The 43,905-nt window shown below is 43.4% G+C and carries 65 protein-coding genes, 2 tRNA genes and 1 rRNA gene; 6 read left to right on the top strand and 62 right to left on the bottom strand.

What is annotated here, in order from left to right; translation table 11 throughout:
* The 43 genes from ACH97_RS12105 to ACH97_RS11930 all read right to left on the bottom strand — a co-directional run.
* On the bottom strand, window positions 1–1,030 hold a 1,030-nt coding region (locus ACH97_RS12105; protein ID WP_048350379.1), incomplete at its 3' end, for a hypothetical protein.
* A 35-nt stretch (window positions 1,031–1,065) separates the two neighbouring features.
* Complete coding sequence (locus tag ACH97_RS12100) at window positions 1,066–2,775, bottom strand: phage tail protein (RefSeq protein ID WP_057957842.1); 1,710 nt, start codon at window positions 2,773–2,775, stop codon at window positions 1,066–1,068.
* Between the two features lie 12 nt (window positions 2,776–2,787).
* Window positions 2,788–3,624 carry a phage tail family protein gene (locus ACH97_RS12095; protein WP_009330398.1) on the bottom strand — a complete coding sequence of 279 codons (837 nt, stop codon included), beginning with the start codon at window positions 3,622–3,624 and terminating at the stop codon, window positions 2,788–2,790.
* Window positions 3,624–7,514, bottom strand: a complete 3,891-nt coding sequence (locus tag ACH97_RS12090) for a phage tail tape measure protein (protein WP_048350378.1) — start codon at window positions 7,512–7,514, stop codon at window positions 3,624–3,626. The genes ACH97_RS12095 and ACH97_RS12090 overlap by 1 nt, the downstream gene beginning before the upstream one ends.
* Before the next feature lie 12 nt (window positions 7,515–7,526).
* Window positions 7,527–7,688, bottom strand: a complete 162-nt coding sequence (locus ACH97_RS23800) for a hypothetical protein (protein ID WP_009329201.1) — start codon at window positions 7,686–7,688, stop codon at window positions 7,527–7,529.
* A 23-nt stretch (window positions 7,689–7,711) separates the two neighbouring features.
* Window positions 7,712–8,047, bottom strand: coding sequence for a phage tail assembly chaperone G (gpG, locus tag ACH97_RS12085; RefSeq protein ID WP_048350377.1), 336 nt, complete (start codon window positions 8,045–8,047; stop codon window positions 7,712–7,714).
* Window positions 8,048–8,106: 59 nt separating this feature from the next.
* Window positions 8,107–8,715: a major tail protein gene (locus ACH97_RS12080; RefSeq protein WP_009329203.1), complete on the bottom strand. Its 609-nt coding sequence runs from the start codon at window positions 8,713–8,715 to the stop codon at window positions 8,107–8,109.
* Window positions 8,715–9,095 carry a tail completion protein gp17 gene (gene gp17, locus ACH97_RS12075; RefSeq protein WP_009329204.1) on the bottom strand — a complete coding sequence of 127 codons (381 nt, stop codon included), beginning with the start codon at window positions 9,093–9,095 and terminating at the stop codon, window positions 8,715–8,717. The genes ACH97_RS12080 and gp17 overlap by 1 nt, the downstream gene beginning before the upstream one ends.
* Complete coding sequence (locus tag ACH97_RS12070; RefSeq protein WP_009329205.1) at window positions 9,092–9,475, bottom strand: HK97-gp10 family putative phage morphogenesis protein; 384 nt, start codon at window positions 9,473–9,475, stop codon at window positions 9,092–9,094. Before ACH97_RS12070 ends, gp17 begins: the two co-directional genes overlap by 4 nt.
* Window positions 9,468–9,842, bottom strand: coding sequence for a phage head closure protein (locus ACH97_RS12065; RefSeq protein WP_009329206.1), 375 nt, complete (start codon window positions 9,840–9,842; stop codon window positions 9,468–9,470). Before ACH97_RS12065 ends, ACH97_RS12070 begins: the two co-directional genes overlap by 8 nt.
* Window positions 9,772–10,122 (bottom strand): head-tail connector protein, encoded by a 351-nt coding sequence (locus ACH97_RS12060; RefSeq protein ID WP_009329207.1) that lies wholly within the window; start codon window positions 10,120–10,122, stop codon window positions 9,772–9,774. Before ACH97_RS12060 ends, ACH97_RS12065 begins: the two co-directional genes overlap by 71 nt.
* Window positions 10,123–10,137: 15 nt before the next feature.
* Window positions 10,138–10,587, bottom strand: coding sequence for a collagen-like protein (locus ACH97_RS12055; protein WP_009329208.1), 450 nt, complete (start codon window positions 10,585–10,587; stop codon window positions 10,138–10,140).
* Window positions 10,588–10,612: 25 nt separating this feature from the next.
* Window positions 10,613–11,929 carry a phage major capsid protein gene (locus tag ACH97_RS12050; RefSeq protein WP_017475036.1) on the bottom strand — a complete coding sequence of 439 codons (1,317 nt, stop codon included), beginning with the start codon at window positions 11,927–11,929 and terminating at the stop codon, window positions 10,613–10,615.
* A gap of 39 nt (window positions 11,930–11,968) precedes the next feature.
* Window positions 11,969–12,598: an HK97 family phage prohead protease gene (locus ACH97_RS12045; protein ID WP_025807960.1), complete on the bottom strand. Its 630-nt coding sequence runs from the start codon at window positions 12,596–12,598 to the stop codon at window positions 11,969–11,971.
* A complete protein-coding gene (locus ACH97_RS12040) occupies window positions 12,588–13,832 on the bottom strand; it encodes a phage portal protein (protein ID WP_009330392.1) in 1,245 nt (414 codons plus the stop codon). The genes ACH97_RS12045 and ACH97_RS12040 overlap by 11 nt, the downstream gene beginning before the upstream one ends.
* A 5-nt stretch (window positions 13,833–13,837) precedes the next feature.
* Window positions 13,838–14,008, bottom strand: coding sequence for a hypothetical protein (locus ACH97_RS23795; protein WP_009330391.1), 171 nt, complete (start codon window positions 14,006–14,008; stop codon window positions 13,838–13,840).
* 11 nt (window positions 14,009–14,019) lie between these two features.
* A complete protein-coding gene (locus ACH97_RS12035) occupies window positions 14,020–15,729 on the bottom strand; it encodes a terminase large subunit (RefSeq protein ID WP_009330378.1) in 1,710 nt (569 codons plus the stop codon).
* The gene (locus ACH97_RS12030; protein WP_009330377.1) at window positions 15,729–16,262 is read right to left on the bottom strand and encodes a phage terminase small subunit P27 family; all 534 of its coding nucleotides are present in this window, start codon (window positions 16,260–16,262) and stop codon (window positions 15,729–15,731) included. Before ACH97_RS12030 ends, ACH97_RS12035 begins: the two co-directional genes overlap by 1 nt.
* A gap of 86 nt (window positions 16,263–16,348) precedes the next feature.
* Window positions 16,349–16,684, bottom strand: coding sequence for a transglycosylase (locus ACH97_RS12025; protein WP_241494253.1), 336 nt, complete (start codon window positions 16,682–16,684; stop codon window positions 16,349–16,351).
* Window positions 16,644–17,018 carry an HNH endonuclease signature motif containing protein gene (locus tag ACH97_RS12020; protein ID WP_048350375.1) on the bottom strand — a complete coding sequence of 125 codons (375 nt, stop codon included), beginning with the start codon at window positions 17,016–17,018 and terminating at the stop codon, window positions 16,644–16,646. The genes ACH97_RS12025 and ACH97_RS12020 overlap by 41 nt, the downstream gene beginning before the upstream one ends.
* Before the next feature lie 159 nt (window positions 17,019–17,177).
* On the bottom strand, window positions 17,178–17,861 hold the full coding sequence (locus tag ACH97_RS12015; RefSeq protein WP_241494252.1) for an ATP-binding protein: 684 nt from the start codon (window positions 17,859–17,861) through the stop codon (window positions 17,178–17,180).
* Window positions 17,862–18,161: 300 nt separating this feature from the next.
* On the bottom strand, window positions 18,162–18,506 hold the full coding sequence (locus ACH97_RS24480; protein ID WP_120155437.1) for a type II toxin-antitoxin system PemK/MazF family toxin: 345 nt from the start codon (window positions 18,504–18,506) through the stop codon (window positions 18,162–18,164).
* A gap of 1 nt (window position 18,507) precedes the next feature.
* A complete protein-coding gene (locus tag ACH97_RS12005) occupies window positions 18,508–18,711 on the bottom strand; it encodes a hypothetical protein (protein ID WP_017474601.1) in 204 nt (67 codons plus the stop codon).
* Window positions 18,712–19,047: 336 nt separating this feature from the next.
* Window positions 19,048–19,590 carry a site-specific integrase gene (locus ACH97_RS12000; RefSeq protein WP_048350374.1) on the bottom strand — a complete coding sequence of 181 codons (543 nt, stop codon included), beginning with the start codon at window positions 19,588–19,590 and terminating at the stop codon, window positions 19,048–19,050.
* Complete coding sequence (locus ACH97_RS11995) at window positions 19,590–20,030, bottom strand: ArpU family phage packaging/lysis transcriptional regulator (RefSeq protein ID WP_043054102.1); 441 nt, start codon at window positions 20,028–20,030, stop codon at window positions 19,590–19,592. The genes ACH97_RS12000 and ACH97_RS11995 overlap by 1 nt, the downstream gene beginning before the upstream one ends.
* A 16-nt stretch (window positions 20,031–20,046) precedes the next feature.
* Window positions 20,047–20,175, bottom strand: coding sequence for a hypothetical protein (locus ACH97_RS24235; RefSeq protein WP_256700697.1), 129 nt, complete (start codon window positions 20,173–20,175; stop codon window positions 20,047–20,049).
* A gap of 141 nt (window positions 20,176–20,316) precedes the next feature.
* On the bottom strand, window positions 20,317–20,583 hold the full coding sequence (locus ACH97_RS11990; protein ID WP_048350373.1) for a hypothetical protein: 267 nt from the start codon (window positions 20,581–20,583) through the stop codon (window positions 20,317–20,319).
* 17 nt (window positions 20,584–20,600) lie between these two features.
* Complete coding sequence (locus ACH97_RS24230; protein ID WP_256700698.1) at window positions 20,601–20,735, bottom strand: hypothetical protein; 135 nt, start codon at window positions 20,733–20,735, stop codon at window positions 20,601–20,603.
* A gap of 29 nt (window positions 20,736–20,764) precedes the next feature.
* Entirely contained in the window at window positions 20,765–20,947 is a 183-nt protein-coding gene (locus ACH97_RS11985; protein WP_048350372.1) for a hypothetical protein, read from the bottom strand.
* Window positions 20,948–21,020: 73 nt separating this feature from the next.
* Window positions 21,021–21,704, bottom strand: a complete 684-nt coding sequence (locus tag ACH97_RS11980) for a hypothetical protein (protein ID WP_048350371.1) — start codon at window positions 21,702–21,704, stop codon at window positions 21,021–21,023.
* 20 nt (window positions 21,705–21,724) lie between these two features.
* Window positions 21,725–23,095 (bottom strand): DNA cytosine methyltransferase, encoded by a 1,371-nt coding sequence (locus tag ACH97_RS11975; RefSeq protein WP_048350370.1) that lies wholly within the window; start codon window positions 23,093–23,095, stop codon window positions 21,725–21,727.
* Between the two features lie 3 nt (window positions 23,096–23,098).
* Entirely contained in the window at window positions 23,099–23,350 is a 252-nt protein-coding gene (locus ACH97_RS11970) for a hypothetical protein (RefSeq protein ID WP_048350369.1), read from the bottom strand.
* Window positions 23,347–23,580, bottom strand: a complete 234-nt coding sequence (locus ACH97_RS11965) for a hypothetical protein (RefSeq protein ID WP_017474645.1) — start codon at window positions 23,578–23,580, stop codon at window positions 23,347–23,349. The genes ACH97_RS11970 and ACH97_RS11965 overlap by 4 nt, the downstream gene beginning before the upstream one ends.
* A gap of 35 nt (window positions 23,581–23,615) precedes the next feature.
* Window positions 23,616–23,816 carry an XtrA/YqaO family protein gene (locus tag ACH97_RS11960; RefSeq protein WP_017474644.1) on the bottom strand — a complete coding sequence of 67 codons (201 nt, stop codon included), beginning with the start codon at window positions 23,814–23,816 and terminating at the stop codon, window positions 23,616–23,618.
* 70 nt (window positions 23,817–23,886) lie between these two features.
* Complete coding sequence (locus ACH97_RS23450) at window positions 23,887–24,036, bottom strand: BH0509 family protein (RefSeq protein WP_017474694.1); 150 nt, start codon at window positions 24,034–24,036, stop codon at window positions 23,887–23,889.
* 104 nt (window positions 24,037–24,140) lie between these two features.
* Window positions 24,141–24,689: a hypothetical protein gene (locus ACH97_RS11955; protein ID WP_017474695.1), complete on the bottom strand. Its 549-nt coding sequence runs from the start codon at window positions 24,687–24,689 to the stop codon at window positions 24,141–24,143.
* On the bottom strand, window positions 24,686–24,844 hold the full coding sequence (locus tag ACH97_RS24475; protein WP_017474696.1) for a DUF6906 family protein: 159 nt from the start codon (window positions 24,842–24,844) through the stop codon (window positions 24,686–24,688). Before ACH97_RS24475 ends, ACH97_RS11955 begins: the two co-directional genes overlap by 4 nt.
* Window positions 24,841–24,999, bottom strand: coding sequence for a hypothetical protein (locus tag ACH97_RS23790; RefSeq protein WP_017474697.1), 159 nt, complete (start codon window positions 24,997–24,999; stop codon window positions 24,841–24,843). Before ACH97_RS23790 ends, ACH97_RS24475 begins: the two co-directional genes overlap by 4 nt.
* Window positions 25,000–25,012: 13 nt before the next feature.
* On the bottom strand, window positions 25,013–25,846 hold the full coding sequence (locus ACH97_RS11950) for an ATP-binding protein (RefSeq protein WP_048350368.1): 834 nt from the start codon (window positions 25,844–25,846) through the stop codon (window positions 25,013–25,015).
* Window positions 25,830–26,702: a phage replisome organizer N-terminal domain-containing protein gene (locus tag ACH97_RS11945; protein WP_048350367.1), complete on the bottom strand. Its 873-nt coding sequence runs from the start codon at window positions 26,700–26,702 to the stop codon at window positions 25,830–25,832. The genes ACH97_RS11950 and ACH97_RS11945 overlap by 17 nt, the downstream gene beginning before the upstream one ends.
* Entirely contained in the window at window positions 26,695–26,913 is a 219-nt protein-coding gene (locus ACH97_RS11940) for a hypothetical protein (protein ID WP_017475008.1), read from the bottom strand. Before ACH97_RS11940 ends, ACH97_RS11945 begins: the two co-directional genes overlap by 8 nt.
* A gap of 156 nt (window positions 26,914–27,069) precedes the next feature.
* Window positions 27,070–27,366, bottom strand: coding sequence for a hypothetical protein (locus ACH97_RS11935; protein WP_048350366.1), 297 nt, complete (start codon window positions 27,364–27,366; stop codon window positions 27,070–27,072).
* A 94-nt stretch (window positions 27,367–27,460) separates the two neighbouring features.
* Entirely contained in the window at window positions 27,461–27,685 is a 225-nt protein-coding gene (locus ACH97_RS11930) for a hypothetical protein (protein WP_048350365.1), read from the bottom strand.
* A gap of 51 nt (window positions 27,686–27,736) precedes the next feature.
* Between ACH97_RS11930 and ACH97_RS11925 the strand changes: the two genes are divergently transcribed.
* A complete protein-coding gene (locus ACH97_RS11925; protein WP_053073129.1) occupies window positions 27,737–28,135 on the top strand; it encodes a hypothetical protein in 399 nt (132 codons plus the stop codon).
* On the opposite strand, the gene ACH97_RS11920 is transcribed toward ACH97_RS11925, so the two are convergent.
* The 5 genes from ACH97_RS11920 to ACH97_RS11900 all read right to left on the bottom strand — a co-directional run bounded on the left by ACH97_RS11920 (window position 28,122) and on the right by ACH97_RS11900 (window position 29,990).
* Window positions 28,122–28,397, bottom strand: a complete 276-nt coding sequence (locus ACH97_RS11920; protein WP_048350364.1) for a hypothetical protein — start codon at window positions 28,395–28,397, stop codon at window positions 28,122–28,124. The two genes, ACH97_RS11925 and ACH97_RS11920, sit on opposite strands and share 14 nt — an antisense overlap.
* A 107-nt stretch (window positions 28,398–28,504) precedes the next feature.
* Entirely contained in the window at window positions 28,505–28,744 is a 240-nt protein-coding gene (locus ACH97_RS11915; protein WP_048350302.1) for a hypothetical protein, read from the bottom strand.
* Window positions 28,745–28,757: 13 nt separating this feature from the next.
* Window positions 28,758–29,504: a phage antirepressor Ant gene (locus tag ACH97_RS11910; protein WP_009330101.1), complete on the bottom strand. Its 747-nt coding sequence runs from the start codon at window positions 29,502–29,504 to the stop codon at window positions 28,758–28,760.
* A gap of 14 nt (window positions 29,505–29,518) precedes the next feature.
* Window positions 29,519–29,719, bottom strand: coding sequence for a helix-turn-helix domain-containing protein (locus ACH97_RS11905; RefSeq protein ID WP_034292464.1), 201 nt, complete (start codon window positions 29,717–29,719; stop codon window positions 29,519–29,521).
* Between the two features lie 22 nt (window positions 29,720–29,741).
* Window positions 29,742–29,990: a helix-turn-helix domain-containing protein gene (locus ACH97_RS11900; protein WP_009330102.1), complete on the bottom strand. Its 249-nt coding sequence runs from the start codon at window positions 29,988–29,990 to the stop codon at window positions 29,742–29,744.
* A gap of 164 nt (window positions 29,991–30,154) precedes the next feature.
* Between ACH97_RS11900 and ACH97_RS11895 the strand changes: the two genes are divergently transcribed.
* Window positions 30,155–30,787, top strand: a complete 633-nt coding sequence (locus ACH97_RS11895) for a LexA family protein (RefSeq protein WP_009330103.1) — start codon at window positions 30,155–30,157, stop codon at window positions 30,785–30,787.
* A gap of 13 nt (window positions 30,788–30,800) precedes the next feature.
* Window positions 30,801–32,018, top strand: a complete 1,218-nt coding sequence (locus ACH97_RS11890; RefSeq protein WP_009330104.1) for a site-specific integrase — start codon at window positions 30,801–30,803, stop codon at window positions 32,016–32,018.
* A gap of 81 nt (window positions 32,019–32,099) precedes the next feature.
* Here ACH97_RS11890 and groL read toward each other — a convergent pair whose 3' ends face one another.
* Complete coding sequence (groL, locus tag ACH97_RS11885) at window positions 32,100–33,734, bottom strand: chaperonin GroEL (protein ID WP_020450334.1); 1,635 nt, start codon at window positions 33,732–33,734, stop codon at window positions 32,100–32,102.
* Window positions 33,735–33,778: 44 nt separating this feature from the next.
* Window positions 33,779–34,063, bottom strand: coding sequence for a co-chaperone GroES (groES, locus tag ACH97_RS11880; protein ID WP_003179248.1), 285 nt, complete (start codon window positions 34,061–34,063; stop codon window positions 33,779–33,781).
* Between the two features lie 225 nt (window positions 34,064–34,288).
* Here groES and ACH97_RS11875 point away from each other — a divergent pair, with 225 nt between their 5' ends.
* Both ACH97_RS11875 and ACH97_RS11870 read left to right on the top strand, forming a co-directional pair.
* Window positions 34,289–35,023 (top strand): CPBP family intramembrane glutamic endopeptidase, encoded by a 735-nt coding sequence (locus tag ACH97_RS11875; RefSeq protein WP_020450333.1) that lies wholly within the window; start codon window positions 34,289–34,291, stop codon window positions 35,021–35,023.
* Window positions 35,023–35,214, top strand: coding sequence for a YdiK family protein (locus ACH97_RS11870; RefSeq protein ID WP_023855536.1), 192 nt, complete (start codon window positions 35,023–35,025; stop codon window positions 35,212–35,214). The genes ACH97_RS11875 and ACH97_RS11870 overlap by 1 nt, the downstream gene beginning before the upstream one ends.
* Before the next feature lie 44 nt (window positions 35,215–35,258).
* On the opposite strand, the gene tatC is transcribed toward ACH97_RS11870, so the two are convergent.
* Genes tatC through moaC form a run of 4 tightly spaced genes read right to left on the bottom strand, consistent with a single transcriptional unit; the run spans window position 35,259 to window position 37,408 of the window.
* Window positions 35,259–36,035 carry a twin-arginine translocase subunit TatC gene (gene tatC, locus ACH97_RS11865; RefSeq protein ID WP_095293002.1) on the bottom strand — a complete coding sequence of 259 codons (777 nt, stop codon included), beginning with the start codon at window positions 36,033–36,035 and terminating at the stop codon, window positions 35,259–35,261.
* Between the two features lie 6 nt (window positions 36,036–36,041).
* Window positions 36,042–36,215, bottom strand: a complete 174-nt coding sequence (locus ACH97_RS11860) for a twin-arginine translocase TatA/TatE family subunit (RefSeq protein ID WP_020450330.1) — start codon at window positions 36,213–36,215, stop codon at window positions 36,042–36,044.
* Between the two features lie 38 nt (window positions 36,216–36,253).
* On the bottom strand, window positions 36,254–36,898 hold the full coding sequence (locus ACH97_RS11855; RefSeq protein ID WP_020450329.1) for a redox-sensing transcriptional repressor Rex: 645 nt from the start codon (window positions 36,896–36,898) through the stop codon (window positions 36,254–36,256).
* Window positions 36,899–36,901: 3 nt separating this feature from the next.
* Window positions 36,902–37,408, bottom strand: coding sequence for a cyclic pyranopterin monophosphate synthase MoaC (gene moaC / locus ACH97_RS11850; RefSeq protein WP_048350303.1), 507 nt, complete (start codon window positions 37,406–37,408; stop codon window positions 36,902–36,904).
* 146 nt (window positions 37,409–37,554) lie between these two features.
* Here moaC and ACH97_RS11845 point away from each other — a divergent pair, with 146 nt between their 5' ends.
* Window positions 37,555–39,480 (top strand): ABC-F family ATP-binding cassette domain-containing protein, encoded by a 1,926-nt coding sequence (locus ACH97_RS11845; protein WP_048350304.1) that lies wholly within the window; start codon window positions 37,555–37,557, stop codon window positions 39,478–39,480.
* 239 nt (window positions 39,481–39,719) lie between these two features.
* Here ACH97_RS11845 and tsaD read toward each other — a convergent pair whose 3' ends face one another.
* From tsaD to rrf, 8 genes are all read right to left on the bottom strand, one after another.
* A complete protein-coding gene (tsaD, locus tag ACH97_RS11840; RefSeq protein WP_020450326.1) occupies window positions 39,720–40,745 on the bottom strand; it encodes a tRNA (adenosine(37)-N6)-threonylcarbamoyltransferase complex transferase subunit TsaD in 1,026 nt (341 codons plus the stop codon).
* Window positions 40,735–41,193 (bottom strand): ribosomal protein S18-alanine N-acetyltransferase, encoded by a 459-nt coding sequence (gene rimI / locus ACH97_RS11835; RefSeq protein ID WP_048350305.1) that lies wholly within the window; start codon window positions 41,191–41,193, stop codon window positions 40,735–40,737. The genes tsaD and rimI overlap by 11 nt, the downstream gene beginning before the upstream one ends.
* Before the next feature lie 12 nt (window positions 41,194–41,205).
* On the bottom strand, window positions 41,206–41,895 hold the full coding sequence (gene tsaB, locus ACH97_RS11830; RefSeq protein WP_023855531.1) for a tRNA (adenosine(37)-N6)-threonylcarbamoyltransferase complex dimerization subunit type 1 TsaB: 690 nt from the start codon (window positions 41,893–41,895) through the stop codon (window positions 41,206–41,208).
* Window positions 41,876–42,352 (bottom strand): tRNA (adenosine(37)-N6)-threonylcarbamoyltransferase complex ATPase subunit type 1 TsaE, encoded by a 477-nt coding sequence (gene tsaE, locus ACH97_RS11825; protein ID WP_048350306.1) that lies wholly within the window; start codon window positions 42,350–42,352, stop codon window positions 41,876–41,878. The genes tsaB and tsaE overlap by 20 nt, the downstream gene beginning before the upstream one ends.
* Window positions 42,353–42,369: 17 nt before the next feature.
* A complete protein-coding gene (thiL, locus tag ACH97_RS11820; protein WP_048350307.1) occupies window positions 42,370–43,344 on the bottom strand; it encodes a thiamine-phosphate kinase in 975 nt (324 codons plus the stop codon).
* Window positions 43,345–43,540: 196 nt separating this feature from the next.
* Window positions 43,541–43,617 (bottom strand) — tRNA-Asp (locus ACH97_RS11815).
* Window positions 43,618–43,653: 36 nt separating this feature from the next.
* Window positions 43,654–43,730: transfer RNA gene (locus ACH97_RS11810), tRNA-Met, on the bottom strand.
* A gap of 12 nt (window positions 43,731–43,742) precedes the next feature.
* Window positions 43,743–43,858 (bottom strand): 5S ribosomal RNA (gene rrf / locus ACH97_RS11805).
* Window positions 43,859–43,905 lie beyond the last annotated feature (47 nt).

The following is a 43,905-nucleotide window of genomic DNA, read 5'->3' as shown; positions in this document are numbered from 1 at the left end:
GCGATACTCCGATGAATGAGCTGTGCGATTCAACCGCGCGCCCCCACGAAGCCATTTTCGAGGAAGGACCGACTTCGCATTTCTGAACCGTGATGTTCTTACACGGAGTGCCGTCGAAGCTGCCGTACGATCCTAACGTGGGCGGGTTTCCGGTTTTATCGAGGTCGATCTGAAAAGCTCCGCGATACTCGGCGCCGTCGAATCCGAACGCCTTGACGTTGTCAATCAATCCCGTATCAATACCGTTAAACTCAACGGCATGACCGCCACATACGTCATATACCGTAAGATCCCGGATGACAATATTCTTTGCGTGCGCGATCAGGATCGCCTGGCCGCTTTTGAAGACGTCCCCATTCGACCGCCACGTTCCGCCTTCGATAACGATGTTTGAGTAGCCGTTATATTTCGTTAATCTCGGATTTCCTTTTTCTTTTTCGAAGTTTACGATAAAGTCGTCCGCGTGCTGACGATCAAACACAACGTTACTATTTAGAGTAAGGCGTGTATTCGACTTAATGAGCAACGTCTTTTTCAGCACATAAGGCGTAGAGATGGCTGGGACATACACTTGAGCGCCCCCTAAATCGTACGCATCGTCTAAAGCCCGCTGGATATAAAGACTGGCGTCTGCTTCACCCGGGATCAGGTAATTCAAGACGTTTAATGACCGACTTTGAAGATCCTTTTTAACCTGATTATCCTCGTAGTCCAGACGATCTTTAAGCGTAGGGTGTACAACCGCGTCCGTATCTACGCGAGCATCGACGACTTCCTTTATGTTTGTTCCGTCAGCACTTAGAATGAGATTTCGCAATCGAGTTTTTTCTATTTCGATTTCTTGTGATACTGTAAGCCCGCTGCTGTGAGCAATCTGGTCAGACGTATGAGCTTTTTTGGATAATTGATGCGATTGAATCTGACTTTCTTGCTCATTCAAGCTGTTTTCTATACTTTGCATATCTGCTCTTAGTTGTGCTTGATAACGGGAATTCCGGGTTAGATCATAGTCTTTTATCAGCCGCTGCATCTCTTTCACTCCTTTTTTGGCAAAATAAAAAACGCCTACCTGAGCGTTTTGAAAAGCTGGTCAATATATCGTTTTTGATCTCTTAGTTTCTTGGCCTGATTGACCGCAATATCCTGAATGTCTTTTCTGAAGTTCGCGAACGTCAATTTTGGGCTGCTGTATGGGTTCAACGGGTTGTACTGAATTGAAATCAGCCGAACATCGTCTTCAAACATGATCCCTGATGCCGTAACAGCCAAGACATGGATGGTGTCGCCTTTCCAGAAATCCTGCTCGATCTCTAAAAGTTTCGGCTCATAGATTTTTTGAAAATCTGCTTCAATTGTCAATTCAGGATATGGATTCACATGTTTTTTTAATGCCGAAACCATACTGCTGGCTTTTTTTATGGTTTCATCTTTAATTGGATCGGCCCAGCGCGGAAGGCCTTCGAGTAAAAACTTTTTTTCATCCGGATGTACGTATAAGATCGGCTCAAATTCATATTGTGGGTTTTTACTGTCCGTGCTGCTCTTCTTCAACGCCCCGTAACCCCAGGCGCGCGTTGTACAATTTTGCGAGTTTGTCTTAATAGAAATACCTGGCATGTTATATCGCGAATCTAAAGTGAAATTGATTTTTTGTCCAATTTTCTTATAAACAAGGATTTTATAATTATCAACATCCAGCTCAGGACCGTAATCCGAAATGATTTTATCCACCAATTCCGTGGAATTTCCGTCACCAAAGTTTTCTTGTTCGGCACTCGGAAAGTCACTCACTGGAGCTTTTAAAACATACTTGAATGGCGTTCCTTTTAATGCGATATCAAAAGCCTCTTTGATCGTCATTTTTTTAGACACCGTTTCAGTCACATAGTTGTTGATCAGCAGAACCGAGAAAATATGGCTGGCCGAAACAGTTTTTCTCAACACATTATTTTCCTGCCGTACTTCAACGTTTGTAATGTAATACTTTTGATGATTAAATTTCCGTTCATCCAGAAAAAGAATGTTATCAATCACCAACAGATCAAATTCAATAGCGTTTTCCTGCGTTTTGGTGATGGTAAATGTAAAGCTCTTCTTCCCCGTCGTATCGTCCGTCAGATCGAGCGAGACGCCCGTTATTTCAACCACATTCTTTCCATCCCCCGCTAGTACATGCAGCTGTGGAAAATCAACATCCGAAGGCAAGTTTTGATTAAGCGGAACGTCTTTTCCATCATATTCTTTGCTTGGTACCTCCGGGGTCGGTATCGGCGTTTCGGGTTCTTCAGGTTCATCCGGTATCTCATCCACAGAATCATATTGTGTGAGTTTATAAGTGAAAATAAGACTGTTCAATTTGGTGGCATAATTGGGATCAGTCGCATAACCGGCTTTTACAAGCGCAGCTGTCGCCTTCTGGTAATCTTTTTCCCCGACTACCGCTTTATAATGGTTCGGGTCCCAGCTCGTTCCGTTTATGTACAGCTTGGCTAAATCCTGAATAGATTCATACCAAGACGGATACTTACGGAACTTGGCTTGCACACGGGTAGCATTTCCGCTCTTATCATATTCAGTCGTCCACATGAGAACATATTGACCGTTATAAGTACCCTTGATGCCGAATAGGTTTTTCGCTTTTTGGGCCAGCTCACTTGTACCCCATCCGCTCTCTAAACAGGCTTGAGCAATAATGAGAGACGCGAGAATATCATACTTTTTATAGACTCTTTGGGCGTCTGGTGCAATTTCCTTTATAAAATCTGTGTTTGCCATTTTGCATGCTCCTTACGCGTAGTAGAAACGGGTATCGAATATGATTTCAAAATCATTGGTATTCTGGATTTCAAAATCATTCATTCCTATATCGAGTCCCGGGAGCCTGCCGGATGTTTTGATAGGTGTTTTATTGATCACCGTGTATTGCTTAATAAAAGAAACGCGCTGTGATTTTTTTAATTCCTGTTCAATTTTCAGTTTCTCACCATTTGTATGGTTGATGATCGACACATTTTTTCCGGCCGCCCATAAGGTCACATTGTAGTCATGTTCAAGAGGATTGATATAGGCGTCCCCAGTGTTATAAACCTGAAACCTCTTTCGATTTTTGAACCTGTATTCCAGATCATCTCGCATTTGAATGTTCATGCCTGGGCTCCAGTATTCCCCGTGAAAATTCTGTTTTGTCAAAGATGTAAATTTTGATTCAGCCAGGCCGGTGACGTTATTAAATTCCACAGTAAAAGAAGTTTGGTTTTTCTGTTTCTCTTTCTGTATGCTGAAATTACCGTCACACGTAACGAGAAAACGGAGGTTAGGCAATAGATCGGTTGAAATATAATAAGGTAACGGCTTCACCAAAAGCGCATAAAGTTCTCGCCTGTACTGATAAAAATTTTCTGCGATGATCGAGTTTAATAGAATTTCTACCTTGATAGATCGCTCTTTAAAAACAACATCGCGGGGATGCTGCGGCAAGACAAGGCCGTTGATCCTCGGTATCTTCACTGTTTCCCGTTCAATGGCCGGTGAATCAGGCGTAAAGCTCAGCAACTTAAAATGGGGGAGCAAACTTGATAAGCTCTGTTCCCCCAGGCCATTATTAAAATCTAAATAAAGGTTCATCAGGTTCGTCTCACCCCACTCTGATAAGCATTTTGATCATATCGGTCTAAACTCTTCCTATCCAAAATCCTGCCGTCACCTTGTTCAAAAACGATTTCCGCCACTTGTTTTCCATCAATATTGACAGGCGCCGGATAAATTCTAATTGGCCCGCCCGTGGCCGCCGGCTCTGGTTGTCCTCCAAACGATAAACCATTAGAAAGAAGCGTAATGAGAGCATCCAGCTTCTGATTCAAAGAAGGTGTGTCAACTTCATTTCGGACGACTAACTCCGAACGCAAGGAAAGCAGCTCATCGGCCGCGCCTTTTATGTTGTAAGCCATTTTGTTGATCTCCTGTTTGAGTGACAGGTTGGCTCCTTGCCCTAACGCCTGGGCGCTTCGTTTTGCGCGCGCGACTGATTTGCTTATTCCTATCGCAAATCCATCTGTAAAGTTGTTACCTTCAGCCATGCTCTTTTTCGCTGGCGAATGGGAGTCAATAGACTTTTTCAATGCTGATAATGCAGACTTACCAAGTTTCCAAGCTGCACTAAACAGCGAGTTGCTGCCGATGCCGCCCTCAATTCCTCTGACGAATCCAGAGACAAAATCAGATCCCACACTGCTGGTTTTCACACTTTTCAACCCGGATTTCGCCTTGTTTGATACCTTCGAACCGGCATTGTAAGACGCGGTTTGCTGACTCATCAATCCTTTGGTCAAGTCCATACCGGCTTTCTTACCGCCCCCGCCGTCAGTTGTCTGACCGAGACGACCGGACACGTTTTTTGAAAGGCTTGCTGCAGTATTATTGTTTTTAGGCTTTGTGGAACTTAAACCGGCATTGTGTTGATCACCTTTTTCTTTACCGGCTGTACGGGCTTGGCCGCTATTTTTAGACAGTTCGCTGTTGACAGATTGACGGAGCACGCTGCTGGATTGTTTATTAATCCCGAGCGTGTTTCTTAAACCGAGAGCAAAGGCATTTCCTTTTTCCATTCCAAACTGCTTCGGCTGCGTCTTTCCTTGGCTTAATCCCTGATTAGCTCCTTTACCAATAAGACTCCCAGTTTCTTGGGCCTGTCCTAATGTACTGCTCAAACCAAGAGTGAATGCCGATCCTTTTTCTCGTCCAGCCTGTTCAGCTTTTTCATTGCCGCCGTTCATTTTTTCAAGGACGTTTTGGATCGCTTCGTCTGCTTTTGCCTGGGCTTCCTGTTCTGAATTGCCAAGACCAATATAAAAATCCTCAAGTGCCTGTTTAGTGGCTTTAATGGCTTCCTCTTTGCTTGTACCAAGTTTATTCAAATATTCAATTTGCTTTTGGGCCCAGCGCTCTTCATATTCGGCTTGGTTTTCTTCATACATGTGTGCCATTCCCATAGAATTGGAAATGAACTTCTTCTGTTTTTCAAGTGCCTTGCCAGTCTCTAAATCAAGCAGCTCACCATTCTTAGACATTTTTGAGAAAAGTGCACGAGAATTTTCCTCGTAACTTGCTGTATTTTTAGCAAGGGTCTTTTGGAAGTCTGCTGTACTTTTTTTCAAGAGAGCTTCCTTTTGTTGAGCATCTATATAGCCCTGTGCATACAACTGATTCAAGACTTTGTTCCGGTATTCATAATCTTCTTTCGCGGCTTTTTTTCCATCATCGTAGACTTTTTTAATCTTGTCGTTGTATTCTTTTGCTTGCTTGAAAGAGAGCTTTCCTTGCTGCTCTGTCACCGCTTTTTGCATGGCAAGAGCTTCTTTTTGATTGGCCGCAAATTTGCTGGTAGATTCTTCAAAATAAGAAATGATCTCATTAAATCTTCGTTTTTGAGTATCATTCATTTTCGATGAGACAAGGCCCGTTTCTTTTTGGAGTTTTTCCAGTTCCTTTACTTTTTCTCTGGCCTCCTGGATATCCTCATTGATATTACCAACCATCTTATCAACGATCTTCTCCCCAGCCTTTTGAGTGTTCTTATCCGTATCCTCCATTAAACCGTTAATAACGACCAAAGCGTCTTTTCTAAGCGTCTCAAGTTGTTGAATCAGTTTATCCCGCATCTCAGAATACGTTTGAACCAATTTCGCGGCCATCTTATCAGCCTGCTCCCCGGAAACGCGGGTGAGTTCAAAAAGTTGGACCTCTGCTTTTTCTCTCAAATCCACATAGGAGCCGGCTGCTTTCTGAGTCGCCTTTGAAACTCCTTCACCAAAAAGCAAAGCCTTTTCCCTGGCCTCTTCCTGCTTCTTTTTCATGTTTTCGGTTTGTTCGGAAACGGCATACATGGCAACTCCTAAAGCGCCCAATAAAGCCGTTCCTCCGACAATAGCCAAGCCCACAGGACCAGTAAAAGCTAACAGAGCGCCGACTCCTGCCGTCAGTGTAGCGACAGCCGTCGTCACGCCTAATACTCCCGCAGTAAGAACCGCAGTTTTTCCAATGGTTGCTTGTGTGCCTTTATCCAGGTTGTTAAACATGGTAAGAAGGGCGGAGCCTTTATCCGCAAGGTCACCGATTGAAGGAAGAAGTCCCTCTGTTAACGCTATTTTTGCACCTTCCAAGGCAGATTCGAATTGAATGATACTTCCGTGAGCATTATCAAGCATGGTATCCGCCATTTTTTTGGCCGCGCCGTCGGATTCTTTCAGCTTTTTCGTGTTTTCTCCGAGCGCTTTCGAGCCTTTTTGAAGAAGGACCGCCCAATGCTTGTATGCTTCAGCACCAACAATCGTTTTCAGGGTTGCCGCCTGCTGCTCTTTGGTCATGCCTTTCATGCCCTTTTCCATTTCTGCGATGACTTCAGGCATGCTTTTCATATTGCCGGCAGCATCAAAAAATTCAAAACCAAGTCGATCAATTTCTTTTTGTGCCTTCCTGGCAGGAGTTGCGAGACGGATCAGGGACGTACCGAAAGCCTGACCTGCAATAGTACCCTGTAAACCGGCATCACCAAACGCCATGATAGCGGCAGCCGATTCCTCCATGCCCCAGCCGAGTGAGTTCGCATTTGGAGCAAGAAATTTCATTGCCTCGCCCATTTGTTCAACATTGGTATTGGCGTTGGATGCTGCATAGGCTATCACATCGGCGGCATGCGCCGATTCTTCGGCCTTTAATGCAAAGGCAGACATGATGTTTGATGTAATATCTGCAGCTGTTCCAAGTTCAAGCTGTCCGGCCGCTGCAAGGCTTAACATGCCAGGCATAGCCCCGTAAATCTCATTGGTTTTAAATCCGGCCATCGCAAGAAAGCTTTGAGCATCCGCGGCCTGGCTGGCAGTAAAAACTGTAGTGGCACCAAGTTCTTTCGCCTGTGCCGTTAATTTTGCAAGGTCTCCCGCTGTTCCGCCGGAAATGGCTTGCACTTTACTCATTTGCTTTTCAAAGTCGATGCCGACTTGAACCGCATCTTTTAAAGGAAGGACCAAACCACCAAAGGCAATACCCGATGTCATGGCGACAGATGCACCGACATTCCTCATTGTGCTGCCGACTGCATTCATTCTTTGGCCCATTCTGTGGATTGTAGAAGAAGCGCGCCTAGATTCATCCTCCAGCTTTTTGATCCTCTGCGTGGTCTGCGTCAAAGCATTTTGCGTTTTATTCATTTCAGCTGTGGCATAGTTAAGCCGTCGAGCCAGTGTCTGAGTTTCTTGAGCATCTTTGCCCTTTTTTATAGCTGAATCAGCATAAGCCCGTTCAAGAGCTTTTACTTTCCGCTTATGAATATCCAGCTGCTGGTTGAGTGTTTTCGCCTTTTCTTGAGACGTTCTTAACTCGTTGCCCCATACGCCTACAGCTGTACGGTTCTTTTCAAATTCAGATTTGACGTTTTTCATTTGCAGAGCAACTGCACGCATTTCCGTTCTGAATGGGTTCGAGTTTGAATACAGTCTGACTTTTATGTCCTTAGCCAATCGGTCACCCCCTTACCCGAGCACCTGGTCAATATAAAGGCGCTTTTCTTCTTTCCCTGCTGCTAGCTTTCCGCCGGCTTCTTTTCGGCGGGCCAGGCGCCGCAGGTGGTAAACAATGTCCATTTCATCAATCTGGTTTTGCGTATAACCGATTTCTTCTAACGCGTTGTACATGTCAATGACAGCGTCAGATAAATTTACTTCCCCGGCTCTTCACCGTCGTTTGGATCAGGGTTTAAAATTCGGCTGGCTTCTGCGATATTTCCTAAAACGTAGTTTGCTGTGCCGTAAATTGTTCTCGTGACCAGCCTCGCATCAATGCCATTTTCAAATTCGTCAGCTGAGAATTTGTTTCCAAACGCAACACAGATAAATTCAATTTGCTTTTCTGTGTAGATGCGTTCAGGGTCAGTTGACTCAATATCTTCTGCGATCTCGGCCGCGTCCCGGAACAGCTTTCCTGAAATGAAATTTGGTGTGACAAACTTTTTGTGTTTACCATTGATTCTGAGATTGATTGAAATAGGTTCCATCTTGATTCCTCCCTGTTTTTGGACAATAAAAAAGAGCGCCTATAAGCGCTCCAAATTCTTTATTTACCTAAACCAATTGCTTCGGTTTTAGTATCTGTTGCAAAAGCAGAACCATCATATACAACTTGATTAAACCAACCATCACCGTTAAAAGTGTCACTGTCTTCTGCTTGAGCTTTCCAGCGTCTTTTTCCTTTTGGATTTTGCAACGGCATAAATCCAACCTTAAACTTCGCACTTTCTGGGTCAGCCTTGTCTTCTGTCGTTTTCGATTCAATAGCCATTAATTCAGGCAGCCCTTTAAGAAACCAATAATACCGGTACCCGCCGGTTGATTTCTTCGCTCTGAAGCCGAAAGCCAGATGAATTGCCTTGTCTTCAGCACTTGCAAAGGAAACACCATTCTCTTCTGTGTGGCCGTAAATTTTATTCTGCAATTTTAAAGGGAGATCAGCCATTTCAGCTTCTAAATCAATGTCACCCATACTATTAAAAATGTCATACACACCATTATCAGCCCAGAATTTTGTTTGCTCTGATTTTGGGTCAACCTTTATGCTTACAGCACCCGGGATTTTTATAGGTGTACCGAATTTCAAACTCTCTTCATCGTCTTGGATGACTTCCGCACAGTGAAACATATCTAAACCATAAATTGTTTGTCCCATTACTTTTCCTCCTTAAAAAAAGCTTTCTTATATCGCATAGCTTTGTGAAAAACCTTGTCCGTCTCTTCGTATAAATCTTGAGAATCGTACCGGCCGTAACCGATTGACTTCATGAGCCGGTCAATTTCTTTTGCGATTTTGGTTTCTTGACTGACTGTATATGAATTGGTAAAAATGCTGATCTGAAAGCGAACCTCCGAAGATTGGGCCTGATTATCGGCATATGAATCATCAGCATTTTTCAATTCGGTATACATGATTCTTGGGTATGCGTTAACGTCTGAAGCGACTCTATTATGAAAGCCGCCTGTCACCAGTTCTTTTAATGAGAAATCGTTGACCAGGGCAGCGCTCAATTCTGCTTTTGCATCAAAACTCATTTGATTGGCGCTGTTAGAATGCGGGCCATTACTTCCACAGCTGACGCCTCCCCTTCATCCCTGCCTTTTTCGATAAAAGGATAAGGTGGCATTTTTGATGTCCCATACTCCAAGAATCTCGCCCGGTAAGCGACTTTTTTATTAGGCCCAATTGACACGAATTTTTCTGCGCCTTTTGATTCCCTGGCCTTTGAAACCGTAATGTTATCAGCTATATGGGGCTGATTTTTATCGCTTCGATTAACATTTTGTCGCTGGTGCTGCGCGATAATTTCCCCGCCGGCTTGCAAAGCCACATCTTCCGCCTTTTCCACGTCTTCACCGATTCTTTCAAAATATCGATCTAGGTCGGCCAGCCCTTCAAAGTTCATTTCAGCCATTGAGCCCCACCTCCTGGCACATAATTTCAAACCACTTTTTTGAATCTTCAGGATCGTTAAAGTCAAGGATGTCAAAGGCTCGGAAAATCGGTTCACCCTTTTCATTTGTGCCGATCTGTTCAACAATTTTCATATCGCGTTGAATATCTTGCCGAAACCGAATGGTGATCTTTTTAGGCGATTTAACGCCCCATGCCCCCGCAATCATAGATTCATTGTTTCCGAGAGAGCTAAACCCCTCCACAGCTCCCCATACAGTGAATACATCAACATAAGCGTCAATCCAATTCAGTTCTTCATCTTGAATCTTGGTTTTCTTTTGAAAGGTCAGGCGGTGCCGCAGATCGCTGGTCCTCTTTCTCTTCATCTTCCTGCACCTCATCATCCGTATAACGCAGCTGCGTCATTAGATTTTCAACAGTAAAAGGGATGGACGAGCCGTTTGTCCCTGACTCATACATTCCTCTGTTTTCATACCAATGCTGGACAAGCATTTTGGCCACAATTTCAAACTGTGGGTTCCCATCAACAAACCGCCCAATAGCATTGACAATATAGCTTTTCGCTGCCGCAATAAATTGCGATAACATTTCATCATCTTCAGAATGGTCCAGACGGAGATAGTTTTTCATATCCACCAAATTCATGATGGTTCACCCGCCTTATTCTTGTGGCTCATTGTTCGCGGAATCGTCAGAGCCTGCCACTTTTTCTCTCAACTCATCAATTTGAGATTGAAGACTATCAAACATGGCCTTTACTTCGCTGTTTAAGTTATCCGGCATGACGCTGCCGGTACCAATGTTTTTGCTTCTGACAACATTTTCACCAAGCATTTCGTGGGTGATGCTCCCGTCTTCAATGACAGCCGGATCACCTTTCTCACCTTTGGGTCCTGGCTCTCCCTGTGGACCTTGTGGGCCGGTATCTCCTTTTTCCCCTTTTGGTCCTTGTGGTCCCTGGGGCCCTGGTTCCCCCTGCATTCCTTTAATATACAAAGGGTTGTCTTCACTGTTATTTTTCAAATAAACAGCTGTTACAGGCTTTCCTGTCCCGTCATCCTCTGCGGAAGTGTAAACACCATTACTTTGGTTTAAAAATTGATCTGCCATTTTTCATCATCCTTTTCTGTTATTTTTATTTTCCAACATCAACGGATTTTTCTTCTCTTGGGGTTTCTACTTGAGCATTTTCACCAACAACTAGATCAGTCACAATCACAGCAGCTTCAGGATCAACAACTTTCCCGTCAAAACGCTCGATTCCGCGGAAGTAAGTCTGATCAGTCAAGAAAGCATCGCCGCCAACATCTGTTGATTTAATTTCGAATTTCTGACGGTCAAACATAAAATATCCACGTTTGAAATCGCCAAAAAGAATGTGTGTTTTTTGCGTCTTCTCATCAGTAACAATTTCGTCATAGATTTCAACCGGACGCCCGAACAGAAGGAAGTTGTCTTCATCTCTAGGGTCTTCAGCCAATATCCCTCTGCCGTTTTTATCTTCAATGTTTGCCAGAGTTTCAAAGGCTTCAGTATTCATCACCCATTTTGCGTTTTTCCGATAACCACGTTTAATCTGATTTTTCACTTTCCTTAAAAACTTAATTGTAATTACTGATGGTGCTTTGAGGGTCTTAAATTTTTCGCTTGAGATGATCCCTTCAACGTTTTTCTCTCCGCCTGCTCCATAAAGGATTTCATCATTTTCTGTGACGATAGCTGATTCAGAAAGCCATTCCACAATTTCTCTTACAAAATTCTCAAATGAATCGTCTAAAAGCTCACTTGGAGCCGGCATAAATCCAGCAAACTTCTTGACGTTGTACCAGATTTGATCAAACTCCATATTTTTAAGTTCTTGAATCTGTTCTTTTTCAGCCGTGTTGTAGAGTTTTCCGGCCACTCCTTTTCGGACTGTATAACTGCCAGAAGGGGCAGTTTTAGGAACAACGCGGACCAAATTACGGACAGAGTTTAATTCCTGGATAGATTTCAAAATCTCTTTTGAGATATCATCCGGTACGGTATAGCCACCATCCTTATCACTTCCGCTAGAAAGAGAACGATTTTCTTTTAAAACCCGTTCCATCATATTTCTTTCTTCAGAATTCAAATCAGCTTCACGGCCAGTCAACACTTTGAACCACGCTTCCCGATACTCTTTTGTAGCTGTTAGAATGGTTCGGGACTCTGTTTCATTCTGGGCGCCTAAACTGCGACCCTCTCCGTCGTCCAGCGTCGGTACAAAATTGTTCCGTTCCGTTACATCCGACACATCAAGAGAACGCCCCTCCGCCATTAATTCAATTTGATTTTTCAAGGTCTTGGCCTCGTCAAGCAGCGTACGTGCCTCTTCTGTATTTCCCTCTTGCAGCTTTTGATCTGCCGCATTTTTCTTTTCCGTAAATTGTTGTCTCAATTCAATTTCTTTTTTGCTCATTTGCATTGGCATAAATGATTTCCTCCTTGTTTTTAGACACAAAAAAAACCTCTATTCCGGGAGAATAAGGTCTAAAAGTTCTAATTCCATTTTTAAATTGTCATCCGGCAGTTTCCGGGACTCTTTCAACTGCTCTACCTTCTCCAAACTCCGCGAACCAACGACTGCCTCCGTGTCGTTATATGCCGGGGTGGTGACAAGCGAAATATCATATATACGATGGATTTTATTAATCCGCCTTTCATAAATATCTTCCTCATCATTAAACCGCCATTCATCAGCATCCGTCTCATTGTGATTTAAGGAAAAGGCAAAAGAACACTGATTTATGACGCCGCTTCTTATATTCGCCATCAAATCACGCGCGTATGACGTTTCTGACGGCTTAAAACGGAATTTGAGACCTATGTTGTCCGCTTCTAATTCGAGCCGCCCTACGTCCCCTGAGACGGTATTTCGGGCCAATGGGTAATCTTGCCGATGATTAAATAATGCAATAACATTTGAAAGATCAGCCGAATCCAAAGCGTTCCGGCTAATAATTTCCTTAAACCATCCCCCAAGCCGTTCAGACCACTTTTCAAATTTCAGTGCATATCCTTCCACAAATTCGCTTTCGCCTTCACCCTCTGAACGAACTTCAATAGGTGTGGTTAACTGCCGAATCTCTTTATCCTTCATCCTTTTTGTCACCTCCCTTCAGGGCGCCGCCGGCTTTAAGGCGCTGATATTCTTCCATAAAGTCCAGGAAAACATAGTTTAAGCTGGACATGAACTTGTCCCCGTATTCAATCGGGTTGCGTTCTATTAATGACCTAATCTCATTTCTATTTAAGGCCCCAATTTCTTGAAGTATTTTCAGGTATTCTGCCTGGGTCTTGCTGTCTCCACGTAGCTCACTATCAATATTAAATTTCACATAGTGGCCTTCGGCTGTTTCATGATCTGTGAAGAGCTTAACATTTAGTTCTTGCTCAAAATTAACAATCCACGGCTGAAGAGTGTTTCTCACATATTCAATGGATTGGTGTTCAATATTCGAGAATGTGGCCTTGTCCAGCTCATTCAGTTTGTGCAAAGGCACCTTGTAGATCATCGCTATTTGCGCCTTATTGAATTTCATTGATTCAACGAATTGGGCCTCTTGTAACGGCATTGAGATGGATTGATATTCAAGCCCGTTGTCTATGATCGCAATGTTTTCACCTTGGTTTACACGTTTCCATTCTTTACGAACATTTTCTTTCGGCTTCTCATCTAAAAAAGCAGGAACCTTTAAAATCCCCCGAGGTGTTGCATCATTTTTATACAGCTTCGCATTATATTTTGTTGCGGCTGCCTGGGCTCCAATGTGTTCGCGGACAACGCCGACAGGTGACTTACCCTGTATGCCGTCAGTAGAAAGCCCTTTGAAATGTAGCACCTGGTGATCATATAACTCGACCGCTTTGTCATTGAGAACTGTTTGATACCAAAGCATTCCCGTTTTCGGATTGATATAAGCATTCGTAGCGTCTGGCCGCAATGGATATAATCCTTTTGGAAACCCACTGGAATCAAATTCAATGTATGAGTAGCCATTCCCCCAAGTCAAAACGTGAGTCATCATGAGTTTTTTCCAGGTAAACGCGGTCATATAGGGATTAGGGCGAGCATAGATCATATACGCCACAGGATGCTTGGGCCTACGTTCAATCCCGTTGTCTAACTTTTGATAGGTATGAACAGGCAGCTTTGCGATGTCATCAGATAATACATTCACACAGGCAAAAACATCCGGCTGCACAAGCGAATTTCTTTCATTCACTTTCTCGCCGCTTGCGGTCTGTCTGCCGCCGAACAAATTTATCAATTCATTGAAGCCACTGGCCTCAGAGGAATCTGATCGTTTTTCAAACACCCGATCAATTAGCAATTATTTCACCTCCCTTTCTTGGTCAGGAGATAGGCATAAAACATAAAAAATACACCCGTCAGAATCAGACCGATGTTCGTATTGAATCTATATGCAGCTGCAAGGATGAAGGCGGCCCCCACCACAAACAGCAGATCATTTAAAATTAAAAGCAGAAAGGCCAGGAATTTTTTCATTCTCTCACATCCTAAAAGCTGAAATTATCAGACATGAAATGTGCATTCAGGTCTACTTTTTGGTTTGTTTCGTGATACATCGCCCTGGCGTATGCATTAATGACAGCTGCAGCCGGGTCGATTCTTTGCGGAGATTTTGCTTTATCCAGCATGATATTCTCCTGAGGATCAATTTTCATGATCGCGTTATTGATTGCCCAATTTAAAACCGGGTCATCCCCGTGAACAACTTTGCCGTCATATACTTTTTGACGAAAGTCTTTTGTCGGCAAAGATAGATGATTGATTCTTTGCGGAATCTCCACCATGGTATGGCCTTTAGATTCAAGCCGTTGAGCCAAATGCAAGGCATTCCATTTGTCATATGCGGTTTCCTGTGGCCGGAACCGATGCTTGTAAATAAACTCAATGATCCATTTTTCAACTATTTGATAATCAACAGCGTCGCCAGGCGTATACGTAATGTAGCCCATCTCTTTCCACAGGTCATAAGGCACTTTATCCGTCGCCATTTTTTCTTTTGCGCGCCCTTCAGGCATGAAGGAATGTTGTCCGACATAATAGATTCCATCAAAAACACCAACCCAGCCGACTGATGTTAAGTCGGTAGTCATGGACAAATCCAGCCCAAGATATACGGCCATGTTTTCCAGATCAGGAATTTCACCGCTGCACACGCGCCATTTTGACATTTTCATATAGCCGTTATCCTTTTGATCAACCCATCGGTTCATATTCTTGGTAAGGAAGCTTCGCATTTTTTCTGGAACTTCGAGTGCAACCTTTAAGGCAGAGCGTAGTGACTCCATACCTTCTGGATACGTTGCAACAATAGGGTTGGCTTTGATCCAATTTGATTCGTCTTTTATGTCGTCATCTGGATCAAGTTCGCAGATCATAACAAAATAGTCATCGTTTTCTGTGTCGGCATCAGGATCGAGAATCTTGCTTGTATATTGGTATTCCTTAAAACATGGCCGCTCCATGTTAAACCCGGCTGTCGTGATGATTGCCATTAACGGGCTGCGCCGGGCCACCATACCACTGTCAAGCACATCATAAATCTCGCTGGTTTCATGTGCATGGTATTCATCCACAATTCCCAATGACGGGTTTTTACCGTCACCGAGCTTCCGCGCCTCCCGGGAAAGAGGCTGAATTATTGAGTTCGTTTTATACTTTTTTACCCGGCCGTTTGCGGAGGAATATTTTCCTTCGAGGATCGGAGCATGCTGCAGCTGTTCAAGAATCGCCTGGTACACTTCGTCTGACTGCTCCCGGGACCATCCAGCAATAAACACCCGATGTTTTTCGGTTGTCGGGAACACTTCATAAGAAGCCATGAGGGCGAGAAATTGCGATTTCGCATTCTTACGAGCCAACTGGATATAAACTTTTCGAAACCGGCGGGCACCGTTTTCCTTTTTAAAAAAGCCGTATACATTGGCCGCAATAAAAAGCTGAAAGTCCGTCAGCTCAATCGGCTCCCCCGCAAGTATCCCCTCAACATGTCTGAACTGCCGCGCCCATTCGTAAAAATCTAACACTGCTTCAGCGTCATAGTAAAAGGGGCAATTCGGGTCCGCTAACGCATCAACATCTTTAAAAAATCGCTGCACAGCCCATTTATGCTTTTGACAAGCCTTTATCTCACCGGAAAGTATTTTCTCGCAATAGGCCCATACACGCTCTATCAGAATTTCAGCGGTGACCTCTTGCATTACATCCGGCCCCCGAACCGCTCTTCCTCTTTTGATTTCGGCTTATCGTCATCCTTTTTAGGAATAACGAGCTTGCAGCGCGAGGAAATGGTTAAGCCCAAATCACTGGAAGCCTGCCGGCATTGTTTGAATAGTTTATCTTGATTGATAAGCAAGTCCGAATACGCTTCATTGACTACCGTTTTTTCTTTTTCCCCCACGATATTTCCCTGTTCGTCCACATCTCTGACGACTATTGTTTTCATTGGCCCCTGCTCAAGCAGCTGGTCCGTTACCTGAAGGTAAAGCTTTCGCGAATATAAAAAACGGGCGAGCGCATCAACATCTAAATTCGTCATAATTCCGATGTTTTTCAGCTCGTCCGCTATTTTTTTGAACTCCCTTTTTAAGTCTTTCGGTAAATAAGAAGGCGCCTTTACTTTGTCGCTTGGCGCCTTGATCTCCTGCTTTCTTCGTTCCTCAATCTCCTGTTTTGTCAGGTTTTTCTTACCTTTCACAAGCAATAAGTCAACCGGTTGCCTTGGTCTTGCCATTCCCTCACCTCCTTCCGAAATTTCATTTAGGGAATTTTTCAAAATGTGGAGGGGAGCGCGGTCTCCGGCGAATTCTTTCCAGAGATTTAAGGGCGGGGGGTCTCCATTTCCTCCCGCAGCTGCAGCATGGCCGTTTCTAATTCCTCTCGAGCTTGCGTGTATTTCTGCTTGTATACATCAATTCCCTTTTGAGCTTGTGCTTTAAGACGTAGTACAGTCAGCTTCTTTACCTTCTGTTGCATGCGCCTGATCGTCTCGTTTGTATAGTAGGACGTGTATTCAGTCTGACACCGCGGACACTTGATGTAATGCTGCCGCACCCCGTTGTCATGCTTCCTAACCTTCGAACATCCTTTGATATGAAGCTTGGTTCCACAGTGATCACATACGCAGGTTTGATGTTTTGTTGCCAAAGCCGCCATCCTCCTTCGCGGTCTTCCTGCTGTGGCAGGGCGCACACAGCGGCTGCCAGTTGGAAGAATCCCAAAATAGTTTTTTATCTCCTTTATGCGGAACGATATGGTCAACGACTGTCGCGGGAACCCGTCTGCCTTCCTTCATGCAGAAAAGACAGAAAGGATGCTTTGACAGGTACCCCTGTCTTGCCTTCCGCCATTTGCTGTCATATCCCCGGCGGGAAGCAGACTCACGGTATTGATCATAGGCCGACTTTGTTCGCTTGTGCTGTTCGCAGTAGCCTTCCCGGGTGAGAGTAGGGCAGCCTGGCTCATTGCAGGGTTTTAAAGGTTTATTCATCGCCTCGCACCTGCCATGAATCGCGTTAAGGTTAGCGCTGGACCCAGACGTATTAATCTAGGTTTACAGAACGGACGGCCAGCCAGTTGTATAAGTCCAAGCTCATAGTCGCGTTCTCTTCGTTGCTCTCGTAGGTATCTATAGCGCTGCTTACGTTCCCTATTCATACGCTCTCTCACCGACCGCCAGTTCCTTCGTCTCAACTGCTAGTGCCTTATCAGGATCGTTACCATGCTTGATACGAATATAGGTAGAACCAACCTTATCGGCTCCCCCTGTGCGCCACTCAAAATCTATCGCAATACGCTTGGTGATCCTTTCGCCTTTATAGAAAACGTGCGGGATCGAATCAATATCCTCAAGCTCAATTTGCAGCAAAGGAGTTGCTTTTTTCGATGGTGCTTCTGTACTGTATCCACCAAATACCGAATATCTGTTATCATCATTAATAACTGCCTGGTCATCCACACGAACAAATCCAGTTAGCAAAATACCAAGCTTATAGAGACGTTTAATCGCATCCCTCGGCACCCCTTCATCAAAAACGACGTTATATAGCCCGTCGACTTCTAATCCATCCACATATCCGATAATATTCACATCGGGATATTTACGATGAAAAATCTTTACAATCGCCTTATTTACAAGGACTGGATAACCATTTTCTCTCGCAAATTCCATAAGCGCAGTTGTTTTACCAAGCCGCCTTTGTCCCTGTCTTACAAAAATAAACTCATTCTTTTCAGCAGCCTTTTCCAACAACTCTAAGATACTGGCATGCGCTAAATTCAATTCAAACATGCTTCTACCTCTTCTCTCAATACTTTCTATAACGACTTCCATATGCAAGCCTCCTACATAAAAAACGCCCTCCCATTTGGGAAAGCGCCTGGTATATTCTTTCTAAACCGAGCCCACACTCAGAGGCTCTCATTGGCCGCCAATCGTTTATTCTGAGATTTACTGGACCCGGTTTACAGAGAATATAAAAAACGACCTCCAATATTGGAAGTCGCTTTCTTCAAATATGACCTAATACCATATTAACCGATCTAAAACAAAACGGGGTGCCAACGTTGTGCCATAATTGTGCCAAAATCATTCCTTATTTTTTAAATAAAAAAAGACGCCTTGAAAGACGTCTTACTGAGAATTCAAAAAAGCTTCTAGTTTCTGAGTGATTCTTTGTTCATCGCTCTTCACCAGATGTCCTTTATAATTATCGATTTGATCCTCAGCTAAGAAAATCAATTTTGAGCATCTTGCTGTTGACGGTTTTGTTAAACCGCATTGTCCCCAATATTGAATAGCTATATCGTATTTATCATATGGTCGAGGACTGTGTTTTGTAACTTTTATAACGAGGTATTCATCTTCTACTTTATCAACTATTATGCAGGGCCTATCCGGCATCAAGTCATTGGGGTCTTCCTCTTTTGGGAGAGTAGCATACCAGACTTCGCCTGGACTTGGTGTCCGATTTCTCAATCTAGTTCAATACTAAAGTTTTTGTTTCAGAACAATCATTTCTGAAACTGTTGGTGTGCTCATCATCTTCTCTCCAAGCGTCGCCCTTTTCGATAACTGTAAGACCATCCTCGTTACGTTTAGTGTTTCTTTTTGCGATTTCAATTAATTTAGAACGGTGAGTGGCTGCTAGTTGCTTTAACATTTTTCCCAGCTCCTTTTTCATACGTATCCCTCCTTCTCGTAGGGTAAAACGTATGCTCTTTGCTTCTTAATTATAACCATCTGATAGTTGGCTTTTCAATGAATTCTTACTGAAAAGAGCAAATTTCATCGTTTACCCTATTTGTCAAATTGTTTTCTTTCCCCCTTTTTATGCAATTTACCCACATTATCCACGAATTAACCATATCTTATATTGTGTCCAATTCACATAATCGCTGAACCCTTTGTCCTGCATAGTTTTAAGCCATTTTGTCAAAATGAGTTGGACACTTTCTCGTTATGGTTAGTTCGTTAAAATAGGCAGAAAAAGACTCATCCGTTTTGAAGACAGATGAGCTTATAAGCTGAATGAGTCCATCGTTTGGTCCATTGTGTCTTGAGTGATCCCTATATATCGAAGCGTAACGTCCGGGCTGGAATGGTTGAATATCTCTTGCAGCAGAGCCACGTCTTTGAATTTTTTATAGTGCCAATAACCGAACGTTTTTCTCATGGTGTGGGTGCCGATCCCATCAAGTCCGACGTATTCCGCCGCCTCTTTCAATATGTTGTATGCCGTGCTTCTGCTGATTGGTTTGTTAAGCCCTTCTCGGCTCTTAAACAAAAATTCCTGGTTATCCTTGTCTTTAATGTAATCAGCCAGGGCCTTTTTTAGGGCCTTATTTATTTTGATTCGTTTCTGCTTGCCGGTTTTCTTCTCGCGTAAATCGATGTACATTCGTTTGGCGTCGCGGACTCTTAAACGAAGTAAATCGGATATACGCAAGCCTGAGTTTATGCCGGTAACGAAAAGCAGATAGTTTCTTTCACTCCGTTCTCTCAGGAATTTCTTTATATAATAAATCTGGTCCATATCCCGGATAGGCTGCACAAAATTCATTAAGAAGCACTTCCCTTCACATACACTTCTTCTTTCAATGCAAAAGCCAGATTGTAAAAAGCGCGCGATTTTATCCGAAAGTAAGTGCGCGGGCTTAACCCGATTTCGTTGTAAACCTCATAATCAAAACGGTGATCTTGTGACATATACCTCATGATGATGATCTGTCGTTCATTGGCCGGCAATCGATTCACAGCCTTTTGAATTTTTAAAAGAAAGGCATGTCGTTCCTGTTCCATTTCAATTCTTTTGATGGCCGTATCCTCGGTAGATGAATGAAACGCGTTGGTATTTGACGGTGGAACGATGTTAAAACCCGCTGTTATCTTCGGCAGCAGATCATCTGGCACTTGCAGGAGAACCACCCTGTAATTATCCAATATGGCTTCAACCTTCTTTTTGGTTGCTTCTCTATCGATTTCGGGTAATTGAAATAACATTGATTAATTCCTCCTTTTATTTGCGCTTATAAGCGCCGCCTTTGCCTCGTTTAAGAATCTGCTTGTTTTGCCCCATAATCTCTCTCCAAAAGCGCTCAGAGCGTTCCTGCACTTTTTCAGGGCGTTTTCTTTTGGTAGGTTTCATGTCTATTGCTCCTTTCGCTAGACCGCAGCCGGTACAAATAAAAAACGGACACCAAACAAACAGCGTAAAAGCTGTAAGTTCAGTGTCCGCAGGTATTCCATCTAGGACATATTCAGTTATTTTTCTTCGCGACTGCTATGATCATGCCAGACTCCCATCAAGTATTAGCCAACCATTTTTCCTTTTATCAAAGTCATTTACAAACTCTGAAACACTCATTTCAGGATCAGTCTTTGAAACAGACTCTACGACACATCCAAGCGCATATTCTCGACTAACCTCTTTTATGCTTTCTTTCAATGTTCCGTCATCATCGGCAGCCGTTTTGACATACACCTCAGCCAATTTCTTATCGTCCTCTACCGCAATCAACGCGTAATATGGTTCTTGGATTTCAAAGTATTTCATGGTTTATTCCCCTTTCTTTATTTCCGTCCGCCGACGGTTTTCATCAAGTTGTCTTGCAGCCAGAACATGAGGTATAATCTGCCGTTAGCCCCGTATTTCCGATCGAAAATATCGATAGCTTGCTGCAAAACAGCCTTGTAATCCTGTTTCATAGCGTTTCTCCCTTCCTGGCGCCGACCAATCATATTTTTTCGGTTGCAAAATAAAACACACTATAAAAATCAACTTTAAAAGGCTTTTTGCAACTTTCGCATTTCATTTCAAACTCTCCGGCCTCATCGCCAACCTCTAAATAATCGTGAATGTTTAATACTTTCCCTTTGCAGTGAGGGCATTCTATTACATCTGCTATATGATCGCTCATTTCGCTTCTCCTTCCCGGCTCCGGCCGTGTAATGATAAGAGGGGAGCAGCCCTCCTCTTTAGCTAAAAATCGATCAATAATCCTCGTCTTCACTTGGATAGTAGACACTAATATCATTTTCATCTAAAAGGACTTTGGCGCCGGTAGTATAAATCTTGAACAAAAGCTCGTCTACACCGTGCAAGCCGCCCATGATAACTTTATTGTCAAATTCCTTATCATCAATTCGACAGCTATTAAGTCGCCCCTCATTGTCGATCGAAAGTTTATACTGACATTCATATTTCTCTTTATATTCTTCTTTATCAAAGTAAACAAATGACAAAACTGAAGCTTTTTCAACATGTAATGAAATTTGTCTGTCATAGTATTCATCTGAATCCCACTCCATGGCTTTATCTTTCATTCTTTCGATAATTTCAGACAGTTTATATTCTGTCTTGGTATCTGAAAGCAGGTAGTCTAGTTGCTTTTTAATTTTTTCAGTCCCTTGCACATGAATAGCCTCGTCCATTTTTTCTTTGACTACATTCAGGATCATATGATTGTATGCCTCAAGTTTCAGCTCATCCAAATTAACCTTTAGTTCCTGCTGAATATGCTCTTTGAGATTTTTACCAAAGTTGCTCCAAGATGAAAAAATATCGTCAATGATGCTCTCCATTGTCTGCTTCATTTTCTTTTCGACTGTGGCTTGGACAAAGCCCTCTTCCTCAATGTTTTTCAAGCTTTCATTTACCATTTGATTTAAATTCATTGTTATTTCCTCCTAATTTTTTAATTAGCTTTCAATCTAGTAAATTTGGTCATATCATCATTTACACATAGTTCAGGGAGATTCGCTCTGACAAGATGCTCTGCAAACGGCGGAGGAACAGCATTCCCGCACCGCTCGACCTGTTTCGCTTTTGAATACTTCACCCCGTTTATGTCTCTATCAATCACGTAATCACTCGGGAATCCTTGGGCCGCAAACAATTCATGAGGCTGAAGCATTCGCATGCCTATGTCTGTGATTTGATAGTTTTCACCTTTTATTGTGACTAATCCAAAACGATCCTTCGTTGTGACTGTATGAAGGGGATTATCCAAAGATTGCCCGATATCCGATCCGTAATATTTTGTTAGGAAGGCCCTAACTTCACCTACATGTAGCCCGCCCGCCGTAATCGTTGGCATAGGATTTGTAACAGGCTGACCGTCTTTGCAAGTGCCGCGAAGTTTAATCAGGTGGCTTGTAGCAATGGCGAATTTATTTCCGCCCGCCGTGATAGTTCCAAGAGGCTTTTTTAAATCCAGCACCCGCCGGCCTTCAGGATCGCCGTAACCCATTTGAATAAGTGAATTACCGCGATCTCCCACCACGAAAGGCTTTTTGCTTTCTATGACAAATCGCTGAATACCGCGGGCGATTCGCCTCAACGTATTTTCTGATAATGGCTTTTTTCTATCAAATATGGATGGCGTTTCGAGTGACCAGTCCATAATCTCGGAGGCAGTCCGCCAAGGCCTGAGTTTTCCGGATTTCACCGCTGTGCTTTTTGGATCGCCGTGTGTCGGCTCAGGCCATATGATCGGCCGGCCATCCCGCCGCGCGATTAAGAACAGCCTTTTTCGTATTGTCGGGGCGCCGTAATCACACGCCTTCAATTCTCTCCATTCCACTTTGTATCCGTGTTTGTTTAACGCCCTGACAAAAGACCGGAACGTATATCCCTTTTTGTCTGGGTCCGGTCTCCCGTCCTTAGTAAGAGGCCCCCACGTCTGAAACTCTTCGACGTTTTCAAGAATGATTACCCGCGGGCTTACCGTGGCTGCCCACCTGACCGCTACCCATGCAAGCCCCCGTATGCTCTTCTCGACGGGTTTGCCGCCCTTGGCCTTTGAAAAATGCTTGCAGTCCGGGGAGAACCAGGCTAAACCAATCGGCCGACCTTTGGCTACTTCCCTTGGGTCAACTTCCCAAACAGACTCACAATAATGTTCAGTATCCGGGTGATTTACCTGATGCATGGCAATGGCCGCCGGATCATGGTTAATCGCAATATCCACGGATAGCCCAGTAGCCAGTTCAATTCCGGTACTGGCACCGCCGCCTCCCGCGAAATTATCAACTATGATTTCTCTAAATAAACTAAGCTGCTTCACCGGTCATCCCCCTATCATCTGCGGAAGGATCACGATTGCCACGAACAGGCTGGCAACCCCAAGTGCAGGCAGCAGAAAAGATTGTTTCTGTACATAAGCAACGTTGCCCTTAATCGCCAGCCCTTCAGTGCGCTCAATGATCGATTTCACGTAATCCGGGTGAAGTTCGTACTTCTCGGCCAGCTCATCAATGGTCATCATGCTATTTCGCTGTGCCTTGATTGTATGAAGTAATGAAGACTGCAAAAGTGTCATCCCTTCTCACCCCCCGTCTGTTCCCAATGGATGACAACATCGTTTGAATAAATCCGTAAGAAATCCCCTGAATCAAAGCGGACCTCAAAACCGCCATCGTTATGTAAAAAGGCATTCCGATTATCTACGATGTTTGTGACAGTCGCCATCTTTGTGAAGCCTGGCGGCTTATATTTTTGACCAAGCATATAAGTTTCAGAATTAAAGGTGATTGACTTCGCTTTAAACATTCCGTTCCTCCCCCGCAGGGGAAAGCCCCTGCAAATTAATTAAATTTGTGTGATGATTCAAGATTAATTCGGGAAAAAGCACCTTTAAACGTTTCGATGATCGTTCTGCCGTGTTCCGGGGCCTCTGCTTCATATGCCGTTCCGTTCAATCCATCTAAAACGATGACAGTGACCTTCCCGTCTTCAATTTTCCTTGATAATTCTTGATTGACGTCGATCTTTTTAGGACTGTTCACCAGCCGCACCCCCGTGTTAAAATAAAAGTGTTCAGGTTTTATTTCCGGGGCTTTTTATGCTCTGGTTTTTTTATGCAAACACATCATCTGTTTGCCTGAGCATAGCCAGATTATAAAGCTTTTCGATTTCCTCATCGCTCTTCTGTTTAAGCGACTCCTTCCCGTACCTTTCGATCAAATTGATCCATTCGATTTTTTCCATACGCTCCTGTTCTGTCATGCATATTTCACCTCTTTAAAAGATTTTTCAAAGCGGCATTTTTATAACGCTTTGGACAATGTTCAAACCTGATAATGACTAAAAGCTGCTGTAAGGATGCTTTTTCAAACGATAATTTTGAACCGTCTTTTATCTTGTTCTGATGCTTCCTCACCTAAAAGCCCCCCATTTCGCGGCTGAATTATTCCCTTGTTCCCCTGATCAATGACGAGGAATAATAATTCTTCTATTTCTCTTTTAAAGGATTTTGCTATTTTGATAATGGACTGACCCCGATCCCACAAATCTCTAAACCTATAAAGCTCCTGATCATACCAAATAAAATTATTTTCAAGGAACGGGATATAAACAGGACTTTCACAGAATAGCTGTCTTACTCCGTTCTTTTTCGTTTTCATCATTTGCGGACTAATCCATATTCTCGGATTCGCGCTTATACCGTAAGGCCTATGAGGGAGAATCCTTCTTTTTGCAAGGTCCACAATCAGAATCAAAAGCTCGTCCGGTTTTCTTCTCAGAAGATCGGCAGCGTCATATAACGATTTGCCGTCATACCAGTAATCTATCAATTTACAAAGCTGGACATATGACCATTCATAATTCAAGTTATCCAGAGCAATTTCTAAACGATCAGCGCGGGCAGTCTTTTTCACGCCCAACACTCCCGCACGGTACCGGTATGACGGTGAACAACTACTAATCTTTGTTCATGCTGCAGATTCTTTGATACCAGCCAATTCTCAGGGTTTAAACCGTTCTTTTTGATGATTTGCTTCTGCGCGCGTGTAGGTCGCTTACCATGTTTCATGCGTTCTCCCTCCGTACATTTGACCAATAAGCCAGCCAATTTTCTAGTTTTTGTTCAATTTCCTTTAATCCTTGCTTGAGTTCCTCCGGTGTTTTATCGGTTGCCACATGCCCCCACACGCCCGGCATGATCGTTTTCAAGTTAGTATCCTTCACTTATTTTCATCTCCTAAAAGGTTAAAGCAGGAGCTTTCCGCCCCTTTTTCTCTTTTTGTTTTTCTAAAAACTGAATCGTTTCAAGATGTGCTGTCAGACGGCTAACAGTTTTCTTGTCATAGAGTTTGGTTAAAGCCACACCTGAAAGATTGGTCGTGATGATCGTTACTTTTCCTTGACGGCCAGTAGAAACCCCATACCATACACGATGAATAAAATCATTTGCGGCTCTGTTTTCGTTGTCCGTGTCCCCTACTTCGGCGCCCAGGTCATCGATTACGAGATAATCAACCCTTGTCAGCAGCTCGATTGCAAAAGCCTCTGTCAACTTTTCGGAGTCATCTTTAAATGAGTTTTTAATTCGCCTCATGAGGGCATCACTGTTAACAAAGAGGGCTGACTTCGCGTACTCTTCGGAATCATTTTTGTTCAGTTCTTTAAGGGCGGCCATTGCAAGATGACTTTTTCCGGCGTTAGACTCTCCTGTCAAAAAGATGTTCATCACAGCGCCTGCCTTGATTCGGCTGACAAGCTCCATCATCCTGCGTTTATTCTGCTCGTCCTCTTGGTTGTAGCTGCGGAACGTTTCGAATGTTGCTTTTTTAAGAGTAGGGTCGGCAATTAGGGAGTAAGTCGATAAAATCTGCCGTTCCACCTGGCGGCGCCATATCTCGGCTTCACGCTCGATTTCCTTATTTCGCTGTTCTCTTTCACACATAGGACATTTTATTGAGCCGTCTCGCAGTTTCATCAGTTGAACCGGGTAAGGCTTCTCTTCTCCTCCAATGAGCCTTGTATGCTTGCGGCAATAGACAGGCTTTCCATTCTCATCAGTATGGAATGTCATCCTCCGTGATAACTCGGCCTTGACTCTTGCCGCCCGATCTTTGGTGAAGGTTTCTGTCATGAGGTCTACCTCCTTTTGGCTTTTGGTTAAGATAATTTTCAAATTTAGTGCCAAACAGCGTTTCAGGCCTTAGATACTTGTCCAGATCAGTGCCGCGCCATTCTTCGCATTTGACTAGAATGACATGTTTGAAATCATCAAATCTAAAACCTTCATTCCATCGCGCCTTTATTAAGGTTTTGGTTTTTGGTGTAGTAGGTCGGTACTTTGTTCCAGCGACTTTGTTTAAAAGGTCGATGATCAGTTTGTAAGGAATTTCATCTTTTTCAGAAGATGCCTCGTCGGGCTTGCCCGACAATATATTATTTTCTTTATCTATATCTTTATCTAATTCTTTATCTATATCTGCACCGTCACGTGACGTCACGCTAACGTCACTCTTTTTTTGGGGAGAAGAAAGCTGCAATTGCTTTTTTCTTTCTCTGTATCTCTTGTTTCGTTCGGCGTTGAGTTTTCGAACCCGGTCCATGCCTTCGACATTTTGATGCTTTTCCCAATTTGAAATATTAATGAAATTATGTTCATCTATCTCAATCATGCCGAACTGTTGAAACGTCTGTAATGCCATTCTTACGATCGGTAACGGACGATTGAAAATTGTTGCCAGCATCTCGTCTGTATACGGGATATTTTTGCTTAGGTAGATGTATCCTGACGCATTGGTTTTCCCAGCCTGGGCCAGCAGCTTGACCCATATAATTAGAATGGTGTCGGCTTCCGGCATCTGTTCAATCAGTTTGATTTTTTCGTCTTCAAACATTTGCGTACTCAGCTTGATCCACTTGACCTCAGCCATTTACTTTCAGTCCTTCCGACTTGGTCAAAGGCCAAACTGATCTTTTCCCGTTCACGATCACAGAGCCGAGAGCATTGTTTTTACATTCATCTTTAATGATCGCGCCTCCCTGCTGTTTTAGCTTGCCCAAAGCCTGATTGTGCGTTTGGACAGATTCACTGATGACGGCATGAATTTGATTATGTAGCCATACATAGCTGACTAAAAACATGCTTGCTCCTCCTTTTTTGGTATAATGTCCCTATCAAATAATAGAAGGTGAAAGAATATGAAACTAAATCATGATTGTGTCCACTAAGAAGATTTTCAAATTCAATTTAGATGACTGGTGAACTTTCAGTGTGATTGAGCTTGTTTGAGTTATTAGCTAAAAGCAATCCAAATATTCTCTTTTGCCATTAAATTTATCTTTAAAATCCGCTAAAGTTTTATTTCCTGAAACCAAATCGTCAAAAGCACATTTCGCTTCTTCGTGTGTTTCAAAATTGAATGAAAATCTATAACCTTCTCCTTCTTTAGGTGCAAAACTACCTTTATGGGTTGATTTTGAAATTGGATAACTGGCAATTGTCGCACCATATGGCATGAATTCATATGATTCATTCCATTCTTCCATGCGAATTTCAGTACCGTCTGGCATAACTCCATCTTTCAATATTTGCATTATTACTCCACTCCTTATATATTTTTCACCTTGAAGTTTCAAGAAACTACTTAACCATTAAATTGTAATTAATTTAATCTATCACCCTGATGTTTCAATACCCATTTAGATACATTCGGATACTTAAAGAGTTGCCTTCCGCTGCCAGGAAAAGTTCTGAAGGTTCGAAACCAAAATTTTCAATAAAATCAGATGTTAACTCTTTAATGTACTCATCAATATCTTTTAGTCGTGTGTCTTTTATGATCAGTTTTATACAAACTTGATTTTCAACCTCTGTTGCCGCAGGGGTCGATTTATTTTCGTTTTGGATGCTCATTTGTTTCTCTCCTCTTTGGTATAATGTCCCTGTAGGATAGGGGGTGATACTATGAATAAAACTTTTCCAGACACGATAAAAGTAATGCGTACTCATTTAATTAATGGAATGTACGCTGCTGAAAAGAGTTATAAAACTCTCAAAAATTCAGGGCTAATTAGTAAATTAAAGATCTCTGATGATCGCCGAATCACAATCGCTTTAGCTCACCTTAACCAAGCGAATATTTTTATTACAGCAGCTCAAACCGTTTATCAATTGGAAACTCCGGGAGAAAACCAAGAAATAGAACGCTTTTTCCACCAATTCCAAGTATTTAATGAAGAGTTGTTAGACAGTATTTCAACGGACCATTCTGACCAATGGACAGGAATTGAATTCAGAGAGCTAGTCAAGAATTATAATGAGCTTCCTGAAATATTTGAGCTCAAACCATTTATTGTTGATTAATTTTATTTATCTGATTTCGTAAATGGTTGATTGCGATATTCAATTCACCTAATTTTTGCTCAATCTTTATCATTTTTCTGGATTGCCAAAGGATTTCTTTAGCCAAATAGCTTTCTGGATCAATACCAATAGTTATTTCAGTTTTCTTGGCTTTTTCAATATTTGCCAAGATAGCTATCCGTACAGATTCAGGTAACTCTTTTAAATGTTTTTCAATTTCAACCTCTGTTGCCGCAGGGGTTGATTTATTTTGTTTTTCCATTTTCCTACCTCCTTTTGATTTTTAGATATGCTTCTTCACAAATGCTTGATAAATCTTCATAAAACGTTCCGCCTCGCTTAAAGCAAGCCATTCTTTTGTTTTGATCTTCATTTTTTCCACCACCCTTCAAGAGTTCGATTGAGTTCAATCTCACAACACTCCCATTTTTCAAAAGCCAGAATCCCGTGTTCAACTAAGTAATTTTTTAATGTTGTTTTTCCAGTTGGACCTTGATTCCCGCTTATGAGAATGGGTTTGTTTGTATTAATCGCGTGAATTATTTTCTCTTTCTGCTTTTCTGTCAGATAGTCAGGCAATTGAAAATTTTTCATAGTTTCTCTATCCATTTTCTCACCTCCCTTACGAAGCACACTCTTCTCGTTCAATTATTGGCAAAATGCCTTGTTGCTTTAAAAGTTCGTAAATGAACAACCTGCCTTTTTGAGTCCACTTTGTTTGTACTCGAGAATTATCAGCGTCAATAACATGAGTATGAGTTTGCGTGTACCCCTTATCTTGGTGCTTTGCGTACAGGAGCCATATGTCCCCCTGCTTATACTGCACTCCTAATTCATGAAGCAGCTTGTTCAATTTTATGGCGCTCATACCGTAGTCCTTGGCAATTTTGGATACTGATAGAAGTGACTTGTTTTGCAGAACCATGTCATAATAAGTTGCTTTTGGCTTTAATTCATTTACCTGCTGTTCCAGTAATAAATTAGAGGTTTGCAATTTTTCTACTTGAGCATTCAGATAATCCATAGCCCTTTTCATGACCATTTCAGGACTGTTCCATTTTTCTTCTAGTTCCAAGAAATACAAACGAGCCTGTTTACCTTTTCCATTCCTTTGCAACATGGCAATTTCTTTGGCCATTGGTATTTTGATGTGATGATTTGTAATAGTAGTGAATGGATTTCTAGGATTTTTGGTTTCTCTTTTTTCGGAAACCAATACGAAGTCAATGTTTTCAACGAATCCGTAATCAACCATCCGTTTGAACCATTCTGTATATTTTTCTTTAACTTCCAAAAACTCATGCAGATCACGACCACTTACTAGTAGGTTGCCATTCTCATTTGAATGTGTTGGAATTAATCCGTTCATCATTCCTCCTCCTCCTAAACAAATTCAGTTTTTGCTTCCATTCTTTTTATCCATTCCAAGTATGCTTCTCGGCGAATCCGCCTGCTGTTACCACTTTTAAAACTTGGCAAATCCCCAGAAGTGCAACGTTGATAAACAGTATTTGGATGCCACCCCATTAACTCTGATACTTGCTTGACAGTAAGTATTGGTGGCAATTGATCATTTATTTGCATTTAACTCCCTCCAAATATACCTTTAAACGGTAGTTGAAATTAAATTTTTTTCTTCTTCATCATACGATCCATCATTCACAATAGGTAGTCTTATAATGTCCTCAGGTAAGTTGTAAACTTCTGCAGCTTTTTTAAGACGATAACCAGGAATTGCAGTGATACCTTTTTCGTAATTACGAAGAGTTTTGGGTGTTATTCCGATTTTTTTTGCGGCTTGAGATTGGCTTAAACCTGCGTTAACCCTAGCTGCTGCTAAAGTTATTTTTATCATTCTCTTTCAACTCCTTTCGTTATCTTATGATCTCAATATACTACCGTTTAAAGTTATCGTCAATACCTTTTAACATTATTTCTACCGAAAAAAAGTATTTATTCCCTTTACATACTTACCGTTTTTAGGTACTATAATAAGGAAGAAAACAAGGAGGAATTAAAATGATTGATACTCAAAAACTAAAGGAAATCATGGCAAACAATTTAAAAAAACAATTAAAACGTAAGGGAATATCACAAACTATGATGGCTCGAGATTTAAATATTCCAGAGATGACCGTATCTAACTGGGTTAAAGGGAAAACATATCCTAGACCAGACAAAATTCAATTAATGGCTGATTATTTCGGAATTACTCGTACTCAATTGACAGAAGAAGCACCATCCAATCTTACTCCTTTAGCACCACAAACAATTCCAATTCCTGTACTTGGAACGATTGCGTGTGGTGAACCGATATTAGCCGAAGAAAATGTAACTGAATATATGTATGAGTCTCCTGATCAACTACCAAGTGGTAATCTATTTTATCTAAAGGCAAAAGGGACAAGCATGGAACCAACGATTCCTGACGGGTCATATGTATTAGTACGTGAACAACCGGAAGTAGAAAATGGGGCAATAGCTGCCGTGCTTGTTAACGGCGACACAGAAGCTACCCTGAAAAGAATTAAGCGTCAAGGAGATATGGTAATTTTGATGCCGGATAATCCGAATTACAGCCCTTTTATTATCACCCCGGACAACCCAGCCAGAGTCATCGGACAAGCGATACAATTCACACAAAAGTTGTAAAGGGTGATAACTAATGAAAGGATCATTTAGACGTCGAGGCTGCAAGTGCAAAAAGAAACGGTGCACATGTGGCGCAAAGTGGTACTATCGGTATGATATTGTTGATCCGACTACTGGTAAGCGTAAACAAAAGGAAGTTGGAGGGTTTAGAACAAAGGCAGAAGCCGAAGAGGAAGCTAAACGAATCCAATATGAGCTACTGCAAGGAACCTATATTGAAGAGAAAGAAATTACATTCGAAGAGTTCGCGAAAGAATGGCTGATCTGGTACGAAAACACTGGGAAGGTAAAGGTAAGTACGATAAGGGTTCGTAAGCACGAAATCAGTCGTTTGATGGACTATTTTCAGTATTTGAAGATGAAAGATATAACACGCAAGCAATATCAAGAGGCACTTAATGACTTAAAAGCAAGAGGATATGCAGAAAATACAATCGACGGTGCCCACCGAACCGGGAGAATGATCTTTAAACGTGCGATTGAACTTGAAGTGATCAAAACCGATCCGACCGAATATGCGATTGTCCCGAAAGTTCAAAAAACCGTTGAGGAATTAGAGCGAGAAAAAGAATTACCAAAATATTTAGAGAAAGAAGAACTTGCACATTTTCTCTCTATTATCCCGGATCATCAAATGGATATTCGTGACTATCCAATATTCTTAACGCTTGCCTATACAGGCATGAGAGCTGGAGAACTTTGTGCTCTAAAATGGAGCGACATAGACTTTGAAGAACAAACTATAAGCATTACAAAAACGTATTACAATCCACGCAATGCCATAAAAGAATACGAATTACTCACTCCAAAAACAAAAAAATCTAAACGCGTGATAGATGTTACGAAAGATGTCCTGATCGAGCTTGATAAGCTTAGAAAGGCTCAAAAAGAAGTGCAAATGAAACACCGCAAGACGTATCATAATGAAGGATTTGTTTTTGCTCAATTGGATGAAGTAAATGCAGGGTATCCGGCTTATGTGAAGTTAATTGAAATACGTATGAAAAGATTGCTTAAAATTGCCAATTTAAATCCATCACTAACCCCACATTCATTAAGACACACTCATACCTCTCTGCTGGCTGAAGCAGGGGTTAGCCTGGAACAAATTATGGATCGTTTGGGACACACTGATGACGATACAACCAAAAATATCTATTTGCATATCACTAAGCCAAAAAAGAAAGAAGCTTCCCACAAGTTCAGCGAACTCATGAGAAGCTTACTTTAATCTGTCAACTGTGGGCAGAATGTGGGCAAAAGCTCCACAAGAGACAGGGAAACCTTAGTATAATAAGCTTTTAAATGCCTATTACATCATTCCACCCATACCGCCCATGCCGCCCATGTCAGGCATTCCTGCGCCGCCTTTGTTTTCTTCAGGCTTGTCGGCAACAACTGCTTCAGTTGTCAGGAACATAGCCGCTACAGATGCTGCGTTTTGCAGAGCTGAGCGTGTTACTTTTGTAGGGTCAACGATACCTTTGTCGATCATGTTCACCCATTCGCCTGTTGCAGCGTTGTAGCCTACACCAATAGCTTCGCCTTTCAGGCGCTCAACGATGACAGATCCTTCAAGACCCGCATTGTGCGCGATTTGACGGATTGGTTCTTCAAGAGCGCGAAGAACGATGTTGATACCAGTCAGTTCGTCGCCTTCAGCTTCAAGGGCAGCTACTTTATTGTAAACATTGACAAGAGCTGTACCACCGCCGGATACGATTCCTTCTTCTACCGCAGCGCGAGTAGAGTTCAGGGCGTCTTCGATGCGAAGCTTGCGTTCTTTCAATTCTGTTTCAGTCGCAGCGCCGACTTTGATGACAGCTACGCCGCCTGCAAGCTTAGCTAGGCGCTCTTGTAATTTTTCTTTATCGAACTCAGAAGTTGTTTCTTCAACTTGAGCGCGGATTTGGTTGACGCGTGCCGCGATTTGCTCTGTATCTCCCGCACCTTCAACGATTGTTGTGTTTTCTTTTGTCACAACAACTTTAGAAGCGCGTCCCAATTGGTTGATTTGAGTTGATTTAAGGTCAAGACCTAAATCTTCTGTGATCACTTCGGCACCTGTCAGGATAGAGATGTCTTCGAGCATCGCTTTGCGGCGGTCTCCGAATCCAGGCGCTTTAACAGCCACTGCGTTGAATGTTCCGCGAAGCTTGTTGACAACCAATGTTGCAAGAGCTTCACCTTCAACGTCTTCAGCAATCAGAAGCAACGGTTTGCCTTGCTGAACAACTTGCTCAAGCACCGGCAGGATTTCTTGAATGTTTGTGATTTTTTTGTCTGTTACTAAGATGTACGGGTTCTCAAGAACCGCTTCCATCTTATCGGAATCTGTCACCATGTAAGGAGACGCATATCCGCGGTCAAACTGCATACCTTCAACCACTTCAAGCTCTGTTGTGAATCCTTTTGATTCTTCGATCGTGATGACACCGTCGTTGCCGACGCGCTCCATCGCTTCAGCGATCAGGCTTCCGACTTCTTCGTCAGCAGCGGAGATTGAAGCAACTTGTGCGATTGATTCTTTGCCTTCGATTGGTTTGGAGATTTCTTTCAGGCTTTCAACCGCTACAGCCACAGCCTGCTCGATACCTTTGCGCACGCCTACAGGGTTAGCGCCGGCAGTTACGTTTTTAAGACCTTCGCGAATCATCGCTTGAGCTAGAACTGTCGCTGTTGTTGTACCGTCACCGGCAACATCGTTTGTTTTGCTCGCAACTTCAGCAACAAGCTTTGCGCCCATGTTTTCGAACGCGTCTTCAAGCTCGATTTCTTTCGCGATGGTAACACCGTCGTTTGTGATTAATGGAGAACCGAATTTTTTCTCAAGAACGACGTTGCGTCCTTTAGGTCCCAAAGTTACCTTTACAGCATCCGCCAATGCATCTACACCGCGCAGCATTGAACGGCGGGCTTCTTCGCTAAACTTAATATCTTTTGCCATGTTATTCGAACCTCCTATATAATTGTCTCGTTTTTATTTATGACTTAGCCGATAACAGCTAAAATGTCGCTTTCACGCAAGATTAAGTAGTCAGTACCTTCATATTTCACTTCGGTACCTGCATATTTTGAGAAGATGATGCGGTCGCCTGTTTTAACTTCTAATGCAACGCGCTCTCCGCTCTCTAACACACGGCCTGAACCGGCTGCAACCACTTTACCCTCTTGTGGTTTTTCTTTTGCGGAGTCAGGAAGTACGATTCCGCTGGCAGTTTTTTCTTCAGACTCAACGAGCTCAATGACAACGCGATCACCTAATGGCTTTAACAATGAAACAACCTCCTCAATATTTTCATATGTAATTTTAGCACTCGCACTCGGTGAGTGCTAACACAATTCTTATAATAAAGAATCTCCCAGGCAATTTCAAGTGATAAGGTCAAATTTTTTTGCGCTTACATTTCTCCGCATGTCCTTATCATCCTATAATTTAAAAAGAGTGTGTTACAATAAACATAGTCTGAATTAGATTTTTAGAAAAGGAGTACATAAAGCTTGAGAAAACAATACTGGTTTATTATATTGGCATACGTTCTCATGCAATTGTCGGCCGCTGTCGGCTTGCCTCTTCTTTACTTTTTGGGAGTGGGCAAAGGACAGCCAAAGGCTGAAGCCCAGCTTACATTGACAGGCGTCTGGTCTGTCATCGCGTTTACCCTCTGTCTCGTTATCGTGCTGCTGATTTTGCGGACGGTGCCGAAGACGACGCTTCGCAACCGCCCGAAAGCATCGGTTGGAGCGTCAATCGGATGGGCGGTAGCCGGCGTTTTTCTCGCTTTGTTTTCGCAGTCAATTGCCGCTTCGATCGAAATGTACTTGTTCGGGGTCAACCCGGAATCGGAAAATACGCAGCGGATCATGGAAATCATCACCGCATTGCCGCTGATGGTGTTTGTCTCTTCTGTATTCGGACCGATTCTTGAAGAAATCATTTTCAGAAAGATCATTTTCGGTGCAATCTATGAGAAAACGAATTTTTTCATTGCCGCTTTGTTCAGTTCGGTGCTCTTCTCGGTCGTCCATTTGGATTTCAGCCATCTGCTCATTTATACAGCAATGGGATTCACATTCTCCTTTTTATATGTCAGAACCAACCGGATTATCGTGCCTATTTTCGCCCATGTCGCCATGAATACGCTCGTCGTCTTACTGCAGACATTCCGGGAGCCTATTGAAGAATATTTGAAACACGTCGAGAAAATGCAAATGATTATTGGAGGATTTCTATGATGAGAAGCCCTAAATTCTGGGGAGCGATTTATTTATTAACGGGTGTGCTGTTTACATATCTGGCGGCAACCTCGCCCGGAAGCATGTGGTCTTTTTACACGATCCTGCTGATGCTTTTCGCAGCCTATAATATCAGCATTTCCTTTAAAATGTTCGCCCTGGCCGGCAAGATGAAACGAAAAGATCAATAGCCTTTTTTGTGAAGGAAAAGAGCCATTCTGAAAAAGAATGGCTCTTATTTAGTATGGTCGTTCAAAAACGCTTGATTTTCCTCTTGAATCATTGTTTTTTGCGCCTGCCTGTAGGATATTCTTGAAATCACGATACTGATTTCATAAAGAATGAGCAATGGCACTGAGACCATTAAATGCGACAAAAGCTCAGGCGGTGTAATGAGGGCCGCGATGACGAACAACACAAAATATGCGTATTTTCTGATTTTCGCCAAAAACATCGGCGTCACGAGGCCGAGCCTTGTGATAAACATGATGACCACAGGCATCTGAAACAATAAGCCAAAAGGAAGCGTCAACTGAAGCAGAAACTGAAAATATTCGTGTATTCCGATGACCTGGTTGACATTCAGATCATCTGAGACTCTCGTCATAAAGTCCACGACAAACGGAAATAAAATAAAGTAAGAAAAGGCAATGCCGCCTAAAAAAAGAATAATCGATATCGGAATATAGCTGAGCGTCACTTTTCGTTCTTTTTCATACAGCCCCGGGCTAATGAAAGCCCACAGCTGGTATAAAACAAGCGGCGAAGTCAAGACGGCGCCGATGATGAAAGCGAACTGCACGTACACAAATAAAGGATCGGTCAGCTTGAACGCGTTGAGCGTCAGCAGCTTCGCTTCATCCGTCTGCTGCAGATAGATAATCAGCGGCTTTGCCAATAAAAAGCCTGCCACAACAAATAAAACAAAAAAGAAAAAAGTGATCACAAGCCGTCTGCGTAGTTCTGTGATATGTTCTATCAGCGACATTTCTCTTTCCTTCATAAATGTCATCCTATCCTACTGATCTTCTTTCTTTTTATCGGAATCGTCGTCAGCCAAACCTTTTGTCGCATTCTTAAACTCCCTCAGCGTGTTTCCCGCTGCTCTTCCCAGCTCGGGAAGTTTTTTCGGGCCGAATATCAGAAGCGCCACCACGACAATTAAAATAAAGCTTCCAGGACCGATTGGCATAAAGCCTGCCCCCTTTCCTTTATTTTTCGTTTTCCGTTTTACTTTTCCTGCATTGAATAATGTTTCATGAAATACACCAGCGACTGAAGTTCAACCGCCAAATCTATATGATGAATGCGAATGTGTTCCGGCACATTCAAGCGGGCCGGCGTGAAATTAAGAATGCCTTTAATGCCAAGCTCCACCAGCCTGTCTGTAATCGACTGTGCGGCTTGAGCCGGTACCGTCAAAATGGCGACGGGGATATCATCCGTCATATGCTCTTCAAGTCTATTCAGATCATAGACGGGAACACCGCCGACCTCGGTTCCGATTTTTTCCTCATTGATGTCAAACGCCATGGCGATTTTTGTATTATTATTTTTGATAAAATTGTAATGGAGAAAGGCTGTCCCCAAATTCCCCACGCCAATGAGCGTTACGTTCGTCATTTCATCCTGATCAAGCGTCTTTCTGAAAAAGGACAGCAAATAATTGACATTGTAGCCGTATCCTTTTTTTCCGAGCGCGCCGAAGTACGAGAAGTCCCTGCGGATGGTCGCAGAATCGACTTTGACGGCATCGCTCAGCTCAGCGGAAGATACACGCTGTTTTCCGGATGCATGAAGGTTTTTTAAAAAACGATAATATAATGGCAACCGTTTCGCTGTCGCTTGCGGAATTTTTGAATGATCCATGTTCATAAACTAATCCTCCATGTCTACATCAGCTTTTTCCCTTTTATAGTCACCGTTTTTCCCGCCTGTCTTTTCGAGAAGAAAGGTCGGTCCTATCACCATTCCCTTATCCGCCGCTTTGCACATGTCATATACGGTCAGCGCACATACGGAGGCCGAAGTTAACGCTTCCATTTCCACACCTGTGCTCCCTTTGGTCTTCACTTTAGATTGAATATGCAGGATGCTCTTCTGTTCTTTCTCCTCCCAGCGAAAGGCGATGTCGACTCCTTTCAGAGCGATCGGATGGCACATCGGGATGATGGCGGATGTCTGTTTTGCGGCCATGATTCCGGCCACTTGCGCCACCGACAATACATCGCCTTTTCCGATTTCCCGGTTTTTGATTTTTTCATGTACTGTTCGATTCATAGACACGCTTGAAACAGCCGCAGCTGTGCGTACTGAAGCTTCCTTTTCGCTTATATCAACCATCTTGGCTCTGCCTTGTTCATTAAAATGTGTAAACTCATTCATGTTCTGAACTCTCCTTATAACGATCATACACTATTTTTTTCATTCTGTCTTTTTCTTTGGCTAAAATCTTCCAGACTTCACTTAATTGTTTGCTGACTGCGCAGTGATAGGCTACACTTAAAATAGCAGACAAGAGGTGAAAGATCATGATGATTTTACAAGTGAACCAACTTTCAAAATCGTTTGGAGCCGATACGATTTTAACGAATATAAAACTCGAAGTCAGATCTCGGGACCGGATTGCGATCGTCGGACGCAACGGCGCCGGAAAATCGACTCTTCTAAAGATTATCGCAGGAAAACTTTCATATGAAAAGGGGGACATCATCAAGCCGAAAGATTTGACGATGGGCTACCTTGACCAGCATTCCGGCCTCGATTCCAAGCTGACGCTCAAAGAGGAATTGCTGTCGGTATTTGATTTTCTGAAAAAAATGGAACAAGAAATGCGCGCGATCGAGGAAAAGATGGCGCAGGCCGGACCGGACATGCTTGAATCATTGATGAAGACGTATGACAGGCTTCAGCAGGAGTTCAAGGACAAAGGCGGCTACCAATATGAGGCAGAGGTCAGATCCGTCATGCACGGGCTCGGCTTTGCGGGATTTGACGACTCCGTCCGCGTCCAGGACTTAAGCGGAGGTCAAAAAACAAGGCTTGCCCTCGGAAAAATGCTTTTGACAAAACCCGACCTCCTCATTTTGGACGAACCGACAAACCACTTGGATATCGATACCCTGACATGGCTTGAACAATATTTGCAAAATTACAGCGGAGCGATTTTAATCGTTTCCCATGACAGGTACTTTCTTGACAAAGTGGTTACCCAAGTTTACGAGATCAGCCGGTCCCAAAGCAAAAAATATACCGGGAACTACAGCTCTTATCTCCAATTAAAAGCCGAACAGCTGGAAAAGGAAACAAAGCTTTATGAAAAGCAGCAGGACGAAATCGCCAAGCTGCAGGAGTTCGTCGACCGGAATCTGGCTAGAGCTTCGACGACGAAACGGGCGCAGAGCAGACGAAAGCAGCTTGAACGGATGGAGATCATGGACAAACCGCTCGGAGATGAAAAGTCGGCGTCTTTCCGCTTTGAAATTACAAGGCAAAGCGGAAACGATGTACTGCGGGTGGAAGGCTTGACAGTAAGCTATCAGGAGCAGCCCCCGCTTCTCCGTTCATTGAACTTTCGCATTACCCGCGGGGAAAGCGTTGCACTGGTCGGACCGAACGGAATCGGCAAGTCAACCCTTTTAAAAGCATTGATTCAAAAGCTGCAGCCGGTATCGGGAACAATCGCGACAGGCTCCCATGTCTCAATCGGCTACTATGACCAGGAACAGGCTGAATTGACGTCGTCAAAACGCGTGCTTGACGAGCTTTGGGACGATTATCCGGAGATGAATGAAAAGGATATCCGGACCTGCCTCGGCAACTTCCTGTTTTCGGGAGAAGACGTATTAAAACCTGTACACGCGTTAAGCGGCGGCGAAAAAGCAAGGCTTGCCCTCGCCAAGCTGATGCTCCAAAAAGCGAACTTCCTTATTCTTGATGAGCCGACAAACCATCTCGACCTGGACAGCAAGGAAGTCTTGGAGAACGCTTTGATCGATTACCCGGGAACGATATTATTTGTGTCCCATGACCGCTATTTTATCAACCGGATCGCGACAAAAGTACTGGAGCTTTCCCGCGACAAAGCAGAAGAATATTTAGGCGACTACGATTATTACACAGAAAAAAAAGCGCAGCAGCTTGAACTGAAAGAACTAGAAAAACAGACGGAAGAGCATCAGAAAAACGCTTCCGAAAAACCTGGCGCAAAAAAGAGCTATGAAGAAGAAAAAGAGCTGAAAAGAAAAGAACGCCAGCGGCAGCGCAGGATTGAAGAAATCGAAACAAGAATTACGGACATTGAAGAACAGATCGAAAAAAATGAAGAGCTCCTGTGTGACCCCGCCGTCTTCCAAGACCATGAGAAGGTCCAGGAAATCCACTCTGAAAATGAACGGCTAAATGAGGAGCTTGAACAACTGTTAACAGAATGGGAAACACTCTCTACAAATGAATAAAGGATGAACCGCTCCAAGCCGGAGCGGTTTTTTTGTCCACAATTAAAATCCTTTATTTAAAAGAAAGAAAGCGATTTACCCACAATATCCACAAAAAATATAATATTTATACACATTATTAACAGGTAAAAAAGGTCTGTAAATTAAGGTTTTTAACATTATACACAAGACTGTGGATATATGTTAATAACCTGTTAATAACTATTCCCGGGCAAAAAAACCTCACAGAGCGTGAGGTTTTAATAAGACGTCAGATCTAAGCCAGGCTGACCGTTCATATCATATTTTCCTCTGATTCCTTTTTCAAAAGCAACCGTACCTGCGGCGGCAATCATCGCGGCATTGTCCGTACACAGCGAAAGCGGCGGGATCAAAAGCTCAATCTCCGGATGGCTGCTGAACGTTTTTTCAAGCGCCGCTCTCAACCCTTTGTTTGCAGCAACTCCTCCGGCAAGCAGCACCTGTTTGACGCCATAAGCTTTCGCAGCGCGTTCCGTTTTTGTGACGAGGACATCAATGACGCTTTCCTGAAAGCTGGCTGACAAATCTTCCGGAGCTATCGTTTCACCTTTTTGTGAAGCGTTGTGAAGCGTGTTGATGACTGCAGATTTCAATCCGCTGAAGCTGAAATGATAAGAGCCTTCTTCAAGCCATGCGCGCGGCAGCGGCACATTTGCCTCGCCTTTTTGCGCAAGTTTGTCAATGTGAGGTCCTCCCGGATAAGGAAGCCCCATCGTTCTCGCCACTTTGTCATAGGCTTCACCTGCCGCATCGTCGAGCGTCTCTCCGATGACTTCAAATGAGCCGTGCTCTTTCATATACACGAGTTCGGTGTGGCCGCCTGAGACGACAAGGGCAATCGCCGGAAATTGAATGTCCTGAACAAGTCTGTTGGCATAGATGTGACCGGCAATGTGATGGACGCCTACGAGCGGTATGCCCCGGGCAAAACTGAGCGCTTTCGCGGCATTCACGCCGATCAATAAAGCGCCGACAAGCCCCGGTCCTTCCGTTACTGCGATGGCATCAATGTCATCAAATGTCATGTCCGCTTGTGCAAAGGCTTCCTCAAGCACGATCGTCATCTGTTCCACGTGATGCCTTGATGCGATCTCGGGAACAACGCCGCCAAACCGTTTATGACTTTCGATTTGCGACGCTACGACATTTGAAATGATATCCGTTCCGTTTTTGACAATCGCGGCGGCCGTCTCATCACAGCTTGTTTCGATTCCTAATACATACAGATCTTTTTTATGATTCATTTAGTCTCACCCACATTAATAATGCATCTTCCCCATTATCGGTATAATAATTTTTACGAATTCCTCCCGGCTCAAAGCCGAGCTTTTTGTATAAGCTTTGTGCAATATGATTCGATACCCTTACCTCTAAAGAAAGCTGAACCGCCTTTTTCATCCGGCAAAGCTTCATCGCGGCTTTCAAAAGAGCTTCTCCTAAACGGCGGCCCCGATATGCAGGTGAAACGGCAATGTTGGTGATCTGGGCATCATCCATGACGATCCAAATCCCGCAGTAGCCGACAACTTGCTCCTCAACTTCGAGAACGAGGTAATGAGCATACATATTGTGAAAAAGCTCATGATGAAAAGATTCTTTTTTCCACGGAGAAGAAAAAGAGCTTTTTTCAATTTCAAAAACCTGGTCAAAATCTTTTGGATTCATATCGCGTATGACCATTTGCGTGTTCATGGCTTCACCCGTTTACTTTTGTTTTTCAAGCCAGACGGCCTCGGCTTCGGCCAGACGAATATAGTTTGGAACAACGCTGTGCACAGGCTCGGCCTCTTTAAGTTCTCCGATTAAAGCCAATTCTGAAGGTCGTGGAAGCTGCAGGGCAGGGCCAGAAATGACCGCTTGTTCACCGAGAATCTGTTCGATCATCTCCTGATGAATCTCTGTGTCACTTCCTATGAAAAGGACTTGCTGATCCATGGCTTTCAGTTTTTTAAGCCAATCCTCAAGCAGAATGTTTTGGTCCTCTTCCAAGCCATGCAGTTTACCGTCCCTATACTGGTATAGTCCCGTATAAACCTGACCGCGTCTGGCATCAAACAACGGACAAATCAAGCCTTGGAAAAAACGGCCGTTTGCCGCCAGCACTTCAAGGCTTGAAACGGTTTTAATCGGAATATTTAATGACCATGCAAGCGTTTTTGCAATCGTAACACCGATCCGCACGCCTGTATATGAACCCGGACCTTTGGCAACTGCAATTTGGGTCAGGTCATTCGGCTCTAAACCACACTCTTTAAGGAGTTCGTCGATCGCCGGCATAGCTCTGACTGAATGGTTTTTCTTTAAGTGGGATATATGCTCGGCTATCACTTTTCCGTCTTTAACTAATGCCACGCCGAGCGTTAAATTGGATGTATCAATCGCAAGTATCGTCATGTTTGCTGATCTCCTCGCAAAGATTTTCGTAGCGGCTGCCTTTAGGGGTAAAGGTCAGCTTTCGTTCATCATCGCCAAGCCGCTTAATGACCACCTCTAGGCGCTCTTTCGGAAGCTGCTCCTCAATCAAATGCGCCCATTCCACAAGGCAGACGCCGTCTCCCTCAAAATATTCATCTAATCCGAGATCTTCCGTTTCATCTTCCATTCTGTAAACATCCATATGAAACAGCGGAAGAAAGCCGTCCCGGTATTCTTTGATAATGGTAAAAGTCGGGCTGCTGACAACCCGCTTGATTCCGAGCCCTTCGGCAAATCCTTTTGTAAAAGTCGTTTTGCCTGCTCCAAGGTCGCCCTCCAATGTGATGACATCACCGGGCAGAACATACTTTGCTGCCAGTCTGGCAATGTTTTTTGTCTCTTCAGGCTCTGTCGTTTTCCACTCTAACGTTTTCACTTTACTTGTCACCTGTCTTATTTAAAATGGTTATATCCTTTTTTTTCGAGAAGAACGCGGTCCTGTCCATTATGATAAAACACGTCCGCCTGCCCTTGTTGTGTGACGCGGCCGATTTGATAAACCGGCACATGACGTTCAGAGCAATCCTGACTAAAACGTTCCCATTGATCATTAGAAATCGTACCGACGAGTTCAAAATCCTCGCCGCCGAAAAGGACCCACTCTTCCCATTTTGTGTGCAGTTTATGTAAATCCGAATGGACCGGAATCATCTCTTTATATATGTCAATGGAAACACGGCTCGCTTCGGCAATTTCATTTAATTCGCTGGCAAGCCCGTCGCTGATATCATTAAGTGCCACATGATGATAGCCTGAACAGAGCAAACCTGCCTCAACCCTCGGCAAAGGCCTCTTGTGCCGCTCTATAAAATATTGAGACTGCTTCTCGTCTTTCATCTCTGCTTGGCCCAATATAAAAGCCAGACCGGCAGCAGATGAGCCAAGTTCTCCCGTCACAAAAACGACATCCCCGGGTTCGGCATGGCTTCTTAAACAAGTTCTGCCCTTTTCAATCTCGCCGATTACTGTTACGGTCAAAACGAGCGGCCCGTTGGCAGATACGGTGTCACCGCCGATTAAGTCCATTTGATATAGTGTCGCCAGTTTATTCATTTCTTCATACATGGCTTCAATATCCACCGCGTGCCAGCCGGAAGGAACAGCAATGGACACAAGATAATACTTGGGGCTGCCTCCCATCGCGGCAATATCACTAATATTCACAGCCAATGCTTTATATCCGATATCGGCAGGCGATGAATGGGATGATAAAAAATGAATACCGTCGACCATCGTATCGACCGCAACAATCTCCTGATAACCGTTCTTTGTATGATAAACAGCGGCATCGTCCCCAATACCGATCTCTATTTCTCGGTGAAAAAGCGAACGGGGCGTAATCCTTTGAATCAATTCAAATTCGTCCATAAGATCATTTGCTCCTTTGCTGTTGCAACCAATCAAAACACTATCATTAGTTTATCGAATTCTCACCAATTATCCAAGAAATAAAGAAACTCGGCAAACATTGTGAAAAACGCCGATGAAGCCAAGTTTTCAGCATAGACCTGAAAGAAGACATAAAAAAAAACGAAAACCTCAAAGATTTCGTTTGTGTACAACATGGCGGTCCGGACGGGACTCGAACCCGCGACCTCCTGCGTGACAGGCAGGCATTCTAACCAACTGAACTACCGGACCACTTTTTATTTATTTTCTTTGTATGGAAATTAGATTTGGTTGCGGGGGCAGGATTTGAACCTGCGACCTTCGGGTTATGAGCCCGACGAGCTACCGAACTGCTCCACCCCGCGATAATATAAACAGCTTGGCGGCGTCCTACTCTCACAGGGGGAATCCCCCAACTACCATCGGCGCTGAAGAGCTTAACTTCCGTGTTCGGCATGGGAACGGGTGTGACCTCTTCGCTATCGCCACCAAACTATTTGCCTTCAGGACGAAGGTACTGAGCGTTCCTCACAGGATGTG

The organism is Bacillus paralicheniformis, from assembly GCF_001042485.2.
GTDB lineage: Bacteria > Bacillota > Bacilli > Bacillales > Bacillaceae > Bacillus > Bacillus paralicheniformis.
This window is presented reverse-complemented; position numbering and strand designations above follow the sequence as displayed.

Coding starts and splice junctions, on each gene's coding strand:
- ACH97_RS12100 (WP_057957842.1), bottom strand. CDS start 2,775: ATGGCAAACACAGATTTTATAAAGGAAATTGCACCAGACGCCCAAAGA.
- ACH97_RS12095 (WP_009330398.1), bottom strand. CDS start 3,624: ATGAACCTTTATTTAGATTTTAATAATGGCCTGGGGGAACAGAGCTTA.
- ACH97_RS23800 (WP_009329201.1), bottom strand. CDS start 7,688: ATGTACAACGCGTTAGAAGAAATCGGTTATACGCAAAACCAGATTGAT.
- gpG (WP_048350377.1), bottom strand. CDS start 8,047: ATGGAACCTATTTCAATCAATCTCAGAATCAATGGTAAACACAAAAAG.
- ACH97_RS12080 (WP_009329203.1), bottom strand. CDS start 8,715: ATGGGACAAACAATTTATGGTTTAGATATGTTTCACTGTGCGGAAGTC.
- gp17 (WP_009329204.1), bottom strand. CDS start 9,095: ATGAGTTTTGATGCAAAAGCAGAATTGAGCGCTGCCCTGGTCAACGAT.
- ACH97_RS12070 (WP_009329205.1), bottom strand. CDS start 9,475: ATGGCTGAAATGAACTTTGAAGGGCTGGCCGACCTAGATCGATATTTT.
- ACH97_RS12065 (WP_009329206.1), bottom strand. CDS start 9,842: ATGAAGAGAAAGAGGACCAGCGATCTGCGGCACCGCCTGACCTTTCAA.
- ACH97_RS12060 (WP_009329207.1), bottom strand. CDS start 10,122: ATGAATTTGGTGGATATGAAAAACTATCTCCGTCTGGACCATTCTGAA.
- ACH97_RS12055 (WP_009329208.1), bottom strand. CDS start 10,587: ATGGCAGATCAATTTTTAAACCAAAGTAATGGTGTTTACACTTCCGCA.
- ACH97_RS12050 (WP_017475036.1), bottom strand. CDS start 11,929: ATGCCAATGCAAATGAGCAAAAAAGAAATTGAATTGAGACAACAATTT.
- ACH97_RS12045 (WP_025807960.1), bottom strand. CDS start 12,598: ATGAAGGATAAAGAGATTCGGCAGTTAACCACACCTATTGAAGTTCGT.
- ACH97_RS23795 (WP_009330391.1), bottom strand. CDS start 14,008: ATGAAAAAATTCCTGGCCTTTCTGCTTTTAATTTTAAATGATCTGCTG.
- ACH97_RS12035 (WP_009330378.1), bottom strand. CDS start 15,729: ATGCAAGAGGTCACCGCTGAAATTCTGATAGAGCGTGTATGGGCCTAT.
- ACH97_RS12030 (WP_009330377.1), bottom strand. CDS start 16,262: ATGGCAAGACCAAGGCAACCGGTTGACTTATTGCTTGTGAAAGGTAAG.
- ACH97_RS12025 (WP_241494253.1), bottom strand. CDS start 16,684: ATGGCGGCTTTGGCAACAAAACATCAAACCTGCGTATGTGATCACTGT.
- ACH97_RS12020 (WP_048350375.1), bottom strand. CDS start 17,018: ATGAATAAACCTTTAAAACCCTGCAATGAGCCAGGCTGCCCTACTCTC.
- ACH97_RS12015 (WP_241494252.1), bottom strand. CDS start 17,861: ATGGAAGTCGTTATAGAAAGTATTGAGAGAAGAGGTAGAAGCATGTTT.
- ACH97_RS12005 (WP_017474601.1), bottom strand. CDS start 18,711: ATGAAAAAGGAGCTGGGAAAAATGTTAAAGCAACTAGCAGCCACTCAC.
- ACH97_RS12000 (WP_048350374.1), bottom strand. CDS start 19,590: ATGAATTTTGTGCAGCCTATCCGGGATATGGACCAGATTTATTATATA.
- ACH97_RS11995 (WP_043054102.1), bottom strand. CDS start 20,030: ATGTTATTTCAATTACCCGAAATCGATAGAGAAGCAACCAAAAAGAAG.
- ACH97_RS24235 (WP_256700697.1), bottom strand. CDS start 20,175: ATGAAACCTACCAAAAGAAAACGCCCTGAAAAAGTGCAGGAACGCTCT.
- ACH97_RS11990 (WP_048350373.1), bottom strand. CDS start 20,583: ATGAAATACTTTGAAATCCAAGAACCATATTACGCGTTGATTGCGGTA.
- ACH97_RS24230 (WP_256700698.1), bottom strand. CDS start 20,735: ATGAAACAGGATTACAAGGCTGTTTTGCAGCAAGCTATCGATATTTTC.
- ACH97_RS11985 (WP_048350372.1), bottom strand. CDS start 20,947: ATGAGCGATCATATAGCAGATGTAATAGAATGCCCTCACTGCAAAGGG.
- ACH97_RS11980 (WP_048350371.1), bottom strand. CDS start 21,704: ATGAATTTAAATCAAATGGTAAATGAAAGCTTGAAAAACATTGAGGAA.
- ACH97_RS11970 (WP_048350369.1), bottom strand. CDS start 23,350: ATGACACTTTTGCAGTCTTCATTACTTCATACAATCAAGGCACAGCGA.
- ACH97_RS11965 (WP_017474645.1), bottom strand. CDS start 23,580: ATGTTTAAAGCGAAGTCAATCACCTTTAATTCTGAAACTTATATGCTT.
- ACH97_RS23450 (WP_017474694.1), bottom strand. CDS start 24,036: ATGACAGAACAGGAGCGTATGGAAAAAATCGAATGGATCAATTTGATC.
- ACH97_RS24475 (WP_017474696.1), bottom strand. CDS start 24,844: ATGAAACATGGTAAGCGACCTACACGCGCGCAGAAGCAAATCATCAAA.
- ACH97_RS11950 (WP_048350368.1), bottom strand. CDS start 25,846: ATGACATTCCATACTGATGAGAATGGAAAGCCTGTCTATTGCCGCAAG.
- ACH97_RS11945 (WP_048350367.1), bottom strand. CDS start 26,702: ATGGCTGAGGTCAAGTGGATCAAGCTGAGTACGCAAATGTTTGAAGAC.
- ACH97_RS11940 (WP_017475008.1), bottom strand. CDS start 26,913: ATGTTTTTAGTCAGCTATGTATGGCTACATAATCAAATTCATGCCGTC.
- ACH97_RS11935 (WP_048350366.1), bottom strand. CDS start 27,366: ATGCAAATATTGAAAGATGGAGTTATGCCAGACGGTACTGAAATTCGC.
- ACH97_RS11930 (WP_048350365.1), bottom strand. CDS start 27,685: ATGAGCATCCAAAACGAAAATAAATCGACCCCTGCGGCAACAGAGGTT.
- ACH97_RS11925 (WP_053073129.1), top strand. CDS start 27,737: ATGAATAAAACTTTTCCAGACACGATAAAAGTAATGCGTACTCATTTA.
- ACH97_RS11920 (WP_048350364.1), bottom strand. CDS start 28,397: ATGGAAAAACAAAATAAATCAACCCCTGCGGCAACAGAGGTTGAAATT.
- ACH97_RS11915 (WP_048350302.1), bottom strand. CDS start 28,744: ATGGATAGAGAAACTATGAAAAATTTTCAATTGCCTGACTATCTGACA.
- ACH97_RS11910 (WP_009330101.1), bottom strand. CDS start 29,504: ATGAACGGATTAATTCCAACACATTCAAATGAGAATGGCAACCTACTA.
- ACH97_RS11905 (WP_034292464.1), bottom strand. CDS start 29,719: ATGCAAATAAATGATCAATTGCCACCAATACTTACTGTCAAGCAAGTA.
- ACH97_RS11900 (WP_009330102.1), bottom strand. CDS start 29,990: ATGATAAAAATAACTTTAGCAGCAGCTAGGGTTAACGCAGGTTTAAGC.
- ACH97_RS11895 (WP_009330103.1), top strand. CDS start 30,155: ATGATTGATACTCAAAAACTAAAGGAAATCATGGCAAACAATTTAAAA.
- ACH97_RS11890 (WP_009330104.1), top strand. CDS start 30,801: ATGAAAGGATCATTTAGACGTCGAGGCTGCAAGTGCAAAAAGAAACGG.
- groL (WP_020450334.1), bottom strand. CDS start 33,734: ATGGCAAAAGATATTAAGTTTAGCGAAGAAGCCCGCCGTTCAATGCTG.
- ACH97_RS11870 (WP_023855536.1), top strand. CDS start 35,023: ATGAGAAGCCCTAAATTCTGGGGAGCGATTTATTTATTAACGGGTGTG.
- tatC (WP_095293002.1), bottom strand. CDS start 36,035: ATGACATTTATGAAGGAAAGAGAAATGTCGCTGATAGAACATATCACA.
- ACH97_RS11860 (WP_020450330.1), bottom strand. CDS start 36,215: ATGCCAATCGGTCCTGGAAGCTTTATTTTAATTGTCGTGGTGGCGCTT.
- ACH97_RS11855 (WP_020450329.1), bottom strand. CDS start 36,898: ATGAACATGGATCATTCAAAAATTCCGCAAGCGACAGCGAAACGGTTG.
- moaC (WP_048350303.1), bottom strand. CDS start 37,408: ATGAATGAGTTTACACATTTTAATGAACAAGGCAGAGCCAAGATGGTT.
- ACH97_RS11845 (WP_048350304.1), top strand. CDS start 37,555: ATGATGATTTTACAAGTGAACCAACTTTCAAAATCGTTTGGAGCCGAT.
- tsaD (WP_020450326.1), bottom strand. CDS start 40,745: ATGAATCATAAAAAAGATCTGTATGTATTAGGAATCGAAACAAGCTGT.
- rimI (WP_048350305.1), bottom strand. CDS start 41,193: ATGAACACGCAAATGGTCATACGCGATATGAATCCAAAAGATTTTGAC.
- tsaB (WP_023855531.1), bottom strand. CDS start 41,895: ATGACGATACTTGCGATTGATACATCCAATTTAACGCTCGGCGTGGCA.
- thiL (WP_048350307.1), bottom strand. CDS start 43,344: ATGGACGAATTTGAATTGATTCAAAGGATTACGCCCCGTTCGCTTTTT.